The organism is Paraburkholderia fungorum (assembly GCF_900099835.1).
In the GTDB taxonomy this organism is placed as follows: domain Bacteria; phylum Pseudomonadota; class Gammaproteobacteria; order Burkholderiales; family Burkholderiaceae; genus Paraburkholderia; species Paraburkholderia fungorum_A.
On record NZ_FNKP01000002.1, the window covers coordinates 1,321,250 to 1,378,920 of the forward strand.

The 57,671-nt window shown below is 62.2% G+C and carries 51 protein-coding genes (2 of these 51 running past the window's edge); 20 read left to right on the forward strand and 31 right to left on the reverse strand.

Translation table 11 applies throughout. The features are described 5' to 3' along the window. From BLS41_RS21845 to BLS41_RS21885, 9 genes are all read right to left on the reverse strand, one after another. On the reverse strand, positions 1-564 hold the 5' portion of the coding sequence (locus BLS41_RS21845) for an ABC transporter permease (RefSeq protein ID WP_074768595.1). Its footprint begins 363 nt before the window's first position; only the first 564 of its 927 coding nucleotides appear in the window; its start codon is at positions 562-564; its stop codon lies beyond the left edge, outside the window. Further along, positions 557-1,681: an ABC transporter permease gene (locus BLS41_RS21850; RefSeq protein ID WP_074768597.1), complete on the reverse strand. Its 1,125-nt coding sequence runs from the start codon at positions 1,679-1,681 to the stop codon at positions 557-559. The genes BLS41_RS21845 and BLS41_RS21850 overlap by 8 nt, the downstream gene beginning before the upstream one ends. A 39-nt stretch (positions 1,682-1,720) precedes the next feature. Next, positions 1,721-2,818, reverse strand: coding sequence for a BMP family ABC transporter substrate-binding protein (locus BLS41_RS21855; RefSeq protein WP_074768599.1), 1,098 nt, complete (start codon positions 2,816-2,818; stop codon positions 1,721-1,723). An 80-nt stretch (positions 2,819-2,898) separates the two neighbouring features. After that, positions 2,899-4,734: an allophanate hydrolase gene (gene atzF, locus BLS41_RS21860; protein ID WP_074768601.1), complete on the reverse strand. Its 1,836-nt coding sequence runs from the start codon at positions 4,732-4,734 to the stop codon at positions 2,899-2,901. A 444-nt stretch (positions 4,735-5,178) separates the two neighbouring features. Next, complete coding sequence (locus BLS41_RS21865; protein WP_074768603.1) at positions 5,179-5,976, reverse strand: TetR/AcrR family transcriptional regulator; 798 nt, start codon at positions 5,974-5,976, stop codon at positions 5,179-5,181. Positions 5,977-6,217: 241 nt separating this feature from the next. Further along, on the reverse strand, positions 6,218-7,135 hold the full coding sequence (locus BLS41_RS21870) for an ABC transporter permease (RefSeq protein ID WP_074768605.1): 918 nt from the start codon (positions 7,133-7,135) through the stop codon (positions 6,218-6,220). Next, positions 7,135-8,235, reverse strand: coding sequence for an ABC transporter permease (locus BLS41_RS21875; protein ID WP_074768607.1), 1,101 nt, complete (start codon positions 8,233-8,235; stop codon positions 7,135-7,137). Before BLS41_RS21875 ends, BLS41_RS21870 begins: the two co-directional genes overlap by 1 nt. Beyond that, on the reverse strand, positions 8,232-9,848 hold the full coding sequence (locus tag BLS41_RS21880; protein ID WP_074768609.1) for an ABC transporter ATP-binding protein: 1,617 nt from the start codon (positions 9,846-9,848) through the stop codon (positions 8,232-8,234). Before BLS41_RS21880 ends, BLS41_RS21875 begins: the two co-directional genes overlap by 4 nt. A 1-nt stretch (position 9,849) precedes the next feature. Further along, entirely contained in the window at positions 9,850-10,836 is a 987-nt protein-coding gene (locus BLS41_RS21885; RefSeq protein ID WP_143026339.1) for a BMP family protein, read from the reverse strand. Between the two features lie 208 nt (positions 10,837-11,044). On the opposite strand from BLS41_RS21885, the gene BLS41_RS21890 reads away from it, so the two are divergent. The 3 genes from BLS41_RS21890 to BLS41_RS21900 are packed head-to-tail and all read left to right on the forward strand — an operon-like array spanning position 11,045 to position 14,623. Next, positions 11,045-11,845: a cysteine hydrolase family protein gene (locus BLS41_RS21890; RefSeq protein WP_074768613.1), complete on the forward strand. Its 801-nt coding sequence runs from the start codon at positions 11,045-11,047 to the stop codon at positions 11,843-11,845. After that, complete coding sequence (locus tag BLS41_RS21895) at positions 11,842-13,026, forward strand: amidase (protein ID WP_074768615.1); 1,185 nt, start codon at positions 11,842-11,844, stop codon at positions 13,024-13,026. Before BLS41_RS21890 ends, BLS41_RS21895 begins: the two co-directional genes overlap by 4 nt. Positions 13,027-13,036: 10 nt before the next feature. Further along, positions 13,037-14,623 carry a gamma-glutamyltransferase family protein gene (locus BLS41_RS21900; RefSeq protein WP_074768617.1) on the forward strand — a complete coding sequence of 529 codons (1,587 nt, stop codon included), beginning with the start codon at positions 13,037-13,039 and terminating at the stop codon, positions 14,621-14,623. Positions 14,624-14,677: 54 nt separating this feature from the next. Here BLS41_RS21900 and BLS41_RS21905 read toward each other — a convergent pair whose 3' ends face one another. The 3 genes from BLS41_RS21905 to BLS41_RS21915 are packed head-to-tail and all read right to left on the reverse strand — an operon-like array spanning position 14,678 to position 16,977. Beyond that, positions 14,678-15,268: a flavin reductase family protein gene (locus tag BLS41_RS21905; protein ID WP_074768619.1), complete on the reverse strand. Its 591-nt coding sequence runs from the start codon at positions 15,266-15,268 to the stop codon at positions 14,678-14,680. Positions 15,269-15,277: 9 nt separating this feature from the next. Next, positions 15,278-16,012 (reverse strand): GntR family transcriptional regulator, encoded by a 735-nt coding sequence (locus BLS41_RS21910; protein WP_074768621.1) that lies wholly within the window; start codon positions 16,010-16,012, stop codon positions 15,278-15,280. Continuing rightward, positions 16,009-16,977, reverse strand: coding sequence for a polysaccharide deacetylase family protein (locus BLS41_RS21915; RefSeq protein WP_074768623.1), 969 nt, complete (start codon positions 16,975-16,977; stop codon positions 16,009-16,011). Before BLS41_RS21915 ends, BLS41_RS21910 begins: the two co-directional genes overlap by 4 nt. Before the next feature lie 327 nt (positions 16,978-17,304). On the opposite strand from BLS41_RS21915, the gene BLS41_RS21920 reads away from it, so the two are divergent. From BLS41_RS21920 to BLS41_RS21940, 5 genes are all read left to right on the forward strand, one after another. Beyond that, positions 17,305-18,363: an ABC transporter ATP-binding protein gene (locus BLS41_RS21920; RefSeq protein ID WP_074768625.1), complete on the forward strand. Its 1,059-nt coding sequence runs from the start codon at positions 17,305-17,307 to the stop codon at positions 18,361-18,363. Between the two features lie 96 nt (positions 18,364-18,459). Beyond that, positions 18,460-19,755 carry an ABC transporter substrate-binding protein gene (locus BLS41_RS21925; protein WP_074768627.1) on the forward strand — a complete coding sequence of 432 codons (1,296 nt, stop codon included), beginning with the start codon at positions 18,460-18,462 and terminating at the stop codon, positions 19,753-19,755. A 120-nt stretch (positions 19,756-19,875) separates the two neighbouring features. Then, positions 19,876-20,790 carry an ABC transporter permease gene (locus tag BLS41_RS21930; RefSeq protein ID WP_074768629.1) on the forward strand — a complete coding sequence of 305 codons (915 nt, stop codon included), beginning with the start codon at positions 19,876-19,878 and terminating at the stop codon, positions 20,788-20,790. Between the two features lies 1 nt (position 20,791). Further along, positions 20,792-21,703 carry an ABC transporter permease gene (locus tag BLS41_RS21935; protein ID WP_074768631.1) on the forward strand — a complete coding sequence of 304 codons (912 nt, stop codon included), beginning with the start codon at positions 20,792-20,794 and terminating at the stop codon, positions 21,701-21,703. A 149-nt stretch (positions 21,704-21,852) separates the two neighbouring features. Then, a complete protein-coding gene (locus BLS41_RS21940) occupies positions 21,853-23,109 on the forward strand; it encodes an acyl-CoA dehydrogenase family protein (RefSeq protein ID WP_074768633.1) in 1,257 nt (418 codons plus the stop codon). A 54-nt stretch (positions 23,110-23,163) separates the two neighbouring features. On the opposite strand, the gene BLS41_RS21945 is transcribed toward BLS41_RS21940, so the two are convergent. Beyond that, positions 23,164-24,141 carry an aliphatic sulfonate ABC transporter substrate-binding protein gene (locus BLS41_RS21945; RefSeq protein WP_074771102.1) on the reverse strand — a complete coding sequence of 326 codons (978 nt, stop codon included), beginning with the start codon at positions 24,139-24,141 and terminating at the stop codon, positions 23,164-23,166. Between the two features lie 186 nt (positions 24,142-24,327). Between BLS41_RS21945 and BLS41_RS21950 the strand changes: the two genes are divergently transcribed. Together BLS41_RS21950 and BLS41_RS21955 are read left to right on the forward strand one after the other, a co-directional pair. Then, positions 24,328-25,386, forward strand: coding sequence for an LLM class flavin-dependent oxidoreductase (locus BLS41_RS21950; protein WP_074768635.1), 1,059 nt, complete (start codon positions 24,328-24,330; stop codon positions 25,384-25,386). 83 nt (positions 25,387-25,469) lie between these two features. After that, positions 25,470-25,988, forward strand: a complete 519-nt coding sequence (locus BLS41_RS21955; protein ID WP_074768637.1) for an SLATT domain-containing protein — start codon at positions 25,470-25,472, stop codon at positions 25,986-25,988. A 64-nt stretch (positions 25,989-26,052) separates the two neighbouring features. On the opposite strand, the gene BLS41_RS21960 is transcribed toward BLS41_RS21955, so the two are convergent. Further along, positions 26,053-26,745: a YceH family protein gene (locus BLS41_RS21960; RefSeq protein ID WP_074768639.1), complete on the reverse strand. Its 693-nt coding sequence runs from the start codon at positions 26,743-26,745 to the stop codon at positions 26,053-26,055. A 211-nt stretch (positions 26,746-26,956) separates the two neighbouring features. On the opposite strand from BLS41_RS21960, the gene BLS41_RS21965 reads away from it, so the two are divergent. Continuing rightward, positions 26,957-27,529: a helix-turn-helix domain-containing protein gene (locus BLS41_RS21965; protein WP_074768643.1), complete on the forward strand. Its 573-nt coding sequence runs from the start codon at positions 26,957-26,959 to the stop codon at positions 27,527-27,529. Positions 27,530-27,535: 6 nt separating this feature from the next. Continuing rightward, complete coding sequence (locus BLS41_RS21970) at positions 27,536-28,072, forward strand: GNAT family N-acetyltransferase (RefSeq protein ID WP_074768647.1); 537 nt, start codon at positions 27,536-27,538, stop codon at positions 28,070-28,072. Between the two features lie 34 nt (positions 28,073-28,106). Here the strand turns inward: BLS41_RS21970 and BLS41_RS21975 are convergent, their stop codons facing one another. After that, positions 28,107-28,508, reverse strand: a complete 402-nt coding sequence (locus BLS41_RS21975; RefSeq protein ID WP_074768651.1) for a PaaI family thioesterase — start codon at positions 28,506-28,508, stop codon at positions 28,107-28,109. Positions 28,509-28,666: 158 nt separating this feature from the next. On the opposite strand from BLS41_RS21975, the gene BLS41_RS21980 reads away from it, so the two are divergent. After that, positions 28,667-28,963, forward strand: coding sequence for a BON domain-containing protein (locus tag BLS41_RS21980; RefSeq protein ID WP_083380044.1), 297 nt, complete (start codon positions 28,667-28,669; stop codon positions 28,961-28,963). A 2-nt stretch (positions 28,964-28,965) separates the two neighbouring features. Here the strand turns inward: BLS41_RS21980 and BLS41_RS21985 are convergent, their stop codons facing one another. After that, the gene (locus BLS41_RS21985; protein ID WP_074768655.1) at positions 28,966-30,123 is read right to left on the reverse strand and encodes an acetate/propionate family kinase; all 1,158 of its coding nucleotides are present in this window, start codon (positions 30,121-30,123) and stop codon (positions 28,966-28,968) included. 17 nt (positions 30,124-30,140) lie between these two features. Then, a complete protein-coding gene (locus BLS41_RS21990; protein WP_074768657.1) occupies positions 30,141-32,534 on the reverse strand; it encodes a phosphoketolase family protein in 2,394 nt (797 codons plus the stop codon). Positions 32,535-32,999: 465 nt separating this feature from the next. Between BLS41_RS21990 and BLS41_RS39985 the strand changes: the two genes are divergently transcribed. Then, a complete protein-coding gene (locus BLS41_RS39985) occupies positions 33,000-33,131 on the forward strand; it encodes a hypothetical protein (protein WP_290439529.1) in 132 nt (43 codons plus the stop codon). Positions 33,132-33,236: 105 nt separating this feature from the next. Next, positions 33,237-33,773 carry an ankyrin repeat domain-containing protein gene (locus BLS41_RS21995; RefSeq protein WP_074771104.1) on the forward strand — a complete coding sequence of 179 codons (537 nt, stop codon included), beginning with the start codon at positions 33,237-33,239 and terminating at the stop codon, positions 33,771-33,773. Between the two features lie 69 nt (positions 33,774-33,842). Here BLS41_RS21995 and BLS41_RS22000 read toward each other — a convergent pair whose 3' ends face one another. The 5 genes from BLS41_RS22000 to BLS41_RS22020 all read right to left on the reverse strand — a co-directional run bounded on the left by BLS41_RS22000 (position 33,843) and on the right by BLS41_RS22020 (position 38,620). Continuing rightward, entirely contained in the window at positions 33,843-34,535 is a 693-nt protein-coding gene (locus BLS41_RS22000; protein WP_074768660.1) for an HAD family hydrolase, read from the reverse strand. A 107-nt stretch (positions 34,536-34,642) separates the two neighbouring features. Further along, the gene (gene gnd / locus BLS41_RS22005; protein ID WP_290439537.1) at positions 34,643-35,722 is read right to left on the reverse strand and encodes a phosphogluconate dehydrogenase (NAD(+)-dependent, decarboxylating); all 1,080 of its coding nucleotides are present in this window, start codon (positions 35,720-35,722) and stop codon (positions 34,643-34,645) included. A gap of 434 nt (positions 35,723-36,156) precedes the next feature. Next, positions 36,157-37,479 carry a sugar efflux transporter gene (locus tag BLS41_RS22010; protein WP_074768662.1) on the reverse strand — a complete coding sequence of 441 codons (1,323 nt, stop codon included), beginning with the start codon at positions 37,477-37,479 and terminating at the stop codon, positions 36,157-36,159. A gap of 182 nt (positions 37,480-37,661) precedes the next feature. Continuing rightward, on the reverse strand, positions 37,662-38,174 hold the full coding sequence (locus tag BLS41_RS22015; RefSeq protein ID WP_074768664.1) for a hypothetical protein: 513 nt from the start codon (positions 38,172-38,174) through the stop codon (positions 37,662-37,664). A 149-nt stretch (positions 38,175-38,323) separates the two neighbouring features. After that, positions 38,324-38,620 carry a DUF2628 domain-containing protein gene (locus BLS41_RS22020; protein WP_074768666.1) on the reverse strand — a complete coding sequence of 99 codons (297 nt, stop codon included), beginning with the start codon at positions 38,618-38,620 and terminating at the stop codon, positions 38,324-38,326. Between the two features lie 349 nt (positions 38,621-38,969). Between BLS41_RS22020 and BLS41_RS22025 the strand changes: the two genes are divergently transcribed. Further along, positions 38,970-39,290, forward strand: coding sequence for a thioredoxin family protein (locus BLS41_RS22025; protein ID WP_074768668.1), 321 nt, complete (start codon positions 38,970-38,972; stop codon positions 39,288-39,290). Positions 39,291-39,330: 40 nt separating this feature from the next. Next, positions 39,331-39,750: a secondary thiamine-phosphate synthase enzyme YjbQ gene (locus BLS41_RS22030; RefSeq protein WP_074768670.1), complete on the forward strand. Its 420-nt coding sequence runs from the start codon at positions 39,331-39,333 to the stop codon at positions 39,748-39,750. A gap of 41 nt (positions 39,751-39,791) precedes the next feature. Here BLS41_RS22030 and BLS41_RS22035 read toward each other — a convergent pair whose 3' ends face one another. The 3 genes from BLS41_RS22035 to BLS41_RS22045 all read right to left on the reverse strand — a co-directional run bounded on the left by BLS41_RS22035 (position 39,792) and on the right by BLS41_RS22045 (position 45,742). Further along, on the reverse strand, positions 39,792-40,823 hold the full coding sequence (locus BLS41_RS22035; RefSeq protein ID WP_074768672.1) for an alpha/beta hydrolase: 1,032 nt from the start codon (positions 40,821-40,823) through the stop codon (positions 39,792-39,794). Positions 40,824-40,991: 168 nt separating this feature from the next. Next, positions 40,992-45,194 (reverse strand): CheR family methyltransferase, encoded by a 4,203-nt coding sequence (locus BLS41_RS22040; protein WP_083380120.1) that lies wholly within the window; start codon positions 45,192-45,194, stop codon positions 40,992-40,994. A 275-nt stretch (positions 45,195-45,469) separates the two neighbouring features. Continuing rightward, positions 45,470-45,742, reverse strand: coding sequence for a hypothetical protein (locus BLS41_RS22045; protein ID WP_074771107.1), 273 nt, complete (start codon positions 45,740-45,742; stop codon positions 45,470-45,472). Positions 45,743-45,752: 10 nt separating this feature from the next. Here BLS41_RS22045 and BLS41_RS39990 point away from each other — a divergent pair, with 10 nt between their 5' ends. Beyond that, entirely contained in the window at positions 45,753-45,887 is a 135-nt protein-coding gene (locus BLS41_RS39990) for a hypothetical protein (protein ID WP_290439530.1), read from the forward strand. Between the two features lie 38 nt (positions 45,888-45,925). Here the strand turns inward: BLS41_RS39990 and BLS41_RS22050 are convergent, their stop codons facing one another. Then, positions 45,926-48,073, reverse strand: a complete 2,148-nt coding sequence (locus tag BLS41_RS22050; RefSeq protein ID WP_171910333.1) for a hybrid sensor histidine kinase/response regulator — start codon at positions 48,071-48,073, stop codon at positions 45,926-45,928. A gap of 251 nt (positions 48,074-48,324) precedes the next feature. Between BLS41_RS22050 and BLS41_RS22055 the strand changes: the two genes are divergently transcribed. After that, the gene (locus BLS41_RS22055; protein ID WP_074768676.1) at positions 48,325-49,869 is read left to right on the forward strand and encodes an FAD-dependent oxidoreductase; all 1,545 of its coding nucleotides are present in this window, start codon (positions 48,325-48,327) and stop codon (positions 49,867-49,869) included. Positions 49,870-49,942: 73 nt separating this feature from the next. Continuing rightward, positions 49,943-50,119, forward strand: a complete 177-nt coding sequence (locus BLS41_RS39110; protein WP_171910288.1) for a hypothetical protein — start codon at positions 49,943-49,945, stop codon at positions 50,117-50,119. A gap of 59 nt (positions 50,120-50,178) precedes the next feature. Here the strand turns inward: BLS41_RS39110 and BLS41_RS22060 are convergent, their stop codons facing one another. The 5 genes from BLS41_RS22060 to BLS41_RS22080 all read right to left on the reverse strand — a co-directional run. Then, on the reverse strand, positions 50,179-52,170 hold the full coding sequence (locus BLS41_RS22060; protein ID WP_074768678.1) for an AI-2E family transporter: 1,992 nt from the start codon (positions 52,168-52,170) through the stop codon (positions 50,179-50,181). A gap of 191 nt (positions 52,171-52,361) precedes the next feature. Then, entirely contained in the window at positions 52,362-52,553 is a 192-nt protein-coding gene (locus BLS41_RS22065) for a DUF2934 domain-containing protein (protein ID WP_074768680.1), read from the reverse strand. Between the two features lie 169 nt (positions 52,554-52,722). Beyond that, on the reverse strand, positions 52,723-54,936 hold the full coding sequence (glgX, locus tag BLS41_RS22070) for a glycogen debranching protein GlgX (RefSeq protein ID WP_074768682.1): 2,214 nt from the start codon (positions 54,934-54,936) through the stop codon (positions 52,723-52,725). Between the two features lie 448 nt (positions 54,937-55,384). Beyond that, a complete protein-coding gene (locus BLS41_RS22075; RefSeq protein ID WP_074768684.1) occupies positions 55,385-55,855 on the reverse strand; it encodes a response regulator in 471 nt (156 codons plus the stop codon). A gap of 474 nt (positions 55,856-56,329) precedes the next feature. Continuing rightward, positions 56,330-57,671: the 3' portion of an ATP-dependent DNA ligase gene (locus BLS41_RS22080; protein ID WP_074768686.1), read on the reverse strand. It continues 335 nt past the right edge of the window; the window shows 1,342 of its 1,677 coding nt (coding positions 336-1,677); its start codon lies beyond the right edge, outside the window; its stop codon occupies positions 56,330-56,332.

Below are 57,671 nucleotides of genomic sequence, written 5' to 3' on the forward strand. Positions count from 1 at the left end.
ATAACCCATCGCGCGCGCCGTTTCCGCGTGATCGCCGACGAGCCGCAGCACCATCCCCCAGCGCGTATTGCGCAACGCCCATTGCAGAACGAAGGCCAGCACCACGCCGATCACGAACAGCAGATTCAGATGCAGCGCGTTATGCAGTTGCGGCGACGAACTCCACGCGCCGAGATCGATGAACGGCAGCATCGGCGCTTGCGGTTCGATAAACGGCTTGCCGAGATAGAACGCGAGGCCGGTGCCGAGCAGCATCAGCGCGATGCCGAACGCGATGTCCGACACGCGCGGCAACGAACATACGAGTCCGTGCAGGCAACCGAGCAGCAAGCCGACCAGACCGGCGCACAGTACGCCGATCCACGGCGAGCCGCTCAGAAACGCGCCCGCATAGCCGCTCATCGCGCCGGACACGAGAATGCCCTCAAGGCCGAGGTTCACGCGGCCACCCTTCTCGGTCAGACATTCGCCGAGACTGACGAACAGATAAGGCGTGCTGACGCGGATCGCTCCGGCGAACAGCGACAACAGCAGGATGACGATGGGCGAGTGCATATCAGGCATGGGTCTGCTCCAGTTGCACGGGAAGATCGGTTTGCGCGGCGGCCTGCAACTTCACGCGCCACGCGGCGATGCGTCCGCCGAGCGCTTCCCACGCGAGCAGGTTCGCGAACAGCAGGCCTTGCAGTACCAGGGTGGTGGCGTCGGGCAAATCGAGTCGCCGTTGCAGCAAACTGCCGCTCGCCTCGATTCCGCCGATCATCAACGCGCACGCGATGATCGCCAGCGGGTTTTGACGCGCGGCAAACGCAACGAGAATGCCCGCATAGCCATAACCCGCGAGCAGCGACGCGTTGGCGCTACCCTGCACCGCCGCGACTTCGAACATGCCGCCAAGCCCCGCCGCTGCGCCGCCGAGCACGCACGCGCCCAGCGCCAGCAGATTGACCGGCAACCCGACCAGCCGCGCCGCGCGATTGCTGCCGCCGACCACCCGCATCGCGAAGCCCTTCGTGCTGAATCTGACGAACACCCAGGCCGCGACGCATGCGACGATGCCCCAGAACAGTCCCCAATGCGTGTCGAGGCCGGGGATCGAGCCGATCATCATCGAGTCGGGAACGGGATACGTGGACGGCTTGTTCAGACTCGCCGGATCACGCAACGGCCCTTCGACCAGATGCTTGAACACGGCGATCGCGATATACGACATCAGCAGACTGCTGATCGTCTCGTTGACCCCGCGCCACTGCCGCAACGCGCCGACCGCGCCGATCCAGACGCCGCCCGCCAGCATCCCGGCCACCGCCATCAGCGGCGTCGCGACGAGCCAGGGCGTGCCATGCGGCAGCGCTTGCGGGACGATCGCCGCGCACATGCCGCCGAGTGCGAGCGCCCCCTCGCCGCCGATCACGATCAGCCCGACCTGCGCCGGTAACGCGACGCACAGCGCGGTCAGCATCAGCGGCGCGGCGCGCAGCAAGGTGCTCTGCCACGCAAACGACGAGCCGAACGCGCCCTGGAAAATCAGCGCGATGGCATCGGGCGCGGGCTGCCCCTGCACCAGCAGGAACAGCGAAAACAGCAGCAGCGTGCCGAGCACCGCCAGCACGGTCGGCAGTGCGGGCAGGAGCGACAGCATCACTCTTGCCGCAGCGGGATGGGGGGCATGGGCGCGCATCGCGGCTCCTTTCAATCGACGCAAAGAGATGGCCGGAACTCAGATCTGCCCGACGACGCCGTGCACCAGATAATTCATGCTTTCCAGCGTGTAGTCGGTCTGCGCGTGACTCGTGCCCGACGCAATCGCGACGCCGCCCTTGTTGTCCTGCATCGGGCCTTTGAAGATCACGAAGTTGCCGGCCACCATGCTGGTTTTGATCGTGTCGGCGTTTTTCTTCGCGACGTCCGTGACCTTTGCGCCGTACGGCGACATCTTCACGAAGCCTTCCTTGAGGCCGCCGCGCAGCACGTTCGGTTGCGCGCTGCCCGCTTGCGCGCCGCTCACGAGTTGCTTGTACGGGGTCGCCCAGTCCCATTCCGCGCCGGTCAGATAACCCTTCGGCGCGAGCGCGGCCTGGCTCGCGTGATAACCGCAACTCATCGCGCCGCGTTTTTCCGCTGTCTCGACCACCACCTTCGGGCCGTCCACGTGACAGGTCAGCACGTCGCAGCCCTGATCGACGAGGCTGTTGGTCGCTTCGGCTTCCTTGACCGGCATCGACCAGTCGCCGGTGAAAATCACCTGGGTGGTGATCGAGGGATCGACGGATTGCGCGCCGAGCGTGAACGAGTTGATGTTGCGCAGCACCTGCGGAATCGGTTTGGCCGCGACGAAGCCGAGCTTCTTGCTCTTCGTCATATGACCTGCGACGACGCCGTTCAGGTACTGGCATTCGTCGATATAGCCGAAGTAGCTGGTGATGTTCGGCGGGTTGCCCTGCTTCCACAAACCGCCGCAGTGAGCGAATCGCACCTTCGGATACTTCGCGGCCATTTTCAGCACGTGCGGGTCGAAGTAACCGAACGATGTCGCGAAGATCAGCGTCGCGCCGTCCTGCTCGATCATCGCTTCCATGGTCTTCTGCACGGCGATGGTTTCGGGCACGTTCTCTTCTTCGACCACCTTCACGCCCGGCATCTTCTTGATGACGGCGGCGGCCGTCGCCTGTGCCTGGTTGTAGCCGTAGTCGTTGCGCGCGCCGACGTAGATCACGCCGACCGTCGTGTTCGGTGCGGCAAACACCTTCTGGATGGGCAGAATATTGCCGAGCGTCAACAGGCTGGCGCTCTTGATGAAATTGCGGCGGCTGGTCATGGTGTCCTATTCCTAGTCGAGGTTGAGTGAGCGGGCCGGGTTGGCGTGGTCAGGGCGTGCGTTGAGCGGTAGCCCGGTGGTCAGGCTTTCAGGCTGTCGAGATAGGCGAGCCAGCCGCCGAACGACGTGATGTCGAGTGCGCCGCTGTCGTCGCCGACTGCCGACGGCTCGCAGATAAAGCCCTTCACCGTCAGCCCGTCCGCCAGTTGCAGCGTGCCGATGCCGAGCGGCGCGGGCACCTCGGCGACGAACTGGCCGAAGGTGCGCAGCGGCACGTCCCAGAGTTCGACGGCGATGGGCTGGCCGTGCGTGGTGGTGCGTACGAGGCCGGGCTTCGGCGGCTGGGTGTTCGCGAGTGCGTAGAGCCGGTAGTTATCGGCGGTGTGAGTCGCTTCGATAAAGCGCGCGCCAGCCTGCTGAAGCTGCCAGTTCAACGGCTGCCCGCGCAGATGCGCGCCGACCACCGCAAGCGTGACGCTCGGCTCCTGGAACGGCAGCGGAGCGATGGGCGTGGTGGGCCTGGCTTCCGCTGCGCCAGTGGTGCTAGTTGCATCGGTTGCGAACAGCGCCTGGATTCGTGCGCCCAGATCCGCCAGCAATCGGTCTGCCCCGCTCGGCGCGATCAGCGTGACGCCTGCGTGCAAACCGTCATGGCGACGCTGACACGGTACCGACAGCGCGCACAGATCCAGCAGATTCACGAAGTTCGTATACGTGCCCAACTGGCTGTTCAACTCGACGGGATTCGCCTGCACGTCGGCGATCAACGGATGCGTCGGCGTGGTCGGCACGATCAGCACGTCGATGTCGTCGAACAGCGACTCAGCGTGACGCTTCAGATCGGCCAGCGCGTACTGCCCGTTGAACAGATCGACGGCGCTGAATTGATTCGCCTTGCCGATCACTTTGGCGACGGTCGGATCGATTGCCTCATGATGACTGTCGAAGAAATCGCCCAGCGCGGCGCGGCGCTCGGCGACCCAGGGGCCGTCGTACAGCAATGCCGAAACGGCCTTGAGCGGCGCGAAATCGACCGGTTGCGCAGTGAGATGCAAGCGCGTGGAGAGCGTGTCGAGTGCGGCAGCGAACGCCTGGCTTGCAGCGGCGTCGCCGAAAAATTCGAGCGCATCGGGCACGCCGACGCGCGGCTCGCCACGCGGCAATCCACGCGCTGCAATCTTGCGCGAATATCCGTCGAGCGGATCGAAGCAGGCGATCTCGTTCAGTACGCGCCACGCGTCGTCGACATCGTGCGCGAATACCGAAATCGTATCGAGGGTGCGGCATGCGGGCACCACGCCGCGCTTGCTGACCAGTCCGAGCGACGGCTTCAGACCGACCAGTCCGTTGAAGCCTGCGGGCACGCGGCCCGAACCCGCCGTATCGGTGCCGAGCGAAAACGCGACGCACCCCGCCGCGACCGAAACCGCTGAACCGGAACTCGATCCGCCCGACACGCGCAGCGGAAATTCGGTGTTGCGCACCGCGCCATAAGGCGACCGGGTGCCGACGAGGCCGGTCGCGAACTGATCGAGATTGGTCTTGCCGATCAGGATCGCGCCCGCGTCGAGCAGACGCTGCACGGCGAAGGACGACGCGTCCGGCGTGTAGCTGAAAGGGTCGCAAGCGGCGGTGGTCGGCAAACCGGCCACGTCGATGTTGTCTTTCACCGCGAACGGCACGCCGAACAGCGGCATGCGTTCGAAAATCGCGCTGCCCTGCTCGTCGAATAGTGCTTCGAGCGCGCGGGCGCGTGTTTCAAGATCCGCTGGCGGCACGCGCAGAATCCACACTTCGGGGCGGTCGATTTCGTCGATGCGCGCAAGCGCCGACGCTACGGTCTGGGTGGGCGTCGAGCTGCGATCGGCATAAGCGCGGAGCAGACCTTTAACCGTCGGGGATGCAAATTTTGGCACTGGTTTTTCCTTGAGTTCAATCTTGAATACAAGTTTGAACTCAACTTAGCAGGAGGTATGCCATGTGCGTTATCGCTGGGGTCGATCCGGCTGTGTGCCTTGTTCGGCGGGCTTGTGCGGGGTGTGAGCAAGGCTGCTCGGGATGCTTTCAATTGCCTGCCGCCCACGCGCCGCTGGTGCAGCGCTCACCAACTCGGGGATTGCACGCCCCGGCTTCGCGCGTGCGGATTCAACGATGAGTTCTGCTGCGGACGCGATGGTTCAGCTAATGGAACTGGCGACTCGCAAGGTCATTCGGGATGCGGTACGTCATCCACGCGAAGCGAGGAAAATCGCGTGCGGGATGTGGCATGGCCGCGATCAGGGGGATAGGCTCGCGGGCGGCACGGCTGCGCTCGGAAAGATAAACGGCGGCAACCTGTCAACGATCCGGCAAGCCCGCATTCAGGCACTCATCGATTTGCGCTTCTCCGCTGCGCCTTTCGCACCACCTTTCGCCGCCACCGGCTCAACCCCGCCCGCCACGACGAACGCGCGCACCATTTCATGCGCCTGCACCTTGTGATCTTCCTGCCATTGCGCGGCGAGCATGTCGGTATTGAAGATCCGCGACAACGTGTACGCATTCGACTTATGAAATGAGCACAAGCTCACCAGCCCCACATACAGATGCAGCGCATCCATCCCCTTGCGCAGCGAGCCGTCGCTCTCGCCGCGCGCGATCACCGTGCCCAGCAGACTCAACACCGGCGACGACATCTCCGGGATCGCCGTCGATCGCTTCATCACGCGCGCGCGGTTCAGGTTTTCGAACGACAGCAGCTTCGACAGTTCGGGATGCGCAGCAAAGTGTCCTTCGATGAAGTCGTAAAGCTGCACGATGGCCGTGACCGGATCGATCTTGTCGACATCCAGCTTGAGCTTCAGCTCGGCTTCCCGCAGACGCGCCAGCACGAATTCGAGCACTTCCAGATAGAGCGCTTCCTTGCCGCCGAAGTAGTGGTAGATCATGCGGATGTTGACCTTCGAGCGGCTCGCGATCGTTTCCACGCGTGCGCCGCTCAGCCCTTTGTCGGAGAACTCCGCGAGCGCAATCCTGAAGATGCGCTGACGGGTAGCCGCCGCGAGTTTCTGACGCTGGGTCGCCGGAGCGGATGCGGCTGCAGATGAGGATGCGGCGGCGGTCGTTCCCGGCGCGGAAACCGATGCGGCGGAAGTCGTGCGAACTGAGGCGCGTGTCATGTGGATGGCAAGCCTGGGCGGTGGCGGGTTGCTTTTAAAAATCGGTTGGCGCTCACGCCGGCGTTGCGCGCAGCGTGACGAGCCAGCATTGTAAAGCGCGGCTTGCTGGTCGACTCATTGGTCAACGGTATGGGCAAACGCGTTGGTCAAACAGCATTGGCCAAACGCATTGGCCGGACTCGTTGACGCAACCCGGCGCAACTCACTGGCCAAACTTATCGGCACAATGCCGTGCGATACCTTACCGCCGGAACGGTTGAGTCAACGCGAGCGGCGCAGTTTGCCGTCCGATCAACCCAGCCACCGCGATCAGCGCAAGCAGATACGGCAGCATCACCAGCAGCGCGGTCGGCACATGCACGCCGATCAGCGGCAACTGGAACTGCAGCGCGCTCGCCGCGCCGAACAGCAGGCACGCGCCCACGGTGCGGCCAATCTTCCAGTTTCCGAAGATGATCGCGGCAATCGCGAGATAACCCGCGCCGCTCGTCATCCCTTCGGTGAAAGTGTGGATGTCGCCGATTGAAATGAAGCAGCCCGCCGCTCCCGACATCACTCCCGAAAACAGCACCGCGCCATAACGCAGTTTCGTGACCGAAAGCCCGGATTGATCGACCGATTTCGGTGCCGCGCCGACCGCATGCAGCGCCACGCCCAAAGCCGTGCGCCGCATCACGAGCGATGTCGCGACGAGAATCGCGAGCCCCAGATAGACCAGCCACACCTGATGAAACACCGGCTCGCCGATCACCGGAATCGCGCCGAGTCCAGGCGGCGACCAGCGCGCAAGCCCGGGAATCACCGCGCTGGAACGCTCGCCGAACAACTCGCGATAAGCCAGCGTCGTCGCGCCCAGCGCAAGAATGTTGATGCCGATGCCCGTCACGATCTGATTCGCGCGCAACGTCACGCTCAGGAACGCCTGCAACAGCGCGATCGGCAGCACGCCGAGCATGCCGATCGCCAGTCCGAGCGACGCGTTGCCGGTCGCCCATGCACCTGCCGCGCCGAGAAACGCGCCGGACAGCATCATCCCTTCGACGCTCATGTTGAGCACGCCCGCGCGCTCGCTGATCAACTCGCCGGTCGACGCCAGCATCAGCGGCGCGGCAAAGCGAATCGACGAGCCGACAAAAACCGCTACGAATTCCGCATTCATTACCGTGCTCCTTTGGGTTCGAGCCACAACGAACCGCCCGCCAGCGCGACGATCACGATGCCCTGCACGATCAGCACCAGCGCCGACGGCACCGACGCGACCATTTCCATATTGATGCCGCCCGAGCGCATGAAGCCGAACAGCAGCGCCGCCGCGCACACGCCGGTCATCGAGCCGCGCGCAAGCAATCCGACCACGAGTCCGTCGAAACCGTAGCCGGACGAAAAACCCGCTTTCAGCGAGTACTGGTCGCCTTGCAGCATCAACGCACCGGCGAGCCCGCCGAGCGCGCCCGCCAGCGCCAACGCGCCGACGATCGTCGACGTGATCGGCATGCCCGCGCGACGCGCAGCCAGCGCGTTCAGCCCGACCGCGCGCAGATGCATGCCGAAGCGGCTGTACGCGAGCACCAGCGCGACCGCGATGCACAGCACGACGGTGATCGGCAAGCCGATATGCAGGCCAGTCGAACTCGACGCCGACAGCATCGGCAATTTGGTCGCGTCGGGAATGTCGAGCGATTCGGGCAGCGTGGCGGCGTTGCTCATCGGCTGACGCAGGAGCGCCTCCGATTGCACGCACCAGTAGAGAAACCACACGGCGATGAACGTCAGCAAAAGCGTGCTGATCACTTCGTTGGTTCCGGCGCGCGCTTTCAGCCAGCCGGGAATTGCGCCCCATGCCGCGCCTGCGAATGCCGCCGCGAGCATCGGCAGAATGAACGACAGCCCGAGCGGCAGATGCGCGACGTGGCCGTACAGGCTCACGGCCGTCGCCGCGATGCCGCCCATCGCAATCTGCCCTTCTCCGCCGACGTTGGTCAGTTGCGCGCGGTTCGCCAGCACGAAGCCGCCGCCGACCAGCGCGAACACAAGGCTGCGGTTGATCGATGCACCGATGGCGTACGGCGAGCCCCACGCGCCGTCGGCGAAGGCGGCGAGCGCGTCGCCGAGCGACACGTGGACCAGCGCGATCAGCGCCAGTGCCGCGGCGACCGCGACCAGCGCCGCGCCCGCCAGCACCAGCGCGGTTCGCAAACGCCGTGAAGCGCGCCATGACGGGCGCGGAAAAGAGGCTAATGAGGTCGTGGTCGGAGTCATGCTGTCTGCCCTGCCATCCATGCGCCAATGCGCTCGCGTTGAAGAGTGAGTTGGCTCGCATCCGGCACGCAGGTGCCCATGATGCGGCCGCGATACATGACGAGGACACGGTCGGCCACCGCCATCAACTCGTCGAGTTCCGACGAGATCAGCAGAACGCCGACGCCGTCGTCACGTGCCGCGCGAATGTGGTCGTACACGGCGGCGACCGCGCCGACGTCGAGTCCACGGGTTGGTTGTGCGGCGACCAGCACGGCGAGGCCGTCGAGCGTGAGTTCGCGCGCAAGCACCGCCTTCTGCTGATTGCCGCCCGACAGGCCGCGAAACGCGACATCGGGGCTGGCCGCGCGGACGTCGAAGCGCTGCATCAGCGCGCGTGCGTCGCGCCGCATTGCGCGGCGGCGCATGAAGCCGCGTCGCGCGTAGTCGTCGAGCCGGTTCAGAAACAGGTTGTCGGTGACGCTCATATCGGGCACGCAGCCGACCGCGTGGCGATCTTCGGGCACCACGCCGACGCCCGCTCTGGTGAGCATCTGCGGAGCGGCGTGCGTGCACTCCTTGCCTTGCACGAAGAAGCGTCCTGCACTCGCCTTCTGCATGCCGGCCAGCACCGCGCCGAGTTCGCTTTGCCCGTTTCCTTCAACCCCCGCAATGCCGACGATCTCGCCACGGTTGACTACCAGCGTGCAGTCCTGCAAACGCGTCACGCCGTCGGCGTCGCGCACGGTGAGACCGTCGATCTGCAACGCTTCGTCGGCGAGCGGACGGCCGTAGGGCGACGCGCTTTGCTTTGCCGCCCGTGGCACTGCGTTGTTGGTGACGCCCGCCTCCTGCGCGTCCTGAGCGCCTGCCGGGCGCTGGATCATCGCCCGCACCAGCGCATCGACATCGGCGGAAGGCGTGCTCGAACGGGCCACCACGCGCCCGCTTTGCAACACGGTCGCGCGATTTGCGATGCGGCGGATTTCCGCGAGCTTGTGCGTGACCAGCACCACCGCGCAGCCGCGCGCGACCACCTTCGCGCAGGTGTCGAGCAATGCGTCGATCTCGACCGGCAACAGCACGGCGGTCGGCTCGTCCAGCACCAGCAGACGCGGCTCGCGAATCAGGCATTTGACGATCTCGACCCGCTGCTTCTCGCCCACCGACAGTTCCGCGACCCGCGCGTCCGGATCGAGCGCAAGGCCCAGTTCCGCGACCAGATCGCGCACGCGCTGCGCCTCGCGCTTGCGATCCAGCCAGCCGCGCGCCTGGCCCAGCAGCAGGTTGTCGAGCACGCTGACATCTTCGACGAGACTGAAGTGCTGATGGACCATCGCGATGCCGTGCGTCAGCGCATCGCGCGGGCTCTGCGGACGATATGGCGCGCCGTCGAGCCACATTGTCCCGGCGTCGGGCTGATGCACGCCGAACATCACGTTGCACAGCGTCGATTTGCCCGCGCCGTTCTCGCCGAGCAGACAGTGCACTTCACCGGCGCGCAGTTCGAGCGACACGTCGGTCAACGCATGGAACTGACCGAAGCGCTTGCCGATGCCGTCCATGCGCAGCACGCTGGCGCGGTCGGCATCATGGATCGCGGGCGCCGCAGCGGAAGCAGGAGTCGCGTTCATATCAGCCTTCGGAGACCTTGATCTTGCCGCTTTCGATGTCCTGCTCGATCTGCTTGAGCTTCGTCGTCATTTCGGGTGACGGCTTGCACACCACCATGTCCGACGCCTTCGGCCCCATCGCCAGGCCGAACGCCTTGTAGCCCGGCTGCCACGTGCCGGCCGCCATCTGATCGATCGCGTACTGCACCTGATAGCCGACGCCGGTAATCGAATACGCGATATACAGCGGGTCCGTGCCGCAACGGTCGGTGTAGCTGCCGATCACGTGCGTGTGCTTTTCGTTGGCGGCCTGCTCCATGCCGCGCAAGCCGAGATTGAGAATGTGATAGTGGACATCCGCGCCTTGCGAAATGGCCGCGAGCGTTGCTTCCTTCGCCTTCGACACGTTGTCGAAATCGCCCGTGTAGCTCTCGAAGTATTTGATCTTCGGATTGATCGAGCGCGCGCCGTTGCCGAATTCCTTGCCCGCGTTGACGATCGACGGAATCTCCATCCCGCCCACGTAGCTCACCGCGCCGTTCTTCGACAGCATCGCCGCCGCCGCGCCCGCGACATAGGCGATTTCCGCCTGCTTCACGTCATAGCCCGCGACGTTCGGCGGCATGTCCTGCCCTTTGTTGCCGCCGACAATCGCGAACTTCACATTCGGAAAGCGCTTCGCGATCTTGATCACCGACGCCTGGGTCTGTCCGCCGACACCGATCACCAACTGGTTCTTCGACGCGAGATTGGTCAGCGCCTGCTCCATGTCGGCGTAATTGATGTTCTCGATCATCTGCGTCTTGAGCTTCGGGCCGAGTTCTTTCTGTGCAGCGGTCAGGCCGTCGTAGCCGGATTCCATCCAGCCCTTGTCCGATTTCGAGCCGGGAATCAGCACGCCGACCCGCAGCGGATCGGCGGCGACCGCGTGAACCGCGACGCTCGAAGCAGCGACTGCGACAACACACGAAGCGAGAGTTTTGAGCGTGGCGATCTTCTTGAGCGACATTCTGGCATTCCTTTTGCGTTCGGTTTGGGTAAGTAGGTTATTCATGAACGAAGCAAATGCAACTTCGATGCCAACTGATGGTTTTGCCGGCCTGGAAGCTTCGTTCGAACCTGCACGAAATAGCGGATCACGCGCTGAGTTGCGGGCTCGTTTGGGCGCACCGGCGGCCTCTTTTAGATAACGATTCAAACCCGATGGAGAACTTCCGATGAAACAGCACGACGCTTACGGCACAAGCGTTTCCGGTCAACTGGGCCGCGACGGACGGCCTCGCTGGAGCGCGAGCGACACGCTCGTCGACATGTCGTTGCCCGCGCCCGCGCCGGTCGTCGCGACGCTGCCGTGCGAGCCGCAAAATGTGCGGATCGATCTGCGCAGCACCGCGATTATCGTGATCGACATGCAGAACGATTTCTGCACCAACGGAGGATGGGTTGCCCAGATTGGGGGCGATTTCAACGTCGACCGCGCGCCGATTGCACCATTGCAGCGCCTGCTGCCGGTGCTGCGCGACAACGGCGTGCCGGTCATCTGGGTGAACTGGGGCAACCGGCCCGATCTCGCGAACATGCCGCCGAACCAGTTGCATCTGTATAAGCCGAAGGGTGTGGGAACCGGCCTTGGCGAACCGCTCGCGAGCAACGGTTCGCATGTGCTTCAAAAGGATTCGTGGGCGGCTGCGGTCGTCGACGAGCTTGCGCCGTTGCCGCAGGATATCTGCGTCGACAAGTATCGGATTAGCGGCTTCTGGGACACGCCGCTCGATAGCATTCTGCGTAATCTCGGCATTCGCACCGTGATGTTCGCGGGCGTGAATACCGATCAGTGCGTGATGCATTCGCTGACCGACGCGAATTTCCTCGGCTATGGCTGCGTGCTGGTCCAGGACTGCTGCGCGACTTCGTCGCCGGACTTCTGTACCGAAGCGACGATCTGGAACGTGAAGAAGTGCTTCGGCTTCGTCACCGATTCGGTGCGGATCGTCGATGCGCTGGCTGACGTCAAATGAGCGCGTTTATTCCTGGTCCGCGTGCGCGGGTGGCGGCCACATCGGCGGGGCCGCTGGACGGGTTGCGCTTTGCGGTGAAGGATCTGATCGACGTGGCGGGGACGGTGACCGGCGGCGGCAATCCTGACTGGCTGGCGAGTCATCCCGCGGCGTCCGCCAATGCGCGCTGTGTCGATATGTTGCTGGCGGCCGGTGCGACGCTCGACGGCAAGACGATCACCGACGAACTCGCCTATAGCCTCGAAGGCGAAAACCATTACTACGGCACACCGCTCAATCCGCGCTGGCCGCATGCGTTGCCGGGCGGATCGTCGAGCGGCTCGGCGTCGGCGGTGGCGGCTGGCGATGTGGACTTCGCGCTCGGCACCGATACCGGCGGCTCGGTGCGCGTGCCCGCCGCGTTCTGCGGTTTGTGGGGAATGCGGCCCACGCACGACGCGATATCGCTCGATGGCGTGTTGCCGTTTGCGCCGTGTTTCGATACGGTCGGCTGGTTCGCGCGGTCTCTTGACGTACTTGCAGCAGTCGGCGACGTGTTGCTGCCTTCTGATTCTGTCCGCTCGCCGACTCATCCCACGCAGCTGGTGCGCGTGGGCGAAGCGTTTGCAACGCGCGAGCGCAACGAACCCGACGACGCTGCGCGGCTCGTCAAGCTCGCTGAATCGCTGGGTGCTTCAACCGGGCGAAACGTTTTTGCAGGCGACGAAGCGCGCTGGCTTGCGTGCTATCAGCATGTGCAGGACTTCGAAATCGACGCCACGCTAGGAGCCTGGATTCGATCGACGCAGCCGCTTTTTGGGCCGTCGATCGCTGAACGTTTTGCCAGGCTGAACGCGCTCGATAGAACGCAGGCGTCGCAATGGCGCGCACTTCACGACGAATTACGCGGCGTAATCGCCACGTTGTTCGAAAGCAATGTCGTGCTGATCATGCCGACCACGCCCGTCGCGCTGTTATCGAAACACGCGTCGGGCGATGCAATCGGCGTCTTCTATCAGGACGCGTTGACACTCAACTCGCTCGCCACTATCGGCGGCCTGCCGCAAATCACGCTGCCTTTCGTCGACGCAATCGATCGTCCGCTCGCGTTGTCGATCATCGGCGCACGCGGCAGCGATCGCGCGTTGCTGGCGCTCGCGCGCGATCTATACTCGCGGCACACGCACGCGAACCTTCAGTAGCGGAGCATCGATGCACAATCAGAAATCCGTCGGCACCACGGGCGGCATGGTCACCAGTCCTCATGCGCTGGCGAGCGAAGCCGGACGCGACGTGTTGCGCGCAGGCGGCAACGCAATCGAGGCCGTGATTGCGATCGGCGCGGCGCTGTGCGTCACCTACCCGCATTTCACCGGACTCGGCGGCGACGCGTTCTGGGTGATCGGCGATCGCAACGGCATGTTGCGCACGGTGTCCGGCATTGGCCAGGCCGCCACGCAATTGCCCGCGTTCGAGTCGGCGATTCCGGTGCGTGGGGCTGCGTCTGCGATCACGACCGCGGCGACTGTCGACGCCTGGCATCGCGCGTTTGAGATCAGCCGAAGCGCGTGGGGCGGCACGCAAACGTGGTCGTCGCTGTTCGACCGCGCATTCGAATATGCAAGCGATGGCTTTGCTGTCACACCGTCACAGCATTTCTGGCAAACGCTGCGCGCCGGAGAACTGAATGCACTGCCCGGCTTCGCAGCCACGTTCGCACCGAATGGGCAGATTCCCGCAGTCGACGAGCGCTTCGCGCAACCGGCATTAGCTAAAAGCATCGAGCGGATTGCACGTTTCGGAGCGCGCGAATTTTACGAAGGCGAACTGGCGGAGCGAATTGCACGCGGCCTGAAGGATGCGGGCTCGCCACTCAGCGCGAGCGACCTGACGCGAACCTATGCACGCGACGAAACCCCGTTGCGCGTCGCGTATCGCGGCGGAGAACTGGTGAGCCTGCGGCCGCCGACACAAGGCGTGACGACGCTGCAAATCATGGGGACGTTAAGCCGTTTCGATCTTCGCTCGATTCCCGAAGGCAGCGCCGACTACTATCACCTGCTGGTGGAAGCGGTGAAATGCGCGTTCGTCGATCGGGATCGCTACGTGTCCGATCCCGAGTTCAACGACGTGCCTGTCGAGCGCATGTTGTCGGCCTCGACCCTGGATGCGCACGCGCGCTCCATCGACCAGCGCGAAGCACGCGCGTGGCCGCACGTGTTCCGTCCCGGCGACACGGTGTTCATCGGTGCAACCGATAGCGAAGGCCGAAGCGTCAGCGTGCTGCAAACCGTTTATTTCGATTGGGGCAGCGGCGTGGTGGCCGGCGACACCGGCATTCTGTGGCACAACCGGGGCGCATCGTTCAGCACGAACCCCGCGCATCACAATGCGGTGCTGCCGGGCAAACGACCTTTTCATACGCTGAATCCCGGCATGTATCTGAAAGACGGCCGCCCGCATTTACTGTTCGGCACGCAAGGGGCCGACGGTCAGCCACAAACGCTCGCCGCAATTCTGACGCGTTTGATCGACTACGGAATGGACCCGCTAACCGCCCTCGCCCGCCCACGTTTTCTGCTCGGCAAGACCTTCTCCGATACGCGCGATGCGTTGAAGCTTGAAGAAGATGCGGGTGCCGATGTGTTCGCCGAGCTTGCGGCGCGACGGCATGAAGTGAGCGCGATACCGGCGCAGAGTCCGTTGGCGGGACACCCTGGTGTGATTCGAATCGACGCGGACGGTTCGGTTTCAGGCGCACATGATCCGCGTAGCGATGGGCGTGCGCTGGAGGTTTGATGATGGATCAACGCGCGTGGGCTGTTGCAAGCCCACGCGTGAAAATGAAACACCTCACTCCAGCGTAAAGCGGTCCCGTGTCGTCACATAATCGCTCGCGCCGAAGCGGCCCACCGGAAAATAGTGTTGCAAACGCACGCGCCATGTTTCCGTGTCGATCAACTCGTCACGCGCATGCAAGCGATGCACGCGGCCAATGAAAATCTGCCGGCTACTCGTTTCAAGCGTTTCCCAGATCGTGCATTCGAATGCAACCGGTGCCTCGGCAATACGTGGCGGCGCGACGTGAGAACTCGGCACTGGCGTCAGGCCGACCTCGGCAAGCTCGCTCACGTTCGGCGGCAGACGCGCGCCGCAGCGGTGCATTTTCAGTGCGATGGCCTCGTCTGCGAGATGCACGACGAACTCGCCCGTCCGCACGATATTGACGGCGGTATCTTTCAGCGTGCCGTCCGTCACACGGTTGATGCTGATCATCACGATGGGCGGCTCCTCGCCCAGCATGTTGAACATCGAGAACGGCGCGGCGTTGATCGTGCCGTCCGCGCCGAGGGTGGTGACGAGCGCGATGGGACGCGGCACGATCAGGCTCGCCATCAGCTTGTAACGCTGGTACTCGGTAATCGCTTCGAAATCGATTTCCATCGGGAGTGCCTAACTGGAAGTAGCGTGTTCGGTCAGGCCAAGCAGTTGGCCCAGGCTTTTTTCACCGCGCATCCGCGAGGTTTCAATGCGGTCCTGAAGATCGCGCAGATGCGCGTCCATGTGCGCCATTGCGCCCGCGGCGTCGCGTGCTTCGATGCAGTCGACAATCGCGGCATGTTCGGCGTGCTCACACGGCGCATGCCCCGGGGGTTCATAGACACCGACGATCAACGAACAGCGCGACACCAGTTCCTTCAGATAATTTTGCAGGATCGAATTGCCGGCCAACGCGGCGACGCGCATATGAAAACCGCTGGCGAGCGTCGCCCACGAAGGCTGATCGAAGCGATGCATGGCATCGTGCTCGCTGGCGAGTTGTTGCCGCAATGCGGCAATGTCCTGTTTGCTCGCGCGCTGAACGGCAAGCTCTACCAGCATCCGTTCGACCGAACGCCGCGCCTCGAAAATCTCGCGCGTTTCTTCCGGCGTCGGCTCGGCGATCACCGCGCCTTTGTTCGGACGCAACACGACAATGCCGTCGTACGCGAGCTTTTCGAGCACCCGGCGCACCACCGCGCGGCCCACGCCGAATAGCTGGCACAACTCGGGCTCCGGCAGTTTCGTACCCGGCGTCAACCGATGATTCAGCACGCCGTCGAAGATCGATTGATAGATCCGTGCGTCGATATCCGCTTCTTCACGCACGGTCTTTCTAGCGGTGGCCGCGCCGGCCTTCGTATTCATGCAGTAACCGGGCGCACGATACCGTCCCGCTCCAGATCGTCCATGTAACCGGCAATCGCGCCGGGCGTCGTGATCCACACGTCACCTCGTGCGCGGGCCGCAGCGATATGTTCGAGTGCGCGCCGCAGATGCCTCAACCGATACGGCTGTCCAACCAGATAAGGATGCAGTGCAATGCCCATCACCAGCGCCTGAGGTTGCGTGCCGCGATTGGCCTGTTCGAGCATCTCGTCGAACTGATCGACGATCATGTCGGCGAACGCGCGGCCGTCCATGTGGCGGCCCACCATCATCGGCAAATCGTTGAGTTCCTGCGGATACGGAATCGACCAGAGCGACTTGCCGTTGCGCGTGGCCATTCGCACCGGACGGTCGTCGTGACACCAGTTCAGCGTGTAGCCGTAGCCTGTCTCCGCGAGCAGATCGGGCGTCAGATGCGACTCCGAAATCCACGGCGACAACCAGCCCTGCGGCGGCGTTCCCGACGCTTCTGCAATCCGCTCGCGGCAATGCAGAAGCAGTTCGCGTTCACCGCTTTCGTCGAGATCGCTTTGCCGGTGCGCATTCGTATGGCCGTGCCCGATCAATTCGTCGCCACGCGCGACGCAGGCCGCGATCAATTCGGGGCAGTGATCGTAGAGCGCGGTATTGATGAGCGTGCCTGCCGGCAATTCGAGTTGATCGAATAGTTCGATGCAGCGCCATGCGCCGACGCGATTGCCGTATTCGCGCCAGCTATGGTTCAGCACATCCGGCTGCGGTGAGACCGGACCGAGCGCCGCGCCAAGGCCTTCGCCAAACGCAAAGTGTTCGATATTGAAGCCCAGATAAACCGCAAGCCCGGTGTCGCCAGGCCAGCGGAATGCATCGCTGTCGATGATCGGCCGGTAGGCAAAGCGCCCATGCGTGGCGATTGGTTCGCGCGCGCGGTTCAGTGCTGCGGACATATTCCGTGTGTCGTTCATTGATAAAGCCGTCGTTGATGAATGGCGTCGAACGGTGCAACCGGCCGCATCGTGAATGAACCGGATTGGTTGGTTCATGCCCCGACTCGGACCGAAGACGCACCGTGATTGCGCAAAACAGATCCTGCAGATCGCTAACGATCGTCGTATCGGATCGTTTGCAATATGTGAGCCAACTTGTAGACGTTAAGCACAACGGCGCGTCGGCGATCATCAAGCGACGCAATGCAGCCGATGGCACATGTCTTGCATTTGCCTGCCTCGCATTAGCGGCATGTCTGTTTCGTGCGTGCCCCACTGTTCGCCGTTCACGAGGACTCTTCGTTCATGATTCAGCCTGCTTCAACGGTGCTCGAAACCAAAGCCGCCGACATCGAACTGGTGCACGTATCGAAGCAATACGGCGATTCGCTTGCCGTCGATGCGATCGACCTGCGCATTGCCGGTGGCCAGTATTGCTGCCTGCTCGGGCCGTCGGGTTGCGGCAAGACCTCGACCTTGCGCATGATCGCGGGTCATGAATCCGTCACTGAAGGTGACGTTCTGATCGCGGGCCGCAACGTCACGCGAGCGGAACCCGCTGCACGCGGAACTGCGATGGTGTTCCAGAACTACGCGCTGTTTCCGCATCTGAGCGCACTCGACAACGTCGCCTTCAGCCTGAAAATGCGCGGCGTAGCGAAGGACGTCCGGCGTAAACGCGCGGCCGAACTGCTCGAACTGGTGGCGATGTCCGCGTATGCCGAGCGCAAACCCGCGCAGTTATCGGGCGGTCAGCAGCAACGCGTGGCGCTCGCCCGCGCGCTGCTCAACCAGCCAGGCTGCCTGCTGCTCGACGAACCGCTCTCCGCACTCGATCCGTTTCTCCGCGTACAGATGCGCGCCGAACTCAAGCGCTGGCAGAAAGAACTCGGCATCACCTTCGTCCACGTCACGCACTCGCAGGAGGAAGCGATGGCTCTGGCCGATCTGGTGGTCGTCATGAGTCATGGACGGATCGAACAGAGCGGCACGCCGTTCGAAGTATTCAATCGACCGCGCACCGAGTTCGTGGCCCGCTTTCTCGGCGGCCATAACGTTTTCAACACGAATGGCCGACTGTTCACCGTTCGCGCCGATCATCTGCGGGTGGTGCCGCACGGCGTCACGCCGGTGCAAAACGCCAGCGGAGAAAGCGGCATGACGCGGATCGGCGGCGTGCCCTGCAAAGTGCGCGAAGCCGAATATCAGGGCACGCATCTGCGGATGACGCTCGATCCGCTCGACGGTTCGCCCGAACTGGTTTCATTCGTGAGCGACGGCGATTACGACCCGGCTCGACTCGGCCCCGAGGCTCGAGTCGTGGTCTGGTGGAACGAGCAGGACGCGCATCCGCTCGCGGCCTGATGTATTTGATGCCCTGTTTTCAGGGTGTTTATGTCGGTCGGCAATAAATAGTCCATTAAACAAGCGCTAGAACGAACGTCAACTGAGGAGAAAGCAATGAGTGAAGCGAACGAGAGCCCGGCAGTGGCCGCAGCGGATGTGAAGGAAAAAGGCCTGTCGCGCCGCACGTTCATCAAGGGCGCGGTGGCGGCGGCCGGCATTGCCGGCTTTCCGTACGTGCACGCGCAGGAAAAGATCACGTTGCGCTACCTCGGCACGGCGGTCAACCAGAGCGCCGACATCGCGAAGAAGTTCAAGGAAGACACCGGCATCGAAATCCAGTACGTGCCGGTCACGACCGATGACGTCGCCAAGCGCATCATCACGCAGCCCAACTCGTTCGATATCGTCGACACCGAATACTTCGCACTCAAGAAACTGATTCCGGCCGGCACGCTCGCGGGTATGGACGCCAAGCGCATCAAACTCGCGGACAAGATCACACCGGTTCTCACACGCGGTGAAGTCAACGGCAAGAAGATCGGCGATCAAGGTACTGCGCCGAAAAAAGTGATGTTCCTGACCGGCGCACGCTCGACCGAATTCTCCGCGACGCCGACCGAATGGATGACGCTGATCCCGACCACCTATAACGCGGATACGCTCGGCATTCGTCCTGACCTCATCAAACGTCCGGTCGACAGTTGGGCCGAATTGCTGAATCCGCAATTCAAGGGCAAGGCCGCGCTGCTGAACATTCCCGCGATCGGCATCATGGATTCGGCGATGGCGATCGAGGCGATGGGTCACATGAAATACGGTGACAAGGGCAACATGACGAAGGCCGAGATCGACCAGACCATCAAAATTCTGATCGAGGCCAAACATGCGGGACAGTTCCGCGCATTCTGGAAGGACTTCAACGAAAGCGTGAATCTGATGGCCTCGGGCGAGGTGGTGATCCAGTCGATGTGGTCGCCCGCTGTCACGAAGGTTCGCACGATGGGTATTCCGTGCAAGTTTCAGCCGCTCAAGGAAGGCTACCGTTCGTGGGCGTCGGGCTTCGGTTTTCCGCGCTCGCTGCAAGGCAAGAAGCTCGATGCCGCTTATGAGTTCGTCAACTGGTTTCAGGATGGCTGGGCTGGCGCGTATCTGATGCGTCAGGGCTATTACCCGGGTGTGGTCGACACAGCCAAGACGCACATGCAGGCTTACGAATGGGACTACTGGATGGAAGGCAAAGCGGCCGCGCAGGACATCAAGGCGCCGGACGGCCAGTTGCTCGAAAAGGCCGGTGCGGTGCGTGACGGCGGTTCATACACGCAGCGTATGGGCGCGATTGCTTGCTGGAATGCGGTGATGGACGAGAACATCTATATGGTTCAGAAGTGGAACGAGTTCATCGCGGCCTGATTTGCGGTGCACGTGTGATTCGCTTCACCGTGGTAGCCGACGCATTATGCGTGGGCTACCACGACTGTTTTTAATAGCGCAGGTATTTTCTCGCGCTGTTCTTCCCGGACACCCTCGCCCATGGCAACGATCGACCTTCCCTCACACGCACAGGACGCACCCGTCAAACACCGGCGTGCCCCCGCGTGGTTGCAGGCGACTCCGCTGTCGCTGACGTTCCTGCTGTTTTTCATCGTGCCGCTGGTGATCACGCTGATCGTCAGTTTCTGGGACTTCAACGAATACCAGATCATTCCCGCCTTCACGCTAAAGAATTACGTGGCCATCTTCAACGGCTGTTCGTCGATGACCGATGTCTGCGTGACGTTCAAGACGTATTGGTCGACGCTCAAGTTCTGCGCGATCGTATGGGCCGTGACATTGCTGCTCGGCTTTTCTCTCGCGTACTTTCTCGCGTTCCACGTGCGCACGACGAGTATGCAAACGGTGCTGTTCCTGCTCTGCACGATTCCGTTCTGGACTTCCAACGTGATCCGCATGATTTCGTGGATGCCGCTGCTCGGCCGTAACGGTCTCGTCAATCAGGCTCTGCTCGGCATGCATCTGATCGATCAGCCGCTCGAATGGTTGCTGTATTCGAACTTCTCGGTCGTGCTCGCATTCGTCCACCTGTACACGTTTTTCATGATCGTGCCGATCTTCAACGCGATGATGCGGATCGACCGATCGCTGCTCGAAGCAGCGCGCGACGCCGGTGCGAGCGGCTGGCAAGTGGTGCGCGATGTCGTCTTGCCGTTGTCGAAAACCGGCATTGTGATCGGTTCGATCTTCGTCATCACGATCGTGATGGGCGACTTCCTGACAGTCGGGGTGATGGGCGGGCAACAGATAGCATCGGTTGGCAAGATCATTCAGGTCGAGACAGGCTACCTTCAATTTCCCGCTGCGGCAGCTAACGCAATCATTCTGCTGGCCGTCGTGCTGATGATCGTGTGGGGTTTGACGCGGGTCGTCGACATTCGCAAGGAGCTGTGAGATGCAGGCCATTCGCGTCAAACATCGGGAGCGCCGTCCTGCCAGTTTCTATTGGCTCGCGTTGCTGTTCGGCTTGTTCGTGCTGTTCCTGTACGGACCGGTCATCACGATTTTCATTCTGTCGTTTCAGGGGCCCGAAGGCGGTCTGACGTTCCCCATGCGCGGCGTTTCACTGCACTGGTTTGCCGTGCTGCGTGACGGTGTCGGCGATGTGGATATCTGGGGAGCGTTTGGCAGATCCGTGAAACTCGCGCTGGCGGTCACGGTGCTGACCGTGCTGTTTTCTGTCGCCGCGGGTCTCGCATTTCGCCGTAAGTTTCGTGGCGATACAGCGGTGTTTTATGTATCCGTGGCCAGCCTGATCATGCCGTCGATTATCGTTTCGCTCGGTATCGGCCTGACATTCCGTCTGCTGGATAATGGGGTGAAGTATCTCGCGGCGGCCTGGGGCTATCAGTCGTTCGCCGATACCTATACGACGTCGATGGGCCTCTTTACGTCGGCGCTCGGCGCGCATCTGACCTGGACTTTGCCGTTCGGTTTGCTGGTGATGTTCGCGGTCTTCAACCGTTTCAACCCGGCTTATGAAGAAGCCTCGCGCGACCTCGGCGCGACGCCGTGGCAAAGCTTCAGGCATGTCGTGTTGCCGATTATCGGGCCGTCGGTGGTTGGCGTTGCGATGTTCGGCTTCACGCTGTCGTGGGACGAAATCGCGCGTACGTCGCAGGCTATCGGCGATCAGAACACGCTGCCGCTCGAACTTCAGGGGCTCACCACCTCGGTGACCACGCCGGTCATTTACGCGCTCGGCACGATGACCACGCTACTGTCGTTGACGGTCATGGGCGCGTGCCTACTTGCCGTGAGACTGCTTGCGAAACGCCGCGCGGTGGCCGGTTTAAAAGCGACCTGACGGAATCGGCGGCTTGCACGGACAGCAAGCCGCCATCGCCATTGCACGCCCTCTGCTAAGAATCGGCAAAATACTTCGTTGCTAGCGGCCACCCTCGTCCCGTACCGTTCTCCGATTGCGCCGCGTGCGCGCCTCACTCCGGAGAACCCATGTCCGCAGTTCAATCGTCAGGCAACCCGGCTCATTCGATTGCCGACGCCGCACAACTTTTCGACGATACGCCCCTCACCCGCCGCTTCGCCTCCGTCTTTGCGCGCATCGCCGAAGGCGCGGTGCACCGCGAGCAACATCGCGAACTCGCTTACGATCCCGTCGAGTGGCTACGTGAAGCGGGCTATACGCGCTTGCGCGTGCCCGAACAATACGGCGGTGAAGGCATTTCGCTGACGGAATTCTTCTCGCTGGTTACGCGACTCGGCGAGGCGGATTCGAATCTGCCGCAAATCCTGCGCGTACACGGTGGCTTTATTGAATCGCTGCTGGAAAACAGCGACGAAGCATTGCGTGACCGCTGGCTCACGCGAGTCGCGCAAGGACAGATTGTCGGTGGCGCGGTTTCCGAGCGGACTGGCGTCACCAACAACAGCGTGCGTCTCACGCAACACGGTGACGTGTGGCATCTGAATGGCGAAAAGTACTACACCACCGGCACGCTTTACGCGGATTGGGTCGATGTGGTCGCACACGACGGTCAGACCGACGTGCGTGTGCTCGTCAAAACCGACACGCCGGGCGTGAGCCGTATCGACGATTGGGATGGCTTCGGGCAGCGTCTGACCGGTAGCGGTACCGCGCGTTTCGCCCAGGTGCCGGTCTCGCAGGAGAACGTCTATCGCCGCTATAGCGCGTCCGAACCTCGCCGCAATAGTTTGCTGACCGCTTACTACCAGGCGCTGCATATCGCGAATCTGGCCGGTATTAGCCGCGCGGCACTGCGCGATGCGGTCGCTTTCACGCAGACCAAAACGCGTAGCTTCGGTATTCCCGGCGAGTCGAGTCCGCGCGATAACCCGCTGGTGCATCGCGTGGTCGGACGCCTCGCCAGCCTCGCTTATTCGACGCAGAGTGTCAGCACCGCGCTCGCTCGCGCTATCGACGAGGTATCGGTCGCGCGTCGCGAAGGCCGCACCAGCGAGCAGACTTATATCAACCTCGATATCCAGACCTTCCAGGCGCAACAGATCGCAATCGAGCAGACGCTGCAGGCGACGACACTGCTATTTGAAGTGGGCGGCGCATCGGCCACCAGCGAATCGCACCGTTTCGATCGGTACTGGCGCAACGCGCGGGTGCTCGCGTCGCACAATCCGGCGATTTTTCGCGAGGCCGCGATTGGAGACTTTTATCTGAATGGCAACGCGCATGACGAGCGTTTTGGTATCGCTCGCAAGGCTACTGCTGTGTAATTCGTTGCGGTCCAGGATGACGCAAATTATCGCGTCATCCTCTCGCTGCATCCCTCATTTTGCAGGCGGTGGTGTCCAGATGCGGATATCGCTCGCCTTTAACGCAACGGGAATCAGCCCTGCCGCGTGATACGTATCGGCGATACGCTGCTGCTCCGCCAACTGATCGCGCCTGACCGGCACGATGTCATAACTGCGTCGGCCGTTGGCGAGTTCGACCGTAGCCTCGGGAATATTGCCCCACAGCGGACCGAGAATCTGCGCAGCTTCCTGCGGATGCGTTTTAACCCATTTGCCTGTCGTGTTCAATTCGTCGAATACGATGCGCAGCACGTCCGGGTGTTTATCCGCGAACGACGTGGTGGCCGTATAGAAACGGTTGTATTGGGCAACACCGTTCGAGCCGTCGGCAATCACTCGCACGTGCGCGTCGCGCTGCTGTGCGCCGAGGAACGGGTCCCAGATCGCCCATGCGTCGATATTGCCGCCACGAAACGCGGCAAGCGCATCGGGTGCTTCCAGATAACGCACCTGAATATCGTTGATCGTCAATCCCGCCTTGGCCAACGCGCTCAGCAGCAGATAGTTGCAGCCCGAACCTTTCGCGACCGCCACACGTTTTCCCTTCAGATCAGCCACCGAATGAATCGGCGAGTCCGGCGGCACGATGATCGCCTGCGCGGACGGCGCGGCGGTTTCTTCTGCGTAATACGTTAGCGGTGCATTGGCGGCTTGCGTGAACAGCGCGAATGCGTCGGCGACATCGGCATGCAGATCGACACTGCCCGCATTCAACGATTGCAGCAGACCGGTGGAGAATTCATGCCAGCTCACATCGTAGCCGAGCGGCTTCAACTTCTTCTCCAGTTCGCCGGTGCGCTTGAGAAGAATGAATAGCGTCGACGAGCGCTGATAGCTGATCGAGATCGTTTCGTTGGCTTGCGCGAGACCGGCTGACAGCACGCCGCCAATCAGCGAAAGAGAAATGCACAGCCGCCGTAAATGTCGACTGGGGGAAAAAATGGTTTGCATCGAATAGGTTCCGTCGGAGAAAAGGCAATCGTCGAATATATAAAAGATCGACACGCGCTTATAGACGGATTTCATCGATCGATAGAGAGAGAAATTGGAACGCGCGGCGGCGCTATAGCGCACTATCTGAAGCTTTGATGCGAGTTGCTGAATTCGAATTCGCCTTACCGTGGAGATTTTCGCTTTATGTCGACACTGCCGCCGCGCTTTGGCGTCTGGGCACTGGTCCATGGCAGCCGCGCCGCGCTGCAAGACCCGGATGAACCGTACGATGCGTCCTGGGCGCGCAATAAGGCGCTCGTGCTGGAGGCCGAGCAACTCGGTTACGACTCGGTACTCGTCGCGCAGCACACGATCAATCCGCATCACGCGGAATTCGATCAGCTCGAAGCGTGGACTGCTTCAGCCGCACTCGCAGCGCTGACTGAACGCATCGAGATCATTGCGGCGATCAAGCCGTATCTGTATCACCCCGTTGTACTCGCCAAGATGGCGCAGCAGATCGAGCACATCAGCGGCGGACGCTTTGCGCTCAATCTCGTCAACGCATGGAACCGGCCGGAATTGGAACGCGCGGGCATCGGTTTCGCCGAACATGACGCACGATACGCGTATGGGCGCGAATGGATCACCGTGGTCGATTCGCTGCTGCGAGGCGAACGCACGAGCTTTCGCGGTGAACATTTTGATGTGGATGACTATCTATTGCGGCCCGCCGATCCTTTTCGTGAGCGACCGCGCATTTACGTCGGCGGAGAATCGGAGCCTGCGCGTCAACTGGTTACCGACAAAGGCGATGTGTGGTTTATCAACGGCCAACCATTGGACGCCGTTCAGACATTGATCGCAGACCTTCGTGCCCGCACGCGGCCCGCATCGTATGCGCCGTTACGCTTCGGCCTGTCTGCCTTCGTGATTGCACGAGATACCGACGATACCGCCGCGCAGCACCTCGATCATCTGTTCGCGCTCGCCGCGAAAGACGCGTCGTTGCGCGAACAGCAGAAATCGAATATCGACCCCAACGCGGTGATGTTCAAGACCTTCGCGCAGACACCGCGCGTGGGGTCGAACGGTGGCACGGCGGCCGGGTTGGTCGGCAGCTATGACACCGTCGCAAAGCGGATTGCCGAATTCCATTTCGCGGGCATCGAATTGTTCATGCTGCAATTTCAGCCGTTCGAGCGCGACATGCGCAGTTTCGCTGAGGAAGTGATACCGCGCGTGAGGCGTCTGATTGGTTGAATGGCGGCAACGGGGCGTCAGTTTGGCTTAACGCTTCAATGTGGCACAGTATGGTCAGGCATCCACCATCCCTGACGAGCGACATGACGAAACTGCCACCCTACGAGCCGCCGGTCGACGAAAACCAGCTACTGCTGAAATGGATTCGCCGCGCGCGCGAATCGCAGATGAGCCATTACGACATGGCCGATCTGCTGTCGGCCCGAGACCGTCAGCTTGGCTGGCTGGTCACCGCGTTGACCGCGTTCGTCGGCACTGCCGTGTTCGCGTCGCTCGCAGCCACTGCGGTGTCGGTGGAATTGCGGATTTTCGTGGGACTGGTGAGCGTCGCCGCCGTGGTGTCGGCCGCGCTGCAAACCTTCATGAAGTATGCCGAACGTGCGGAGAAACATCGCTCGGCAGGGGCGCGTTATGGCGCGGTGCGTCGCAGGCTGGAAGCAGTCGTTTCCGGCGACCCCGATGCGCGCGAAGGCCACTATCTCACTTCGATTCGTGACGAACTCGACCGGCTCGCGCAAGATTCGCCGAACGTGCCACCGAAGATTTTCTATCGCACGCAGCGCACGTTATCGTCGGATACGGCGCGCGGCCGCGATGCGTGAATCGCTGATTCGCGTTGCTTGAAAAAGCGCGGACATGTCCACGCTTTTTCACCCAATCGATTCGTCAGAGATCGTCGACGCTGATACCCAACTCCGCCGCCATGCGCCGCACTACGGTCTGAAGCCGGCTCAGTTCGTCGGCGAGACGCTTTTGCTCGGCTTTCACTGCCTCGAAGGTGGACAGCGGCACCGTGTCGTCTTCGACACCGGGCTGCGCCAGTTCGCTCGCGCTGACTTCGCCGCACAGCAGATGCGTCCAGCGATTTTCACGCTCGCCCGGCGTGCGCGCCAGCTTGACGACCCGCGCCGGATCGTTGCCCGCGAGTTCGTCGAGAAACGCTTCGACCGACGAGATATCGGCAAAGCCATGCAGGCGCGCGCTGTTCAAGCGCAGTTCGGCCGCGGTCTGCGGGCCGCGCAGCAGCAACGTGGTCAGCAATGCCGCCGATTGGCTCGGCAGCCCGAGCACACGATTCATGTTGTGCTCGAAGCGCGGCACACGGCTGCTGCTGCCTTCCATCACGAGGCTGAGTCGCTTCAATCCGTCGACGGCCGTCAGCACTTCGGCTTCGGTTGCGTTCATCACCGGGGCGCGGCCGGTCTTCTGGTTGCAGCCCAAGGTCAACGCGTTCAGTGATAACGGATAGCTGTCCGGCACCGTGTGCTGCTTTTCGACGAGCACGCCGAGAACGCGCCCTTCGAGTTGCGTCAGGTCGCGGATCGCGGGGCGGGAGGAGGCGTCGGATGTGGTGTTCATGAGTGATTGTGCGGCATGGATCGCCGTGTCTCGTTGATGAAGTGCCGCTTGACGGCCGGTCTGGCGCAGCCAGTCAGCGCCTTCCGGCGCGGTGACAAGTGGCCACTATGATAAACGGCGCGCGGCGTCGCTGCGAACGAATCTCAGGGCAACGGGCACGGGCATTTCTGTCTAGTTGACGATTTTCCATATTAGAGATATTTTCCCTGATATGGAAAATACACTCTCCGACGAAACCACTATCGATCGCCGCATTGCGCAGCGGCTAAGGGCGCTGCGCGCGGAGCGCAACTGGTCGCTCGACGACCTCGCGAAACTCAGCAACGTCAGCCGCGCCACGCTGTCGCGGCTCGAAAATGCCGCCGTCAGCCCCACCACGAACGTACTCGGCAAGCTCTGCGTCGCCTACGGCCTGCCGATGTCGCGGCTCATGCGGATGGTCGAAGAGGAATTCGTGCCGCGCGTGCCACGCGGCGAGCAGCCGGTCTGGACCGACTCCAGCATCGGCTTCACGCGACGCTCGGTGTCGCCGCCCGCCCAGGCGTTGAGCGGCGAAGTGCTCGAATGCACACTCGATGCCGGCGTCCAGATTGCCTACGATGCGTCGCCGCGCGCCGGTCTCGAACATCATCTGATCCTGCTCGACGGACAGCTTCAGATCACTGTCGACGGCCAGCGTCACGAGCTTCAACCGGGCGACTGCCTGCGCTATCAGCTATTCGGCCCCAGTGCCTTCGTAACGCCCGCGAGCAGCGGAGCGCGCTACCTTCTTTTCATCGTGTGAGCCAGCATGAGCGCCAATCCGCTTACCATCGTTTCCCTCTCCGCTGACGACCTCATTGGTCATCTTTCAGAACTCGGCGCGTTACTGCGCGCGTGCGTCCATGACGGCGCGAGCGTCGGTTTCGTGATGCCGTATGGCATCGAAGAAAGCGAGGCGTTCTGGCGCAACAAGGTATTGCCCTCGCTGCGTGCAGGCGGGTTGGTACTGCTAGTCGCGCGTTATGGCGACGCGATTGCGGGCACCGTGCAACTCGATTACGACACGATGCCGAATCAGCGTCATCGAGCGGAAGTGCGCAAGCTGCTGGTGCATCCCGACGCACGCCGCCAGGGTGTGGCGCGCGCGCTGATGACGGAGGTGGAGCGTCATGCGCAGGGTTTGCAGCGCAGCCTGCTCACGCTGGATACCCGCACAGGGGATCATGCCGAACCGCTTTATACCGCGCTGGGTTATCAGACCGCCGGGGTCATTCCGGGTTATGCGCAGGGGCCGCTGGATAACGAGCGATTCGACGCGACGACCATCATGTACAAGAGGCTTTAAAGGGGAGCATTGCCCGGCGCGAACAGCCTGGAGTTCAAGCCGTCTTTGAATACTTGAACGTGCCCTGCGCGCTGGCGATCAGCAATTTGCCGTCCACCCACGCCTCGCCGCGCGAGAAGAAAATCGAGCGGCCCTGGCGTTCGAGGAAGCCCTTCGCCGTCACCGATTCGCCGAGGCCCTTGTCGAGATAGTTGGTGGTCAGCGACAGCGTGAATGCGTGCCGCGACGCTTGACCCGGTGCTGCGTAAAGACCTGCATAGCCGGCCGCTGCGTCGAGCAGGGTCGCAATCGCGCCGCCTTGCAAAACGCCCTGACGATTGAGCTTGCTGGCGTCGATCGGCATCGTCAACTCGGCGTAACCGTCGCGCCATTGCGTCAGGCGCACGCCGAGCGACTCGAGAAACGGGTTGTCGATGGGGAAGTCGGGATGGTCCATTTCATTAAACCTTTCAGTTTGTGAGTCTCTTCGAACAAGGCATCGTGCACTCGCGCACGCGGTACTCCCGCGATTTTGCGCAGTGCATCGTGACAAAAGCAAAATCCTGCACATCTGCTAGTGTTCTTCAAATCCATGTGACTTCTATGGAGAACACAATGCATCAGGCGCATTCTGCAAAGCGGAAACCGACCCACGCAACCCAGGTAACGCACGACTCCCCCACCCGTCTAAGCGATGCCCAGATCGCCGCCGACGCCACCCGCCGTCTCGCATGGGACGCCGCCGTGCCCGAACACAGCGTCAAGGTGAAGGTCTCGCGTGGCCGCATCACGCTGACTGGCGAGTTGCAGCGCGATCAGCAACGAACCGCTGCGCTCGAAGACGTCACACGGCTGTTCGGCGTAACCGGCGTATCGGATCGCACTGTCGTGAAAGTGCCAAAAGTGAAATAAGCTCACCCGCTCGCGCTCTGCAACAGCGTCCGGCAATGGCGCGCGATCTGCTTTTCTTCTTCGGTGTGGATCGCCCTCACCTTGCCCGCCGGATCGCCTTCGGTAAGTCCGATAAAGCCGAGGCCGTCGCAGATACGCTGGCGCATTGCCGCACTGTGCTCGCCGATCCCGCCTGTCAATACCAGCAGATCGATCCCGCCAAGCAAGGCCGCATAACCGCCGATCGTCTTGCGCACGGCGGTGGCAAATGCATCGAGCGCCAGCGAAGCATTCGCATCCCCCGCCGCTGCGCGCTTTTCGAGCGCCTGCATGTCGCTCTCGCCATCGGCGAAACCGGCCAGGCCGCTTTGGCGATTCAGCAGCGTTTCCAGCGCGTCGGCATCGAGCTTCTCCACGCGCATCAGATACAGCAGCACGCCAGGGTCCAGATCGCCGCTGCGCGTGCCCATCGGCACGCCGCCGGTCGGCGTCAGACCCATCGACGTATCGACCGATTGACCGTCGCGCAACGCGCAAACGCTCGACCCATTGCCCAGATGCGCGAATACCGCCCTCGACGGTAAGTCGGCCCCGAGCCGCGTCACCAGCGACTCGTACGACAGCCCGTGAAAGCCGTAGCGCATCACGCCCGCCTCGACATACCGGCGCGGCAGCGCGAGTTGCGCAGCGCGCGGCGGCAGCGTCGCGTGAAAGGCGGTGTCGAAGCACGCGAAATGTGGCACGTCGCCGAAAATCTTCATCGCCTCGTCGATCAGCGCGAGCGCGGGTGGAATATGCAGCGGCGCAAAATGCACGGCGTCTTTCAGATGCTGCCGGACTTCGTCGGTGAGAAGCTGATGCCGGCGCAGATGCGGCCCGCCATGCACGACCCGATGCCCCACCGCCGAAGGCTGCGCAAACCGCTGTTGCGCAAGCACTTGCGAGAGCTTTTGCAACGCATCGGTTTGCGACTCCAGCACATGGTCCTGCTGCACCAGCACGCCGCCATCGGGCGAGCGGATCCGCAAGCTGCCGTCCTTGCGGCCAATCCCTTCGGCCGCGCCTTCCAGCAGCAGCGATTCGTCATCGGCCGAGTGCGAGAAAAGCCCGAACTTCAGCGACGACGACCCGCTGTTGAGCACCAGAATCGTTTGATCGCGTGTCGTGTCCTGAGTGTGCATAAGTGACCTCGCCTAACCTAAGCTTTCCACGTCCAGTTGCGGATTTCTTCCTTGTCGATCCCTTCGGCATGCGCATAAGCGAGATGCTCGATGATCTGTCCGCGCAGCCACTCCTTCGCATGATCGCCGACGCCGCGCAACTTCGGCACGCGATCGATTGCGTCGATTGCCAGCGTAAAGCGGTCCACGCCGTTGATGATCGCGAGTTCGAGCGGCGTGTTGATGTTGCCCTTCTCGTGATAGCCGTGCACGTGCAGGTTCTCGTGATTCGAGCGGTTGTAGGTCAGCTTGTGCACCAGCGACGCATACGAATGGAAGTTGAAAATCACCGGTTTGCCGGTGGTGAACAGCGAATCGAAATCGCGGTCGGACAGACCGTGCGGATGCGCGTGCTCGGGCATCAAGCGGAACAGATCGACCACGTTGACGAAGCGGATTTTCAGATCGGCGAAACGCTCCTTCAGGATCTGTACGGCGGCGAGCGCTTCCATCGTCGCGATGTCGCCCGCGCACGCGATCACCACGTCCGGTTCGACACCCTGATCGGTCGACGCCCAGTCCCAGATGCCGATGCCCTTGGTGCAATGCGTGACGGCCGCGTCCATATCGAGGTACTGCAAATGCGGCTGCTTGTCGGCGACGATCACATTGACGTAATCGCGCGAACGCAGGCAGTGATCGGCCACGCTCAGCAGGCAGTTTGCATCGGGTGGCAGATAAATACGCACCACGTCCGGGCTTTTATTCGTGACGACGTCGAGAAAGCCGGGGTCCTGATGCGTGAAGCCGTTGTGATCCTGACGCCAGACGAGCGACGTGATCAGCAGGTTGATCGAGGGCACCGGTTGACGCCAGCCGAGATCGCGCTTCGATTTTTCGAGCCACTTCGCGTGCTGGTTGAACATCGAATCGATCACGTGGACGAACGCTTCGTAAGTTGCGAACAGTCCATGGCGGCCGGTCAGCACGTAGCCTTCGAACCAGCCTTCGAGCGTGTGCTCGCTGAGCATTTCCATCACGCGGCCATCGGGCGCCAGTTCGCCGCCGTCCTCGTCGCTTGGCTCGGTCTCGGCCAGCCAGGTTTTCTCCGACGCTTCGTAGACGGCCGTCAGCTTGTTGCTTGCGGTTTCGTCCGGACCGAACACGCGGAAATTCGTCATGTTGTTGCGCATCACGTCGCGCAGAAACTTGCCGAGCACGTCGGTCGGCGACGTATACGACGCGGCCGGCTTTTTGACTGCCACCGCGTAGTCCTGAAACATGGGCATATCGAGCGTCTTGCACAGCAGGCCGCCGTTCGCATGCGGATTCGCGCTGATCCGGCGCGCGCCCTCGGGCGACAGTTCGCGCAACTCTTCGACCAGACGCCCGGCTTCGTCAAATAACGTTTCGGGTTCGTAGCTGCGCAGCCAGTGTTCGACCAGCTTCAGGCTCTTGCCATTGGTCGCCGGATCGAGCACCGGCACCTGATGCGCGCGCCACGATCCTTCCACCTTGTGGCCGTCCACTTCTTTCGGACCGGTCCAGCCTTTGGGCGAACGCAGCACGATCATCGGCCAGCGCGGTCGTGTCGCGTCGTTGCTGCCGCGCGCGTGCTGCTGGATCGCCCGAATTTCGCCGATGCATTGTTCAAGTGTGGCCGCCATCTGCTGATGCATCGTGTCGGGATCGTCGCCCTCGACGAAATACGGCTTGTGGCCGTAGCCGGTCAATAACGCTTCCAGCTCCTCGCGCGGAATTCTTGCAAGGATGGTCGGATTGGCGATCTTGTAGCCGTTCAGATGCAGCACCGGCAACACCGCGCCATCGCGGATCGGATTCAGGAATTTGTTGGAATGCCACGACGTCGCGAGCGGACCGGTTTCGGCTTCGCCATCGCCGATCATCACGGTAACAATCAGCTCGGGGTTATCGAACGCGGCGCCGTATCCATGCGACAGGCTATAACCGAGTTCGCCGCCTTCGTGAATCGACCCCGGCGTTTCCGGCGTGCAATGCGAGCCGATACCGCCGGGAAACGAAAACTGCCGGAAAAAACGCCGCATGCCGGCTTCGTCTTCGCTGCGGTCGGGATAGATTTCCGAGTAATGCCCTTCGAGATAGCAATGCGCGAGACTCGCCGGTGCGCCATGGCCAGGCCCCGCCAGATAGATCATGTCGAGATCGAGTTTTTTGATCAGCCGGTTCAGATGCACCAGCAGAAAACTTTGTCCTGGATCCGAGCCCCAGTGACCGAGCAGGCGGTTCTTGATGTGCTCGGGTTTCAGCGGTTCGCGCAACAGCGGGTTGTCGCGCAAATAGATCATGCCGACCGACAGATAGTTGCAAGCGCGCCAGTAGCGGTCCATCTTGCGCAGCGTGTCGGGGTCCAGGGTTTGCGGCGGCGTGGAACGTGAGGTTGCTTCGGCCATGGCGTCACTCCTCGAAAAGGACTGTCAGGCAGGTTAGCGGGTGCGGCGGCGAGTGTTCGAACCTGCGCGTAGCGTACGTGTAACACGCACGGATTGCGGGCAATGCGGACCGGCGCGAATAACCTTGCAGCGCCGGCCTGTCATTCAGATGACACAACAAAAGCGTAGCGGCGCAGGTCTTTTCGTGAACGCTGTTCCGACCGGGGCCGCGATCTTCAGGGGATGTGACAGGCTGCGCCCGGCATGGTTCGACGCAATTGTCCAAAGCTTGATCTGTGTCGGTTCTGGCATGCGCTTCGTGATGCGCGTCGTTCTTTGACGGCAGACGCACGCAGTCTTGCGCTAGACTGCCTGTGCGGATCGACGCGATGTATTCAAGCTGCTAACTCCAACGCGCAGCGGCCGCGCGCAACTCATGCACGCCACGCTTGCCGCCTCTCATTGCCTCTTACTTCAATGGCCGCCATGTCGAAACCCAGTTCAGTCAAAGTGTTCGTGACCATCGTTCTGTCGCTCGTGATTTTGTGGGCGGGCGTCGCGGTTCTGATCGGCGTATTCGCTTTACTGATCAAACTTTTCGGGCTGACGCCGGGTTGATCCTGCGGCTCACCGAGCGGGCGTCGGCGACGCAAAATGTGTATGCTGATCGATCATCCGGCGCCGTTGCGGCGCCTGTCCCGCTTCGCCAGTAAGGAGATTCCATTGACGGATCACGCCGATACACCCCCGCCCTCCCAATCGCCGATCGACCCGGAGTTGCTCGCAGTCGCCCAGGAAGTATTCGATCTCGCACGACGCGGCGACGCGGCGATGCTCGCGGCCGTGATCGAAAAAGGCGTGCCGCCGAATCTGCGTAACGACAAGGGCGACAGCCTCGTGATGCTCGCGAGCTACCACGGTCACGTGGATGCAGTGCGTACCCTGCTCGAACGTGGCGCCGACCCTGATCTGCGCAACGACAACGGGCAAACGCCGATCGCCGGCGCAGCTTTCAAAGGTTTCGACAAGGTGATCGAGACACTGCTCGCACACGGCGCCGACGTCGAGGGTGCATCGCCCGATGGCCGCACCGCGTTGATGGTGGCGGCCATGTTCAATCGCACCGCGATCATGGAGTTGCTGATTGCGCGCGGCGCGAACCCGAAGGCCCGCGATGCAAACGGCGTGACGCCGGCAGCCGCGGCCGCGCGCATGGGCGCAGCAGATGCCGAGTCGCGCCTGAAGGAATTGGGCTCCTAGTCAGATTTCTGCGAAGGGTGCGGGGTTGCCCGCGAGCAGCGCCCTCGCCTTCACATTATCCACACCGCTTCACCCCTTCGCGGCCAGCAGCGAATCCAGATCGATATCCGCCAGTTCGCCGATCCGCTCGACGGTCACATCGGCGGGCGGATTGCTCGCGATCTCTTTCGGATCGAAAGCATAGTGACCCTGGCGCGGAAACACCGTGGTCAGCTTGTCGCCCCACGACTTTTTCATCGCAGTGAGAATCCGCAGTTTGTCGTCGACCATCACGTAGTGGCGCGCGGGGTAACACTCCATCACCTGATCGAGCATCAGTTCCTTGTGGATATAAATCAGCACGCGCCCTTCGACTTCGTCCCATAGACCGGAGCGCGAAATCTTGCGCGGCTGGAACACCACGTCGCCGTCGGAAAGAATCACCGTCGGGCCGCGTTGCCCGACGTGCCGCAGCGCATCGAGTGCGCCCGGATAGAGCCGGTTCGCAAACGGATACTCGATCAGGAACGACGCCATCAGCAACAGCTTCGTGTCACGCGGATGCTCCAGCCGGTAACGCTGCAGCGCGCCGAGATAGTCGGCGTAGCCCAGCTCCTTGCGCTGATCTTCGAAAATCTCCCAATAGCGCGCGCTGTTCTCCGCGCCGAATTCCCGCATCATGTGCGCGCGCAAATCCGACAGCACGTGGTCGTTGTCCAGCAACGTGTTGTCACAGTCGAACAGAAACACGACGTCGTGCGGGTTGGAGGTTGTAGCTTGCATCGCGGTTTCCTGGGTTGAGTTGGTTTGCGGGTTATCGGACTGGAAGCTGGCGGATCGATCACTGGCGGACGCCAGATTCGAATCTGGCGCATCACGTGCCGCGCGAATCAGCTTTTCTGTCCACCGGACGCGGACGGCTCGGCGCTCTTTTCGACGTGACCGCCGAAATCATGCCGCATGGCCGACAGCACGCGATTCGCGAAGTCCGCATCGCCGCGCGAACTGAAGCGCGCGAACAGTGCCGCGCTGAGCACCGGCGTCGGCACGCCCTCGTCGATCGCGGCGGCTACGGTCCAGCGACCCTCGCCGGAATCCGACACACGTCCCGCGTAATCCTTCAGATCGGCGTCGCTGACCAGCGATCCGGCGATCAGGTCCAGCAGCCACGAACCGATCACGCTGCCGCGCCGCCAGACCTCGGTGACATCGGCGAGATTCAGGTCGTACTGGTACAACTCGGGACGACGCAGCGGCGACGTTTCGGCATCGACTTCGCGCGCGTGCTTGCCGGCATCCGCGTGATGGAGAATGTTCAGGCCTTCAGCGTACGCGGCCATCATTCCATATTCGATGCCGTTGTGGACCATCTTCACGAAATGGCCCGCGCCCTGCGGTCCGCAATGCAGGAAGCCCTGGTCGGCGGTACTCGAGCCTGGCTGACGGCCGGGCGTGGCCGCTGCCGATCCGGCACCAGGAGCCAGCGTCGAGAAAATCGGTTCGAGCCGCTTCACGACCTCCGTCTCGCCGCCGATCATCAGACAGTAGCCGCGCTCGCGGCCCGCGACGCCGCCGCTCGTGCCGACGTCCACATAGTGAAGGTGGCGCGCGCCGAGTTCGTTGCCGCGACGGATGTCGTCGTGATAGTACGAGTTGCCGCCGTCGATCACGATATCGCCCGGTTCGAGCAGCGGCACGAGTTTGTCGAGCGTCGCGTCGACCACGGCGGCGGGCACCATCAGCCAGACTGCGCGCGGCTTGTCGAGTTGCGCGACCAGGTCTTCGAGCGAGGATGCGCCTGCTACGCCGTCCTGTTTGAGTCTCTCGACCGCTGCCGCCTGCACGTCGTAAGCGATACATTGCTGACCGCCTTTCGTCAGGCGTCGCACCATGTCGGCGCCCATGCGTCCCAATCCAATCATGCCTAGCTGCATATCTCGCTCCGGAAAGTGGTCGTTGCGTTGTTCGATATTGTTCGGCGTACCGTGATTGCGTGCGTTGGCGGTGTTGCGTCGGCTGCGCTGCAAAATGAAGGCGATGAAAAGCCGCGTGACACCACGCGCGTCAAAAGACGATACGCCTCTTTGCAGAGGCGTGGCGCGGCGTAAAGTTCCTGGCGGAAGGATTTGCGCGCGATTGCGCGCAAGTATCGGCGATGAATGTTCGGGCGCGGATGGAGCGTGTCCGGCGTTTGCTTCAATCGGCTGACTGTCGGCTTACATACGGTTTCCACGACGACGCGCGGTATGTCGCGTGTGCGCTTTCGCTTGCATCGTTCGAACCAGTGGTTGGCTCTTAGGACTAGCAGCGTGCAACTGGATTCTGTGCAACGGTGCGATGCACAGAATGCCCCCGCCCCAATGTGCCACGCGCCGCAACACGCCGATCGGCGCCAACACCAGAATTAGCTGCGCCGTGTCTGCGTCTTCGCATACCGCTCGCGCGCAAACCGCTTCACTGCCCGCCACATCAGCGGATAGCGATAACCCGGCACCGCGAACAGCACCAGCGCGCACAGCGCCAGCAAGCCGCAGAACAGGAACGTGCCGCGATAGCTGAACGCCTGCACCAGCAAGCCCGACAACACGCCCGACAGAATCGACCCAACCCGCGCCGCGTTGAAGAACAGCGCGGTTGCGCGGCCAGGCGCATGCGGCATCAGATCCTGCACGTAGGTCATGCCGAGACACGACGTGACGGCGACCACGAACGCGTTGAGCATCTGCATCGGAATCAGCACGTGGACATTGCCCGCCAGCGACATCCCGACGAAATACACCGCGTGCACCGCCGCGCACGCCGCCAGCCAGTTCGGCTTGTGCAACGTGGACGATTTCGCGCCGAGCGCGAGCATCATCGGAATCTCCATCAATGCGCCCAGGCCGAGCATGACCGAGACGTCCAGATGCGTGCCGTTCAAGCCGTGCACGATGTAAAGCGGCAGTACGATCATGGTCGCGTTCGCGGCCAGCCCGAGCAGCGTGAGCGCGGCGACCGCGCGGCCGATATCGTTCGCCGACGCGACGCCCGGCAGGTCTTCATGTGCGTCTTCGCCTGGCGTAGTCAGCGGCGGCACGGTAATCGACGCCGACGGCTCCGACGCCGTATCTTCTACCGTGTGATCGCCCAGATGACCTTGCGGCTCCCGCATCTTCCACACGATGAACCCGCAGGTCGCAAAGCTCGCGGCGGCAAACAGGAAGAGTCCATAAAAGCTGGTCGCCGCCAGCACCAGCGCACCGACCGACGGCCCGAACACCCACGCCGCCGACAGAATGGTCCGCAACGTCGCGCTCGCGAACACACGCTCCTGCGGATCTGGTACCGGTAACGCGGCGCGGCTGAAAGAGAACACCATCGAGATGGCCGAGCCGCCCGCACCGATAAAAACGATGCCGACCACCAGCAGCAACCGGTAGTCGCGCACGACACACAAACACAGGTAGCCGAGCGCGGCGGCAATCAGCGCCGCCAGCAATAACGGCCGATGCCGTCCGCTGGCGTCGCTCCATCGACCCGCAAGCGTACTGGCGAGCACACCGCTCGCGGCGATCAGCGTCATGAAGACGCCGAGCCTGAACGGCGTCATGCCGGCGCGCTCGACGCCGAACAGCGAGAGATACGGAGCGGTGAACGACATCGCCACACCCAGCATGAGGGTGGCGGCGGCCAGCGGCTTGAAGCCAGGGATGCGAAGCAGGTCGAAAAAGCGTGAGGTTTTCAACACGGGGACGGTGGGTCAGTTGGAGCGAATCTGGTACGCGAAATGCGCGCCGGAGAGTCGTGGCCGATGCAACTGGGGCATTATCGGCCTAGCTTGCGGGCGCGTAAACCCGCGCCGGTTCGTCCCAAATTCGTCCTGCATCGACGTTGCGTTACGTTGCCAGCAAGCTGACTGCATGCTGCGTGCTACTTACCATCCGTTACACGCATTTGCTGTGCTTGAGCTTTGTAATCATAGGTCGGATAAAACTCGGTTCGATAGCCGCCCCACGCAGTCGTTTCGATTGCGCGGTTGACTTCGCGCAGCCTGCTCGCGGGCACACGCAACGTGACAACCTGGCCGATACCCATCATCACGTACCACGAGACGACTTCGATCCCGGGCGGCGGGAAGGTTTTGAAGAAGCCCTGCGCGCGCAGCTGGTCGTTGATCTTCGGCAGCGGTTTGGATTCGTCGTGGCGCAGAAAGATGGTGAGCAGGAAGGTGTCGTCTGCTGCGGGTGTTGTTGCCGCGCCCGGTTGAGTGGCGGCGATAGTCGGTGCATTGGTTGGGTCCGGTGCGGCGGCTGGATCGGCGCCGTAAGCGAGCGGCGCAGCGGCGAGCGACATCCCCAGAGAGACGAGCACCGCTGCACGCAGTACCCCGCGACGTAGTACGACGCTGGACAGCCCGGAAACGATCGCAAATGCATTGGGCATGAAATGCCTCCGTAACGAGTTAAGCAAATGTGTTGTTTGCAGCGATACAGCGATACACAGCGCGCGCGTTACGCATTGGTGCGCCAGGTGGCGCGGCGACACGCGAGCAATTTCCACTCCAGTTGTGGTGCCTCCGCCGAAGGCTCCCGTTACAGCACGACGTAACCGCGTTTTTCGAGCGTCCACCGATGCCACTGATTGCCATACATGCCGCAGCCGATAGCAAACAGAATCGACAGAATCGTGCCGATCAGATCGGCGGTCTCGCCCCACAAGCCCAGGCTGAACAGAATGATACTGACCGACAACATGACGAAAGCGGCAAACCACATTCGCCTCGACAACGCCCAGATGAAGCCGAGCAGACAGGCGCCCCAACTGAAGCCCGTCGCGACCGCGACCGATTCGCCGGTGCCGGGGTATTGCAGATAAATCCTGTCGCCCATTTCGTTTCCCAAATATTCCTGAACTTTGCCGGATGCAGATGCGATTTGCGCCGCCGATCTTCGACGGCAGAGGATGATGTTTAACATGCCACGGCGTCATCCACGAGAGTGTGCGTGCGAATTGCGTCGCGGGGAAGCGTGTGCGGCGGTACGCGTCGCGGGTCAATGCGCATCACAGGCGAGCCTCACTGACGTTACGCGGCATAGCTGCTAACCTTGGCAGATCCACACGCAGGCAAGACCGCAGCAGGCCGTGTTGGCTAATGGCCTTACAGCAGGCCTTACAGCAGGCGTTACTGCGGGCCTTACAGCGCCCTGTCCGTCCAGATAGAACCGCATCGGAGCACGCATGGCAACCCAGACAGCCTATTCAACACACGCCCCCTCGCGCGCCGATGTCGACGCGCTGCCCGGCACGACCGTCGTCGAATTCGGCACGGACTGGTGCGGCTATTGCCAGGGCGCGCAGGCGTCGATTGCCGAGGCGTTCGCGCCGCATGCCGAGGTCAGGCATCTGAAAATCGAAGACGGCCCCGGTCGCCCTCTCGGCCGCTCGTTCAAGGTGAAGCTGTGGCCTACGCTGGTGTTCATGCGCGATGGCGCCGAAGTGGCGCGGGTGGTGCGTCCACGAAACGCGGCGGAGATTGCCGACGCGTTCGCGGCGCTCTGATTTTTATCCCTTCCCCGCCGATTCACCCATTGCAAACACCATGCGCCAGGCCATCCATCACCTCAGCGTCAAAGCCCGCAGCCGCGGTCTTGTCGAGTTCACCGATGAAGCGAGCCGCTTCGTCTCCGGCGAAGGCATCCGCACCGGACTGCTGACGCTGTTTTGCCGTCATACGTCCGCGTCGCTGCTGATCCAGGAGAACGCCGATCCCTCCGTGCAGCGCGATCTGGAGCGCTACTTCGCGAGCCTCGCACCGGAGGACGCCGAACGCTACGAGCACGACGCCGAAGGACCCGACGACATGCCCGCGCATCTGCGGACCGCGCTCACGCAAGTGCAGTTGTCGGTGCCGGTCGAACATGGACAGATGGTCCTCGGCACGTGGCAAGGCTTATATCTGTTCGAGCATCGCCGTCATACGCAGCATCGCGACATCGTGCTGCATCTGATCGGCGAGTGACCGGACGCGGCGCGATAAAGCCGCTACGGTCAAACAGCGCCTCAAGCTCCCTCCAGCGGCACCCCGCCAAACGCCTGCCTTTGCGCCAGCGACACAAAAGTCTGCGCATCGCGCGCCGCCAGCACCACCGCCGCCATTCCGAAGAACTCGTGCGTCGCGCCGCGATAATTGCGATGCTCGACCGCCACGCCCGCGCTGCGCAGTTTCTGCGCGAGCTTCTCGCCGTCCGAGCGCAGCGGATCGATGCCGGCCGTGACGATTGCCGTCGGCGGCAACCCGGACAGATCGGCGCTCACCACGTCGATCAACGGACTCGTCAGATCGCTCTCGCTATTGATCACGTTATGCACGAACCACAGCATCATCGGCTTGCTCAGCGGGCGGGCGTTGCGGTTTTCCTCGTACGACACCGACACGATATTGTTGCTTGCCACCGGATAGATCAGCGCCTGGTGAAGCGGCATCCGCGTGCCGGTTTCGCGCGCGCGAATCGACACGTTGATCGCCAGGTTGCCGCCTGCGCTCTCGCCCATCACCGCGATCCGGTCCGGATCGCCGCCCAGGCTCGCGCCGTTTTCGACCAGCCAGCGCCACGCGGCGAACGCGTCATCGTGGGCGGCGGGCAGGCGGTGTTCGGGCGCCTGACGATAATGCGCGGAGACGACGATCGCGTTGCTCTGCGCGGCAATCGAACGCGGCGTGGCGTCGTAGGTATCGAGATCGGCGATTACCCAGCCGCCGCCATGAAAATACAGGATCAGCGGAAACGGTCCCTCGCCTTGCGGCCGGTACACCCGCGCCGGATTGCTGCCGATCGCGCCGGGAATCACGATCTCTTCGGTGCGCACCGCTTCCAGTTCCGGCGACGGCCGCGCGCTGAACGCCGGATCGGCCACCAGCTTTTTGACGGCGTCGGCAGGCGTGGGCTGCCGCCTCGCTTCGTCGACGGAGCAATCTTCGATTGGCTTCGGATTGAGACTTTTGAGTGCGCCGAGCACGGCTTTCATGTCGGGGTCGGCATGGCCCGTGGGGTCCAGACCGACCATGCCTTTGATGGTATCGCCAAGTGTCATGGGAAAACTCCTGATGGATGAGCGCATGAATCCATCAGGAGTTGCAACCACCGCCCGACGGCACGCATGCTGTCGGTCACAGCAAGCGCTATTCCCGTCGAAGCGCCGCCCGGCGCGACTTTCAAGTCAACCGGGGTCCGGCTAAGGTCAGACTATTTGCGAGCACCGTCAGCGATTGCCGGTGGTCACGCGCGAGATCCTGTCGATCAACGCCTGCAACGAAACCGGCTTGCCGAGATGCGCGTCGTAACCCGCGCGAATGGCCCGGGTGGCATCCTGCGCACGGCCAAACCCCGTGAGCGCAATGGCCGGCACCGACGCCGCAGCCGGCAGCTTGCGCAGCGCCGCGATCAGCTCGTAACCGTCCATGTCCGGCATGCCGATATCGGACAGGATCAGATCGAACTGCTGATGCCCGGCTACCGCCAGCGCCGCCGCGCCGCTGATTTGCGGCGAGACCAGCGCGCCTTCCATTTCGAGCAGGCTCTGGAATGCCTGCAGGCTTTCCGCCGCGTCGTCCACGAGCAGAATCCGCATGCCGTTGAGCAGGCCGACGTCGGCTGATTCCGGGCGGGATTCGGTTTGCACTGGGGCGTTGCTGGCCGGCAGCCAGACCCGGAATCGCGCGCCCCGGCCCACTCCCGCGGAATCGGCCTTCACGTGCCCGCCGTGCATTTCGGTCAGTTGCCTGACGAGCGCGAGGCCGATCCCGAGCCCGCCGCTGTGCCGCCGATGCGAACCCTCCGCCTGGCTGAACATGTCGAACACGTTCGGCAAAAATGCCGGCTCGATACCGCGACCGGTGTCGCTCACCTCGACGCACGCGTACCCGTCTTCGCGCGTGAGACTCACCACGACCCGCCCGCCAGCCGGCGTGAACTTCACCGCGTTGCTGACGAGATTCCACAGAATCTGTTCGAAGCGCACCGCGTCGGCGTCGATAACGCACGGCTCGGAGACGCCCTCCACGGTCACGCTGACCTGATTGGCCTGCGCATCGGCCTCGAGCGTGCCGCTCACCGCGACCATGATCGCCGCGATATCGACGCGCGTTCGCTCCAGCGTCAGCTTGCCGGTACGCACGCGCGACAGATCGAGCAGATCGTCGATGATCTTCGCGAGGCTGATGACCGAGCGGCGGATCGCGTCGGCTGCGTCGCGCACCACCGGCAGCGCCTGGGTGGACGGCGCGCGGTCGAGCATGTCCGCCTTCACGTGAATCAGATTCAGCGGGTTCTTCAACTCGTGCGACAGCACCGCGAGGAATTCGTCCTTCAGACGGCTGGCCGCTTCGACCTTCTGCCGCACCGAGCGCTCCAGCGACATCCTGTGCTGTTCGATCGTGTCGGCGTTTTTGCGCTGCGTCAGATCGAGCACGATCTTCGCGAAACCGCTAAAACTCTGCGACGCGATCGGTACGGTTACGCCGCTGCAATAGAGCCGCGTGCCGTTCTTATGGAGATACCAGCGCTCCTCTTCCGCGCGGCCGTCTTTCTGCGCGCGTTGCCGTTCGATCGAGAAGTCGATCGATTCGCGTTCCTCGGGCAGATAAAGCGGCGCGAGCGTCTGGCCGGTCATTTCCCGCTCGCCATAACCGAAGATGCGTTGCGCGCCCTTGTTCCACGTCACCACGCGGCCGTCCTGATCCAGCACGATGATCGCGAAATCGTCGGTGCTTTGCGCGGCCAGATGCAGACGTTCTTCGCCGACGCGCACCAGTTGTTCCGCGCGCCGCAGCGCCGAAATATCGACCATGGTCAGCACCGCGCCGTCGATGTGGTCGTCGGTGGTGCGATACGGCGACAGCCGCGTGAGGAAATACCGCCCGTCGGTGCCGCGAATCTCGCGCTCGATCAGTTGCAGCGATTCGAACACGGTCGAGGTATCGTCCGCGAGTTGCGGATAGTCGAGCCGGTGCGTGATGTCGTTCAACGGGCGGCCGATATCGGACGGAATCACGTTGAACAATTCGGTCGCGGCGGGCGTATAGCGCTTGATGCGCATTTCCCGGTCGACGAACAACGTCGCGATGCCGGTCGACGCGATCACATTCTGCAGGTCGTCCTTCGCCTTGCCGGTTTCCTCGATCTTGGCCTGTAACTCGGCGTTGACGGTGAACAGCTCCTCGTTCAGCGATTGCAGTTCTTCCTTGCTGGTTTCGAGTTCCTCGGTCGCCGCGCGCAATTCTTCGTTGATTGCCTGCAATTCTTCGTTCGACGCCTTCAACTCTTCCGTCGATGCTTCCGACTGCTCGACCGTGGTCCGCAATTCCTGTTTCGTGCGATGCAATTCGTCTTCGAGATGCACCAGCAACGAGTCATGGCCCGCGCTGGCCGGCTGCGGGCGTTGCGCGCCGGACGCAGTCGCGGCGGTGATCGTCTCGAACAGCACCAGCGCGAACTCCGGCGCGTCGTCGGTGCGCCGGTAAGGACGCACGACGACGCGGACCTGGCCGCGCGGCGCGAAGTCGATCGGCTCCGTGGCCGTTTCGTGATTGCCGCGAAACGCCTGGAACAACACTGCGCGCAATTGCAGACGCAACGCGGGATGCACCAGCATGATCAGGTTATACGACGGCTCGCCGCGCACGAAACGCAGGTATTCGCCAGCGTGGTCGGATATGTGCAGGATGTTCGCGTCGGTATCGACCACGATGCTCGGCGGCGCATACAACTCGAGAATCCGGTGATGCAACGCCGTGAACGGCATGGCCTGCGGCAATACCGGGGGCGGTCCGATGCTCGCGGCGGCTGTCGCTCCGCCGTGCTGGATGACCGGCATGTTGATCGGCGGCCGCACGGCAGTGGTCACCCGGTTCGCGCGATAAATACGGTTCTTCTTGTCGACCGCCGTGAACAGTTCGCCCGCCGCTTCGGCGGATTCCGAACTGCCGAGCAGCAGATAGCCGCCGGGCTGCAGCGCGAAGTGGAACATTTGCAGCACCTGGCTCTGCACGCTGCGATCGAGGTAGATCAGCAGATTGCGGCACGACACCAGATCGACCCGCGAGAACGGCGGATCGTGCAGCACGTTATGCACGGCGAACAGCACCCGTTCGCGGATTGCCTTGCTCACCCGGAAATGCGTGCGCTCGGGCGTAAAGAATTGCCGCAGATTGTTTGGCGCCACGTCGGCGGTAATCGATTCGGGGTACAGCCCGGCGCGTGCGAATGCGATCGCGCGTTCGTCGATGTCGGTCGCGAACAGCTGGACTGGAATGCCCTCGTGCCGCTGTGAATGCCCCGCGAGCAGCATGGCGAGCGAATACGCTTCTTCGCCGGTCGCGCAGCCCGCCACCCACGTGCGCACCGCCTCGTCCTCGCCCTTGTTCTGGAAAAGCTTCGGCACGATTTCCCGCTCGACGACCTCGAAGGTCTCGCGATCGCGGAAAAAATTCGTCACGCCGATCAGCATGTCCTTGAGCAACGCGGGTATTTCTTCGGGGTGCGTGAGCACGTAGTCGTGATACGCCTGAAGATCGGGAATGCCGTTGACCTGCAAACGCCGTTCGATGCGCCGCAAAATGGTCGCGCGTTTGTAGTGACGGAAATCGTGCCCGGTGCGTGCGCGCAACGTGGCGAGCACGCCGAGCAGCGCGCGCTCGGCCGTCGAGGCCGGATCGGCTTTTCTGGGCGCGAGCGTTTCGGGTTCGTCGTTGGCAGCCGGAAGGCGAATGGCGCGCGCGTTTTCGGCCAGTTCGCGGAGCTTGCCCGGCATCTCCGCTGCCGGCAGCGCAAGGTCGATCATTCCCGTGGCGAGCGCATTCTGCGGCATCTCGGGATATTCGGCGTCGGCGGGTTCCTGCGCGATCGTCACGCCGCCCTGCTCCTTGACCCGGCCGATTCCGGTCGCGCCGTCCGCGCCGGTGCCCGACAGGACGATCGCGATGGCGCGCTCGCGGTGGGCATCGGCGAGGCTGCGAAAGAACAGGTCGATGGCGACCGGCCGGCCGCGCGGCCGCCCAATGGTTTCAGCGGACGTGAGATGGCCGTTGTCGAACGAAAGATCGTGCGACGGCGAGATCACGTAGACGTGGTTCTTTTCGACCTGCAGCGTGTGTTGCACCTGATGCACCGGCATGCTGGTCGCACGCTGCAACACCTGGTCGGCGCTGCTTGCATGATCGGGCGACAGATGCAGCACGACTACGAAGGCCATGCCCATATCCGCCGATGCGTTTTCGAAGAAGCTCAGCAGCGCCTGCACGCCGCCCGCCGACGCGCCGATGCCGACTACCGGAAAGTCGAGCGCAATGGGGCCGGGCGGGTGGCCACCCGGTGTCTGTGAGGTTGATTCCGTGCCTGTTTGCGCACTCGCGAGCGCGCCGTCCAGCGCGTTTGATTGAGACGCTCCTGCTTCACTGCCCGCCATACCCATCCTTATGCGCTGCTGCGTGTCAGCCGGCCGCGTCGTGTAGCAGGCCTGGTGTTGCGTTGCCGTTATCGCCTCTTGTCGTGCTGTCGTCGACAAGGCGGGCCTCTGTATCGACTAGCATTGTCGCGTGAGTTGCGCTGCATTGCAAAGAGCCGGATACGCGCTCAGATGCGGCGTAAAGCGTGACGCGCGCACGTGCCTGTTCACGGCACCTGCGCGTCTTCGTCAGCCACGGTCACTGGTCGTCACCGCGGCGGGCGGTGACCTTCCGCTCATTGCCCCTTCGTGTCGCTGCTGGCGTTCGCGCCCGGGGTGTTGGTGGAATCGGTCATGGGCTTGGTCGTTTTCTTCGAATGCTTCATATGATGTTTGCTCGAATGCGCCGCGGCACCCGAAGCCATGTCGCCGCCTTCGCGGGTGGTGCCCGCATTGGTGCCGCCGCTCGGGTCGTTGCCGGCCGGGCCGCCGCCGCCCGCACCTTGCGCCAGCGCGAGCGACGACGCCGCGAGCAACGCTGAAACGAGCACGGCCTGTCCGATCTTCATGGTGAGTTTCATGGCGATTCTCCTGTCCGGAAAGAAAGTGTGGATTACGCCGGCTGGACCAGCCGGAACCGCAAGCCTCGCCATCTTTTCAGCAAGCGATGTGCCGCGACGCGGCAAACGTTTCAAACAGGAGAGAATCGTGTGAGACGGACGCTGCGTAGCGTCAGAGGAGCGCGGCGAACGTTACGGTTCGCAAGCCACCAGCGCGTGCAGTTCGTCGATATTGAAAGGCTTCGCGAGAATCGCCACGCCGAGACGCCGAGCGCGTTCGAGTTCGTCGGCATAGCCGGTCATCAATGCGATTTTCTGCGACGGCCATGAGCTGCGGACTTTTTCCGCGAGGTCGATACCGTTGAGCTTGCCCGGCATCTGGATATCGGACAGCACGAGTTCAAAGCGCGCACCGCCGGTAAGCACGTCGAGCGCGTGATCGGCGCTCGGTTCATGGCGGACTTCGCAACCGAACGTTTCCAGTACGGCCGCGACGCCTGCGGCCACGTCTTCGTTGTCTTCCACCAGCAGAACCACGCCGGCCGGACCCGCAGCCGCCTGCTGCGGCGCCTCGACACTCGCCGCCACCACCCGCTCGCGATGACGCGGCAGATAGATCCGCACCGTCGTGCCGCTGCCCGGCACACTGTCGATCTTCGCCGTGCCGCCCGCCTGCTCGCACATCGATAGCACCTGCGCGAGGCCCAAGCCGGTGCCGGAACCGCGCAGCTTGGTGGTGAACAGCGGCTCGAACGCGCGCCGGGCGACCGCTTCGGGCATGCCCTCGCCGTCGTCGGAACAGGCGATCAGCACGTATTCGCCGTCGGGCAACAGCGTGTCGCTGCTCACCAGCCGGTTGTTCTGGCAGCGGATCACGAAGCGGCCGCCGCGCGGCATCGCATCGCGCGCATTGACGGCGAGATTCATGATCGCGAATTCGAGGTCGGTCGGATCGGCCAGCACCGGCCAGACGTTATCGACCATATTCAAAGCCAGTTCTACGTTGTCACCGAGCGCGGCGTCGATCAGCGGCGCGGCGTCGGGCAGCCAGCGCGCGAGTTCCACCTTCTCCTGTTTCAGCGGCTGTTTGCGCGCGACGCTCAGGAGCCGCCGGGTGAGCGATTCGGCGGTAGCGGTCGCGCGCTCGACGGCGAGCACTTCCTTCTCCAGGTTGTTGTAGTTTTTGATGCGCGCGAGTTCGGTATTGGCCGACACCACCATCAGCAGATTGTTGAAGTCGTGCGCGACGTTGGCGACCAGATTGCCGAGCGCGCCCATCCGTTGCAACTGTCGGCTCGACGCCTCGGCCGACAGCCGCATTGCTACCTCGCCCTGCCAGCGTTCCCACGCGCGGCGCTCGCCTTCCAGTTGACGTAGCGAATAGAACACCAGCAGCCAGATCGCGATGCACGGCACCGCCGTGAGCGCGGCGATCAACATGAAATGCGCGCGCCATGCGGCGGCAATCGCCGAGGTCGCATAAGCGCTCATCACGTACAGCGGATAGTCGCCCACGCGGCGAAACGCGAGCAGGCGCTCGACGCCGTCGACCGTCGACTTCAGCCGGATGTGCCCGGACAGTTGCCGGTCGCGCATGACCTCGATGAACGCGCTTTGCGTGCCCGGCTTCGCGCCCGGTGGCCACGGCGGATAGCGCACCAGCAGGCTGCCGTCCTGCCGGTACAGGGCGAGCGCGAGCGACGAATCGCCGTCGGTCAGGTCCTGATAGAAGCGCGCAAAGTATTCATTGCGCAGCGCGACCGCCACCACGCCGAGGAATTGTCCGTCCGCGCCCGAGCGGCCATTGGCAGTCGTGAAAACGTGGTTCTTCGACACCGGACCGTACATCGGCAACGAGAAATACGGCTGCGGCCGCATCGCTTTTGCGGAGAGGAAATCTTCGCGCTGTTCGATCGAGATGGACGGTGCGGGATAAGCGAGGCTCGACACCAGCAGGTTGCCATTTGCGCCGAGCAGATAGATGGACGACACCTGCGGAAAGTCGCCGCCGATCTGCCGCAAGCGGTCGTGCAATTCCTGCTGACGCGCGCGAATCTGCGTGTCGTCCGAGTTGCCGAGCAGATCGACCACGCGCGAGGCCATCTGCTGATTCAGATCCAGCACCTTGACGGCCTGCTCTTCGCTGACCCGCGCGAGGCGGTCGATGACGTCGTTCGAATCGGCGATACGGCGCTGGTAATCGAAGTAGCCGTAGCCCGCGAGGCAGGCCAGCGGAAACAGAATCGAAACGGCAAGCACGATCAGGAGCATGCGCCGCGTCGCCGCGAAATTGCGCGACGGCATGGGGAAATCGACTGCGACACGTTCCGCACGCTGCACGGTCACGATCTCCAAGAAAAGTATTTCGGTAGGGTTTTATGCACCTTCATGCACCTGGGTGCTGCGCCCGTGTTCGAGCGCTATTTCCTTTCCCTGAATTTACCGCACTTCCGCAGTTCTCCAAAGCCTGTTTCAGCGGGAAACAGACCATTTTCATGGGGATTTATTCGGGCACACGGATTGCTGAGGCACGGGAAGATTACGGCTTTTATGTCGCCTGAATCGCCCGCACCGTCCGCGAGGAATCGATCATGCCCAGCAACGCACGCCGCGTCGCGCAGTTATCGCAATTGCGAACGGATCGCGCAGTGCGCGTCGTGGTCGATGACGAACCTATCGTGCTGGTGCGCGACGGCGATTCGGTGCGCGCGTATGCCGCCGACTGCCCGCATGCGGGCGGCCCGCTGGAGGAAGGCGCGATCTGTCATGGCCGGATTATCTGTCCGTGGCACAAAGCTGCATTCGACGTCGCCACCGGCGCGCTGCTCGAACCGCCTGCGTTAGTCGCGCTGGACCGCTATCCGGTCGTCGTTTCCGGCGACGATGTGATGGTGTCTTCGGAAAAGATTCCGCAACCGGTTTGCCGCGCCACCGCGCGAACCCCTCATTACGTCGTGATCGGCGCAGGCGCTGCCGGTGCGGCGGCGTGCGCGGCGTTGCGCGAAAGCGGGTTTGCCGGCCGCGTCACGCTGATCGGCGAAGAACCGCACGCGCCTTACGATCGCACTGCGCTGAGCAAATTCGTTCCGTCGATGGAAATGGCGGTCGCCGACGTGCCGCCACTGCTTGCTGCCGACTGGCTGGAATCGCATGACATCGAGCGGATCGTCACGAAGGTCGTGCGGCTCGACGTGCCGGCGCGCACGCTGCATGTCGAAACCGGCGGCCCGCTGACTTACGACACCGCGCTGCTCGCCACCGGCAGCGTGCCGAAGATTCCCCACCTCCCCGGTAGCGAACTTGGCGGCGTGCACGTATTGCGTAATCTCGCCGATGCCGCCGCGATTGTCGACGTACTCGGCGAGAGCCCCGATCAGCAGCAGGTCGTGATTCTCGGTAGCAGCTTTATCGGCCTGGAAACCGCGTCGGCCTTGCGCAAAAACGGCACGCCCGTCACCGTGATTTCGCCCGACAAGATCCCGTTTGAAAAACAGTTCGGCGAGCGTGCGGGCGAGATGTTCCGCGCGCTGCACGAACGCAATGGCGTGGCGTTTCGTCTCGGCGCGAAGGTGGCTTCGCTAGAGGGAGAAGAAGGCAACGTGCATGAAGTGATGCTCGAAGGCGGCGAGCACGTTGCCGCCGATCTCGTGCTGCTGGGCACGGGCGTTGCGCCGGCAACAGGGTTTGTCGAAGGATTGCCGTTGCAGAAAGACGGCGGCGTGATCGTCAATGCAGGCATGCAGGCAGCGCCCGGTCTGTACGCAGCGGGCGATATCGCGACATTTTCGCTGCACGAGAATCAGGAACCGGTGCGTGTCGAACATTGGCGGGTCGCGCAGCAACATGCGCGAATTGCCGCGGAAAACATGTGCGGCGCGCGACATCGCTACGGGGGCGTGCCGTATTTCTGGACCTATCACTTCGGCAAGCGCTTCGAGTATCTCGGCCATTCAAACGACTGGGACGAAATTGTGATCGACGGCGAACTCGAACAGCAGCAATTCGTCGCACTGTATGTCAAGGACGGCAACGTGGCCGCCGTGCTCGCCTGCGAACGCGAAGCGCAAACTGCGCGTCTGATCGATGCGATGGGTAGCGGGCTAACGCGTGCGGACGCATTGACAATCATCTCGTGAAGCGTGCAACGCGATCACTGGTAGCGTCGCGCGCTTTATCGATTCACTGAAGAAACCTGAAGGAGAAGTCGCCATGACAACACATAAGGAAAAGCACCCGCATGCGCACAAGAGCGAAAAGCAGATCGACAAGGAGGTCGAAGACAGCTTTCCCGCCAGCGATCCGCCGTCGACCGGCGGCACCACGAAGATCGTGCCGGACAAGGAGGCGAAGCACAAACCATCCGCGGAAAAACCTGCGGCGCGCTGAAGCTACGCCAATTCATCCGCTCGGCGCGCTGCCGCGTTGAGCGGAACTGACATGTCGCGCTACACGTCCACTACAACGAGCGCTTCCGGGTCCGGTTGGTCATGCTCGACCTGCCTGCAAGCGGCCACGATTTCCCGCAACGACGTGGCATAACATTCCGCGCCCATTGCACTTTGCAGATCGACGCTCCACTTCTGCGTATCGTCGAGCGCCCACAGCCCGACCACGATCGATACATGCGGCAGGCGCGCGCGAATCCGCCTGACCAGGTAGCGCAAATGTGACGGAATGCCGTCGATCTGCAAGTAGAGAACGCAGATCACGCCTACGTCGTCCGCTTCGAGATTGTCAATCGATGCACGCGACACCGCGTCGTGCGGTAACGAGCGCGCTGTAAAGCCGTGCTTGCCGAGCAACTGCAACAGGATCGTGGTTGCCAGAGGATCGAGCGGACCGCGTCCGGGAATACACAGCACACGGGTATTGACCGCATCCACTTCGCGCGGCGCAGCTCCTGCCGTGGTGAGCGCATTCAGCGCTTCCCTCGCCTTCGTTTCCTTATGTATCTCGTCCGGCGATGGCCCCACTGCACTCCAGTTTTCCTCCACCACCGGCGGAGCGGGTTCGATATCGTCGTAACTGTCGAGGCCATCCACCAGATCGTTCGTGGTCGCCTCGATTCGCGCGAGTTGCACCGCCGTCACGCTGCCGCGCACGACATCGGTTGCTGCTAGCTGCAAACCCTTGATTGCCACTTCGTCGTAATACGCGGACAGCGAGCGCTCGCGTAACAACGCTTCGGCCTGCTCGATCGCTTCGTCGGGATCGCCTGCCAGAGCCCGCTGGTAAAAGTTTTCGATTGGTGTGAGCGCGGGTTGATCGCCGAGCAATACGTCGAGGAATTCGAGCCGGCGTACATGCCGTCCCAGCACCAGCAGACACAGCGTCAATGGTGTCGACAGAATCAGCCCTATCGGCCCCCAGATCCAGCTCCAGAAAATCGCGGCCACCACTACCGAAAACGGCGACAACCCGGTGCTGCGTCCGTATAGCAGCGGCTCGACCACCTGCCCTGCCACCAACTCCACGGTGACGAACAGCGCCAGCGACCAGATCGCCATGGCCCAACCAGGACTCACGGCGGCCGCGAGCGCAGTGGCGAGCGTAGCCGAGATCCAGATGCCGACATACGGCACGAGCCGCAGCAACGCCGCCAGAATGCCCCACAGAATCGGACTCGGCACACCGATCAGAAACAGCCCCGCGCCGATCACGACGCCAAGCCCCGCATTCAGCCCGAGTTGCGAAACGAAATAGCGGCTCAGACGCCTGGCCGCTTCGTCCATCACCGTGGTCGTGCGGTGCAGGTCGCGCGAGCCGAACAAACGGATTGCGCGGTCGCGCAGGTCGTCGCGTTGCAGAAGTATCACGATCATTACGACGAACACGATAAACGCGGTTTCCAGCGGACTGATGGCGGGCGACAACACGCGCCTGGCGAGTTCGAATGGCGTCGGCACAGGCTCACGCACTTCGACCGGCACAGCGGACGGCGCCCGTGCGCCCGCAGGCGACGACGCGCTCGGCGTCGCTTCGGGCGGTGGCGGCGGCTCGATGGTCGCGCGTTGCAAAGCCTGACTCGCGACGCTCGCAACGCGGTTCAGTTTGCCGATTGTCAGGCTGTGCACGGTGTCCATCTTTCGTTCGATGGTCACCTGATAGCGCGGCATGCCGGCGGCCAGATCAGTGAGTTGCGTGGCGATCAGCGCGCCGAGCATGCCGATCACCGACATCGATATCAGCATCGCTGCGAACACCGACGCAACGTGCCCGAGCCTGAGCCGCGCCAGTGAATCGACCAGCGGCGCGACCAGAAAACTCAGCAGAACTGCCAGCGTGATGGGAATCAGCACCGCGCTTGCAAAGTACAGACACGCCACCGCCGTCACGCCGACACCCAGCGCCACCAGTCCGTCGATGCCGAACGCGGTGGCCGGTGCCTGAATGCGCGCGGCAGGCCGTGCGCTGCGTGGGTCGGTTGAGTCCTTCATTAGATCGCCCGGTGCAATTTTCAATACTTCAATGCAATAGATCGGTTACGTCTCAGGTATGCGGATAAAGCAGCGGACTGCATGAATTACGAACGCCGATGGCGTTGCGCCCGTGATCCGGCGGCAACAGCATCGGCGTCGCAAGTCGCTGCAGCGCTTCGCTCTATCACTTTTGATGCTTATTTTGCAGGTTACTTTGCAGCTTCTTTCGCGGGCTCTCCGGCAATCGGCCCGCTCTCCACAGGCGGCGCTTCTTTCTCGATCTCAGCGCGAGCCTGATCCCAGTACTCGTCGGGCGCGCCTTTAGGGTCTGTGGCCTGCTGCCACAGGTAGTACGCGCGCGTGCGAATCTGTTCCTCTTGAGAGCCTTGTTCCTGTTCCATTTGATCACCCTGGTAAAGACGTGGCGAAGACCGGTATCGGTTGCACTGCGCGCCCGCTGCCACGGCAACTGGCGCGCAGTTATCAGCAATCGAGCAAGCCCTGTACCTGGGAATCCGATGCGCTAGTGCGCGACCTTTTCATTGTTTTGGTACTTACGGGGGTCGTTTATCAACCCGCAGCGTTGCCGCTATCGTCGGTGGTCAACTGCTCTTCCAGCCGGTCGAATACGCGTTGTGTCGCACGACTCGGCGCTTCGAGTGCAAACAGCAACAACGAACGCGCGGTCACCTGATACGCGTCGCCCGCGCTGAATTGCGGCAACTCCGCGCGCACGGGCATATTGGTGTCGAGCAGACAGGTCCACTTGTCGCCTTCTGGAATATCCGGCAACGTGAAATTGACGACATCGTGATGTGCGTTGAACACCAGCAACAACGTTGCATCGGAGGCGACACGGCGAATGCCGCTCGCCTGCGCGCGTCCGTCGATCACGAGGCCGAAGCAGCGCATCGACGCATCGTCCCACTGCTCCTGCGTCAGATCGTGGCCGTCAGGTGCGAGCCAGCGCGCATCCGTTACATCGAGTGCCTCGTTGTATTCGCCGATGAGAAAGCGGCTGCGACGCAGCACCGGCAGACGGCTGCGCAGCGTAGCCAGATTCCTGACGAACTCGGTGAGCGCGCGGCCATCGTCGTCGATACCGTCCCAATCGACCCAGCTAATCTCGTTGTCCTGGCAATATGCGTTGTTATTGCCCTTTTGCGTGCGGCCGAATTCGTCGCCCGCGAGCAGCATCGGCGTGCCTTGCGAGAGCAGCAAGGTCGCCAGCAGATTGCGCTTCTGGCGCTCGCGTTGCTGACGGATATCGGCGTCGTCTGTCGGACCTTCCGCGCCCATGTTCCATGACTTGTTGTCGGAGTGGCCGTCTTTGTTGTCTTCGCCATTCGCGTCGTTGTGCTTGTCGTTGTACGACACGAGGTCGTTCAGAGTGAAGCCATCGTGCGCGGCGATGAAGTTCACGCTGGCCCAAGGCCGCCGTCCGCGATGATTGAACTTGTCGCCCGAGCCGGTCAAACGCGTAGCGAAATCGGCCACCTTGCCTTCGTCGCCCTTCCAGTATTCGCGCACGGTGTCGCGAAAGCGGTCGTTCCATTCGGCCCAGCCGGGAGGAAATCCACCTACCTGATAACCACCGGGGCCGCAGTCCCATGGTTCGGCAATCAGGCGCACACTCGATAGCACCGGGTCCTGCCGGCAACTGTCGAGAAAGCCGCCGCCTTCGTCGAAACCATGCGTTTCGCGGCCGAGAATCGTCGCGAGGTCGAAACGGAAACCGTCGACTTTCATTTCCGTCACCCAGTAGCGCAGGCTGTCGGTGACCATTTGCAGCACACGCGGATGCGACAGGTTCAGCGTGTTGCCCGTGCCGGTATCGTTGATGTAGTAGCGCGGTTCATCGGGCATCAGGCGATAGTACGATGCGTTGTCGATGCCCTTGAACGAGATCGTCGGGCCGCGTTCATTGCCTTCTGCCGTGTGGTTGTAGACCACGTCGAGAATGATTTCGAGGTCGGTCTGATGGAAACGGTCCACCATCTCCTTGAACTCCGCCACGGAGTCCGTCGACGAAGCGAAGAAACGCGGGTCGGCTGCGAAAAAGCCAATCGTGTTGTAACCCCAGTAGTTGGTGAGACCTTTGTCGAGCAGATAACTATCGTTGACGAAAGTCTGCACCGGCATCAATTCGACCGACGTCACGCCGAGGTTTTTGATGTAGTCGAGCACGACCTGCTGGCCGAGTCCGGCGAAGGTGCCGCGCAAATTTTCAGGTACGCCCGGATGACGTTTGGTAAATCCGCGTACATGGGTCTCGTAAAAAATCACACGGTCCCACGGCAGCGCGTTGCGTTCAGGATGCGTCCACGAAAAATTGGCGTCGACCACCTTGCACTTGGGAACGAACGGCGCGCTGTCGCGTTCGTCGAAAGAAAGGTCGCCTTCTTCGGAATCGAGCGTATAGCCGAAGATTTCCGGCGCCCATTTCAGTTCGCCGATATGCGCCTTCGCGTACGGATCGAGCAGCAGTTTGTTCGGATTGAAGCGATGGCCCTTTTCGGGTTCATACGGCCCATGCACGCGATAACCGTACACCGCACCCGGCTTGAGATTCGGTACGAACACGTGCCAGACCTCGTCGGTATATTCGGGCAACTCGATGCGTTCGAGTTCGGTTTCGCCGGTCTCATCGAACAGGCACAGTTCGACTTTGGTCGCATGCGCGGAGAACAGCGCGAAATTCACGCCGTTTCCGTTCCATGTCGCACCGAGGGGGAAAGGCGTGCCTTCCGAGATGCGTGTCGAATAGTTCGGCTGCGATGACATAAAGGTTCCTGTGGGAGCAAGACGCGCTCGCGCGCATGTTTAGAACAGCTGGCGAGGTGAGGTAGCAAATTCCAGACCCGAGGCAATTGAAACGAGCGTCGCGCCCTTCTTCTGCGGGAATAATGCGGCGACGCGCGTGAGACCGGGAGATTGTTTCAGACGAAATGGCTTCAGAAATCGTGTCGAAAAAACGTGTGGAAAATAACCAGTAAGTAATAAAAACACGAAGCCAAAAAAATGCTCCCAAATACCTGATTAATCAGACGCGGCCAGTATGGATATAACCTCAAAATGTTAAATCGATGTGGCCGACGAAAACGCCGTGCGTGTGCGGTCACGCAACCATTGAACACAGTGCGAGATATGATGAAACTATTGGACTTTAAAAAAACAGAGCGCTTACCGCAGGAACATAGCTGATATACAAAATTCGGTGTCCACGCAGCGCTCAAGGTGGACGCGCAACAGACACCGCAGCCGCCGATTCAAGCACTCGCAACAAACGCTCCGGCGTCAACGGTTTCGCGCAATGCGCGTCGAAGCCCGCGGCTTTCGCGCGCGCTCTGTCGTCGCGTGAAGCGAACGCCGTGCATGCGACAAGCAACATATGCGAAGTTGCCGGATGGGCCCGCAAACGGCGAGCGAGTTCCAGCCCGTCGAGTCCCGGCATCTTGATGTCCAGCACCACGGCGAATGGCTGCCATTCGCAAGCCAGCGCGCACACCGCCAATGGATCTTCAAGCGCACGGCATTCGAAGCCGTCGGCTGTCAGCAGCATCTGCAATGCTTCTGCCGCTTCGCGATAGTCGTCCACCACCAGCACCCGACGATGCGAGACCATCGCATACTTGATAGGCCGCCACACTACGACGTCGTCGTTGGCGTCGTTGCTATCCACCTGGTCGTAGAACGTCACCATTTTCTCCTTAGCTTATTCCGACGCCGCTGACGGGCACCTTGGAACACGCGCGCAAGATTCGCTCCCACTGTGTAGGCAAAGCTCTCTGTTTGCCGTACGACTATTTCGGCCCGATGCGTTGCTCTGTCAAAGCGCCGCGGCAAAAGCCTTACAGGTCAACACGATTCACGGTGTAAAGGGAAGCCCGTTGCATCGCGCTGTGAATTGAGTGACGCCACTCAGTACTCTTGTGTGCGTGGCGTCGGTGAAACGCACTTCGGCCGTGCACATCGCCCATGCTGCGTGCATTGCGCGGCTCGTGATGCCGAGTTTGATTTATCCGGCTATACCCATTTATTGATGCCGGTTGAAAAGAAGGTTTGCAAACCTCTATCGCTGACTTAAGCGGCTAACGTCGACAATAAACATACTGAAGGATAAGCGAGGAAACGCGCGTTAAAACCAGCAACGTGTTAGGGGTTTGCGCTCAGCGGGTTATCCCGCACGATCGTCGATAAAGCCTTTCAGCATGGTCAGCGTATCGGCATCGTCGATCTGTTTGTCGGTGCGCCAGCGCAGCATGCGTGGAAAACGTACCGCCACGCCCGACTTGTGACGCGGGCTCGCCTGAATTCCTTCGAAGCCGATTTCAAATACGAGCGTGGGCGTCACGCTGCGCACGGGACCAAATTTTTCGATGGTGGTTTTGCGGACGATGGCATCCACCTGACGCATCTCTTCGTCAGTCAATCCCGAATAGGCCTTTGCAAACGGCACGAGCGTGCGCACGCCGTTGGCTTCGTCCCAGACGGCAAAGGTGAAATCCGTATAAAGACTCGCGCGACGACCATGGCCGCGTTGTGCATAAACAAGCACGGCATCTACCGCATAAGGATCGATCTTCCATTTCCACCACGTGCCCGAGGCTTTCGTGCGGCCTACGCCGTACATCGACTCGCGCTCTTTCACCATCAGCCCTTCTACGCCACGCGCGCGGCTTTCTTCGCGCAACACCGAGAGCGCCTGCCAATCCGTCGCGCGGACCAGTGGCGACACGCGTAGAAGATCGTGCGCCAGCGTACCGTCGAGAGAGGCCGCCAATGCATCGAGTTTCGTGCGACGTTCGGCTAGCGGTGTCATCCGTAAATCCTGGCTTTGCGCTTCGAGCAGATCGTAAGCAAGCAACGTGGCGGGTGAATCGGCGAGAATCTTTTTCGTCAGCGTTTTACGGGCGATACGCGGTTGCAGTCTTGCAAACGGTAACGGCGCGCTCGCGCCAGGCTCCCATGCCAGTATTTCTCCGTCGATTACCGTACCGTCCGGCAACGCTTCGCCCAATGCAGTCACTTCGGGAAAACGATCGGTGATCAGATCTTCGCCGCGCGACCAAAGCCATACACGTCCTGCACGTTTGACGAGTTGTGCGCGTATGCCGTCCCATTTCCACTCGATCTGCCATTGCGCGGGATCGCCGAGCGTCGCCGGATCGGCCTGTAATGGATGCGCAAGAAAGAACGGATAGGGCAAGCCCATATCGCTATCGTGGATTTGCGCGGCCGCTTGCGTATCGTCGGCAGTCAGCTCTGGTGCGATCAAACGAAGATAGCGCGCCGCGCTCGGCGTCTGTTGCGAATCGGTCCAGCCGACCATGCGTTGCGCAATCCGCTTATGATCGACGCCCGCTACTTCCGCGAGCGCTCTCACCACCAGTTGCCGCGCGACGCCGACCCGAAAGCCGCCGCCGATCAGTTTCGTCAGCAGGAAGCGGCCGCTCCAGTCGAGTTCATCCCAATAGCTGAGTAAGCGCGTGCGCAATTCGTCAGGCGGGACACCGCGC

Coding starts and splice junctions, on each gene's coding strand:
- BLS41_RS21935 (WP_074768631.1), top strand. CDS start 20,792: ATGCAGGCCATTCGCGTCAAACATCGGGAGCGCCGTCCTGCCAGTTTC.
- BLS41_RS22065 (WP_074768680.1), bottom strand. CDS start 52,553: ATGGAACAGGAACAAGGCTCTCAAGAGGAACAGATTCGCACGCGCGCG.
- BLS41_RS21895 (WP_074768615.1), top strand. CDS start 11,842: ATGAGCGCGTTTATTCCTGGTCCGCGTGCGCGGGTGGCGGCCACATCG.
- BLS41_RS22040 (WP_083380120.1), bottom strand. CDS start 45,194: ATGGCGGGCAGTGAAGCAGGAGCGTCTCAATCAAACGCGCTGGACGGC.
- BLS41_RS39990 (WP_290439530.1), top strand. CDS start 45,753: ATGGCGATTCTCCTGTCCGGAAAGAAAGTGTGGATTACGCCGGCTGGA.
- BLS41_RS21885 (WP_143026339.1), bottom strand. CDS start 10,836: ATGTCGCTCAAGAAGATCGCCACGCTCAAAACTCTCGCTTCGTGTGTT.
- BLS41_RS22025 (WP_074768668.1), top strand. CDS start 38,970: ATGGCAACCCAGACAGCCTATTCAACACACGCCCCCTCGCGCGCCGAT.
- BLS41_RS21915 (WP_074768623.1), bottom strand. CDS start 16,977: ATGAACGACACACGGAATATGTCCGCAGCACTGAACCGCGCGCGCGAA.
- BLS41_RS22030 (WP_074768670.1), top strand. CDS start 39,331: ATGCGCCAGGCCATCCATCACCTCAGCGTCAAAGCCCGCAGCCGCGGT.
- BLS41_RS21865 (WP_074768603.1), bottom strand. CDS start 5,976: ATGACACGCGCCTCAGTTCGCACGACTTCCGCCGCATCGGTTTCCGCG.
- BLS41_RS21920 (WP_074768625.1), top strand. CDS start 17,305: ATGATTCAGCCTGCTTCAACGGTGCTCGAAACCAAAGCCGCCGACATC.
- BLS41_RS21850 (WP_074768597.1), bottom strand. CDS start 1,681: ATGCGCGCCCATGCCCCCCATCCCGCTGCGGCAAGAGTGATGCTGTCG.
- BLS41_RS21985 (WP_074768655.1), bottom strand. CDS start 30,123: ATGCACACTCAGGACACGACACGCGATCAAACGATTCTGGTGCTCAAC.
- BLS41_RS22045 (WP_074771107.1), bottom strand. CDS start 45,742: ATGAAGATCGGACAGGCCGTGCTCGTTTCAGCGTTGCTCGCGGCGTCG.
- BLS41_RS22060 (WP_074768678.1), bottom strand. CDS start 52,170: ATGAAGGACTCAACCGACCCACGCAGCGCACGGCCTGCCGCGCGCATT.
- BLS41_RS21875 (WP_074768607.1), bottom strand. CDS start 8,235: ATGACTCCGACCACGACCTCATTAGCCTCTTTTCCGCGCCCGTCATGG.
- BLS41_RS21955 (WP_074768637.1), top strand. CDS start 25,470: ATGACGAAACTGCCACCCTACGAGCCGCCGGTCGACGAAAACCAGCTA.
- BLS41_RS22075 (WP_074768684.1), bottom strand. CDS start 55,855: ATGGTGACGTTCTACGACCAGGTGGATAGCAACGACGCCAACGACGAC.
- BLS41_RS22055 (WP_074768676.1), top strand. CDS start 48,325: ATGCCCAGCAACGCACGCCGCGTCGCGCAGTTATCGCAATTGCGAACG.
- BLS41_RS21945 (WP_074771102.1), bottom strand. CDS start 24,141: ATGCAAACCATTTTTTCCCCCAGTCGACATTTACGGCGGCTGTGCATT.
- BLS41_RS21930 (WP_074768629.1), top strand. CDS start 19,876: ATGGCAACGATCGACCTTCCCTCACACGCACAGGACGCACCCGTCAAA.
- BLS41_RS21975 (WP_074768651.1), bottom strand. CDS start 28,508: ATGGACCATCCCGACTTCCCCATCGACAACCCGTTTCTCGAGTCGCTC.
- glgX (WP_074768682.1), bottom strand. CDS start 54,936: ATGTCATCGCAGCCGAACTATTCGACACGCATCTCGGAAGGCACGCCT.
- BLS41_RS21855 (WP_074768599.1), bottom strand. CDS start 2,818: ATGACCAGCCGCCGCAATTTCATCAAGAGCGCCAGCCTGTTGACGCTC.
- BLS41_RS21870 (WP_074768605.1), bottom strand. CDS start 7,135: ATGAATGCGGAATTCGTAGCGGTTTTTGTCGGCTCGTCGATTCGCTTT.
- BLS41_RS39110 (WP_171910288.1), top strand. CDS start 49,943: ATGACAACACATAAGGAAAAGCACCCGCATGCGCACAAGAGCGAAAAG.
- BLS41_RS39985 (WP_290439529.1), top strand. CDS start 33,000: ATGTCGAAACCCAGTTCAGTCAAAGTGTTCGTGACCATCGTTCTGTCG.
- BLS41_RS22015 (WP_074768664.1), bottom strand. CDS start 38,174: ATGCCCAATGCATTTGCGATCGTTTCCGGGCTGTCCAGCGTCGTACTA.
- BLS41_RS22000 (WP_074768660.1), bottom strand. CDS start 34,535: ATGCAAGCTACAACCTCCAACCCGCACGACGTCGTGTTTCTGTTCGAC.
- BLS41_RS22035 (WP_074768672.1), bottom strand. CDS start 40,823: ATGACACTTGGCGATACCATCAAAGGCATGGTCGGTCTGGACCCCACG.
- BLS41_RS21960 (WP_074768639.1), bottom strand. CDS start 26,745: ATGAACACCACATCCGACGCCTCCTCCCGCCCCGCGATCCGCGACCTG.
- BLS41_RS21950 (WP_074768635.1), top strand. CDS start 24,328: ATGTCGACACTGCCGCCGCGCTTTGGCGTCTGGGCACTGGTCCATGGC.
- BLS41_RS21890 (WP_074768613.1), top strand. CDS start 11,045: ATGAAACAGCACGACGCTTACGGCACAAGCGTTTCCGGTCAACTGGGC.
- BLS41_RS21925 (WP_074768627.1), top strand. CDS start 18,460: ATGAGTGAAGCGAACGAGAGCCCGGCAGTGGCCGCAGCGGATGTGAAG.
- BLS41_RS21900 (WP_074768617.1), top strand. CDS start 13,037: ATGCACAATCAGAAATCCGTCGGCACCACGGGCGGCATGGTCACCAGT.
- BLS41_RS21990 (WP_074768657.1), bottom strand. CDS start 32,534: ATGGCCGAAGCAACCTCACGTTCCACGCCGCCGCAAACCCTGGACCCC.
- BLS41_RS21980 (WP_083380044.1), top strand. CDS start 28,667: ATGCATCAGGCGCATTCTGCAAAGCGGAAACCGACCCACGCAACCCAG.
- BLS41_RS21970 (WP_074768647.1), top strand. CDS start 27,536: ATGAGCGCCAATCCGCTTACCATCGTTTCCCTCTCCGCTGACGACCTC.
- BLS41_RS21880 (WP_074768609.1), bottom strand. CDS start 9,848: ATGAACGCGACTCCTGCTTCCGCTGCGGCGCCCGCGATCCATGATGCC.
- BLS41_RS22020 (WP_074768666.1), bottom strand. CDS start 38,620: ATGGGCGACAGGATTTATCTGCAATACCCCGGCACCGGCGAATCGGTC.
- BLS41_RS21965 (WP_074768643.1), top strand. CDS start 26,957: ATGGAAAATACACTCTCCGACGAAACCACTATCGATCGCCGCATTGCG.
- BLS41_RS21905 (WP_074768619.1), bottom strand. CDS start 15,268: ATGGAAATCGATTTCGAAGCGATTACCGAGTACCAGCGTTACAAGCTG.
- BLS41_RS21910 (WP_074768621.1), bottom strand. CDS start 16,012: ATGAATACGAAGGCCGGCGCGGCCACCGCTAGAAAGACCGTGCGTGAA.
- BLS41_RS21940 (WP_074768633.1), top strand. CDS start 21,853: ATGTCCGCAGTTCAATCGTCAGGCAACCCGGCTCATTCGATTGCCGAC.